Raw genomic sequence first — 56095 nt, forward strand, 5'->3', positions numbered from 1 at the left:
TAGCCGCCATCGACCGCCTCGCCGGACCAGCCGCGCTCGGTTTCCTCGGCGACGTCGTCCAGCCGCTCGGCGATCCGCTGGGCCATCTGCGGGCCCTTGGCCGCGTCGTCGGCCATCTCCGGCGACAGCGCGCCGACGACGGCGGCCTGCTCGATGACGCTGCGATCGTAGCGCGAATGCAGGCTGCTCATCACCTGGCGCACCTGCAGCGCGTCCTCGACGACGCCGCGCAGGTCACGGCCGGTGCGCACTTCGCCATGGGCAAGCGTCAGCCCGGCATCGTCGAGACCGCCGTCGATCAGATAGTTCTCGAGCGCCTTCTCGTCCTTCAGATACTGGCTCTGCTTGCCGCGCGTCACCTTATAGAGCGGCGGCTGGGCGATGTAGATGTAGCCGCGCTCGATCAGCTCCGGCATCTGCCGGAAGAAGAAGGTCAGCAGGAGGGTGCGGATATGGGCGCCGTCGACGTCGGCGTCCGTCATGATGATGATCTTGTGGTAGCGCAGCTTCTCGATGTTGAACTCGTCCTTGCCGATGGACGTGCCCAGCGCCGTGATCAGCGTGCCGATCTGGTCGGAGCCCAGCATGCGGTCGAAGCGGGCGCGCTCGACATTCAGGATCTTGCCGCGCAGGGGCAGGATCGCCTGGTTCTTGCGCGAGCGCGCGCCCTTGGCCGAGCCGCCGGCCGAGTCGCCCTCGACGATGAAGATCTCGGATTTCGCCGGGTCGCGTTCCTGGCAGTCGGCCAGCTTGCCGGGCAGCGAGGTGATGTCGAGGGCGCCCTTGCGCCGGGTCAGGTCGCGGGCCTTGCGGGCGGCCTCGCGGGCCGAGGCGGCTTCCACCACCTTGGCGATGACCACCTTGCCCTCCTGCGGATGCTCCTCGAACCAGGTCGCCAGGGTCTCGTTGACCAGGCTTTCCACGACGGGGCGCACTTCCGAGGAGACCAGCTTGTCCTTGGTCTGCGACGAGAATTTCGGGTCCGGCACCTTCACCGACAACACGCAGGACAGGCCCTCGCGGCAATCGTCGCCGGTCAGCGTCACCTTCTCGCGCTTCAGCGCGCCGGAGGTCTCCGCATAGCCGGTCACCTGCCGGGTCAGCCCGCCGCGGAAGCCCGCCATATGCGTGCCGCCGTCGCGCTGCGGGATGTTGTTGGTGAAGCAGAGGACGGATTCATTGTAGCTGTCGTTCCACCACAGCGCCGCCTCGACGACGATGCCGTCCTTCTCGCCATGCAGCACGATCGGCTCGGGGATCAGCGGCTTGCGGGCGCGGTCGAGATAGCGGACGAAGGCTTCCAGGCCGCCCTCGTAGAACAGCTCGGTGACCTTCTCGTCGGCATGGCGCTTGTCGGTGAGGATGATCCGCACGCCCGAATTCAGGAAGGCCAGCTCGCGCAGCCGGTGCTCCAGCGTGCCGTAGTCGAACTCGGTGACGCCCTGGAACGTGTCGGTCGAGGGCAGGAAGGTGATCGCCGTGCCGGTCTCGTCGCCGGCGTCCCCGGTCACCTCCAGCGAGCCGTCCGGCACGCCGTGGGTGAACGACATCTCGTGGATCTTGCCCTTGCGCCGGATCTTCATCGACAGCTTGACCGACAGCGCGTTGACCACCGAGACGCCGACGCCGTGCAGGCCGCCCGAGACCTTGTAGGAATTCTGGTCGAACTTACCGCCGGCGTGGAGCTGGGTCATGATGACCTCGGCCGCCGAGACGCCCTCGCCGGTGTGGATGTCGGTCGGGATGCCGCGGCCATTGTCGGTGACGGTGCACGAACCATCCGGGTTCAGCGTCACCGTGACATGGGTCGCGTGGCCGGCCAGCGCCTCGTCGATGGCGTTGTCCACCACCTCGTAGACCATGTGGTGCAGGCCCGAGCCGTCATCGGTGTCGCCGATATACATGCCGGGACGCTTGCGCACGGCGTCCAGCCCCTTCAGGACCTTGATCGAGTCGGCACCATATTCGGGATTGGCAAGCGGATCGGTCTCGGGGATAGCTGACATGATGGTCCTTGGTCTCGAGCCGAGCACCCGGGGAGGGCGAATCGGCCAAAATTCACTCTTTTATATAGGGTCTCTCCTTCATTGACGAAAGCGCCTGCCGGCCCTACCCCCAGCGGCGGGCCGGAATGCGGCGCGAACGCAACGCCTGCGCCGGCCGCGCGACCCGTGCCGAGCCTCCGCATCCGCTGCAATTTTCGCCGTGAGAGACCGATCCATGCCTTCCAACGACCCGACGCGGGACGACTTCCCGTTCTGGACCCGCGACAAGCTGCGCTACGGCGACACCGACCGCCAGGGCCATGTGAACAACGCCGTCTATGCGACCTTCTTCGAGACCGGCCGGGTGGAAGTGCTGCATGCCGGCGAGGCGCCGCCGCCGGCCGGAACCGCCTTCGTCCTGGCGCAGATCACCATCGACTTCCGGCGCGAGATGAACTGGCCGGGCGAGGTGGAGATCGGCACGGCAGTCGAAGGCCTGGGCAACAGCTCGATCCGCCTGCGCCAGGGCGTCTTCCAGAATGGCGTCCTGTGCGCCAGCGCCGCCGCGGTGATCGTCCTGATGGACGAGACCACCCGCCGCTCGACGCCGCTGCCGGACGACATGCGCGGCCGGCTCGCCGCCCATGTGCGGTCGAGCCCCGCCGAGGCCTGACCGGACGCCCTGCCCGACCGGCAGCCGCCGGCGGCAGGGCAACGCCCCCCGGCGCCGACCCGCGACGATTGCGCCGCTCGACGCGGCAATCCCTGCCACCCATATGGAATCGCGGTTCCTCTCCTGCGGCGAGTCGCATTCCATGTCCGATACACTGACCGCTCCAGCCCAGGCCGCATCCGCCGCGCCCGTGCGGCCGTTCCGCGCCCCGGCGCCGGTGCCCAACGCGACGCCGCTCGGCTTCTTCGGCTTCCTGACGACGGCCTCGCGCAATCCCATCGAGATCTGGGGCACGCGGGCGTTCAAGGAGCCCTACATCGTCGGCAAGTGGCTGGGCGTGCCGAACATCGTCATCAACGATCCGGCCGGCGTGCGTCACTGCCTGGTGGAGAACGCCAGAAACTACGTCATGCAGCCGCTGCGCCAGCGCATCCTGCGGCCGCTCCTGCGCGATGGACTGCTGACCGCCGAGGGCGCCCTGTGGCGCCGCACCCGCAAGGCCATCGCCCCGGTGTTCACGCCGCGCCACACGGCCGGCTTCTCGGAAACCATGCAGGACCGGTCCGAACGCTTCGCCGACGGGCTCGCCGCGCGGGCCGGCGGCATGGTGGACGGCAGCCACGAGATGACGCTGCTCACCTTCGACATCCTGCAGGCGACCCTGTTCACCGACGACATCGCCGATGACGGCGAGACATTCGCCCGCTCGACCCGCGACTTTCTCGGCTCGATGGGCCGGGTCGATCCGCTCGACCTCCTCGGCGCGCCGGCCTTCCTGCCGCGCCTGCGCCGGATGCGCGGCCGCAAGTCGATGGTTTATTTCCGCGGCCTCATCGCCCGCACCATCACCCGCCGCCGCGAGCAGATCGCCCGCGATCCCGACGGCGCGCCGAACGATCTCCTGACGCTGCTGGTCAAGACCGACGGCCTGTCGGCCAGCGAGATCGAGGACAACATCATCACCTTCATCGGCGCCGGCCACGAGACCACCGCGCGGTCGCTGGCCTGGACGCTGTATCTCCTCAGCCAGGCCCCCGCCGAGCGGGCCGCCGTCGAGGCCGAGCTCGACACGATCCTGCCGACCCTGTCGCATCCGAGCGAATGGCTGGAGCGCCTGCCCTATACGCTGGCCGTCTTCGAGGAATCGCTGCGGCTCTATCCGCCGGCGCCGTCGCTGAACCGCACCGCGCTGGCGCCGGACCGGGTCGGCGACGTGGCGATTCCCGCCGGCGCGACGGTGCTGGTCATGCCCTGGCTGATCCATCGCCATGAAATGCTCTGGGACCGGCCCGATCATTTCATTCCGAGCCGGTTCCTGCCGGGCAATCGCGAGGCGCTCGACCGCTACCAGTATCTGCCCTTCGGGGTCGGCCCGCGGGTTTGCATCGGGGCCAGCTTCGCCCTGATGGAGGGCGTCATCGCCCTCGCCTGTCTCCTGCGCGGTCTGCGTTTCGACTATGAGGAGGCCGCGCCGCCGGAGGTGGTGCAGCGCATCACCGTCCAGCCCGATGGCGGCCTGCCGCTGAGGGTCAGCCGCCGCACGCCCGCGCCCCCGGCGAGCTGACGGGAGCGATTGCGGCCGGGAGGAATCCGGCCACAAAGGCCGGTCGGACAGTGCTTTGCGGGTCGTCAGCCGGGCCGCCACGCCGCGCCTTTCCGACAGTGCGCTTGCGTTCGGGCGCGTGAAAGCCCATACTATCAGTTCGGGTATTTGCAGACCCGGAGTCTGGCAGACGTTCCGCCACCGTAAAACGGCGGTTCGCTTGGTAGCGCATTGGCGCGACCAGCGCGACGAGAACCAAACCTTTCGCCGTAACCCTTGTGAAGTTCCGAATCTCCGGCCGCGGCTGCATGCCGTGTCCACACCACTCAAGAAGTCAATCGCGTCGCGAGAACACTTCAGACGATCGCCCACAGGGCAGCGACGAAAGGTAATACCATGAGCCAGACCGGCACCGTAAAGTTCTTCAACGAAGCCAAGGGTTTCGGATTTGTCACCCCGGAAGGCGGCGCGAAGGATGTCTTCCTTCACGTCTCCGCTCTCGAGCGCGCGGGCATCTCCTCCCTGAACGAAGGCGACAAGATCAGCTTCGACACCGAGCCGGACACCCGCGGCAAGGGCCCGAAGGCTGTCAACGTTCAGCGCGCCTGATTGCATGATGTGACCGGCGGGCTTCTGGCCTGCCGGTCTCTACTGTTTCGCATGGGTTCGCGGCGTTTGGTGGCGAACAACGGCGGAAGAAGGTGACGATGGAAAATTCCAGGAAGGCGCGTGAACGCGCCGAAGCGGCACTGTCCGGACCGCCGGAACGACCGGCCAAGGGCTCCGCGATTGGAATCATCGCCGCCGAAAGCCTGGCCGTCCAGGAAAAGACGGCACGATTGAAGAAGCTCCGCATGGAGCGGGATGCGGCCGAAGCGCCTGAGCCGACCAAGGCAGAGGCGAAGGCGTCGAAGGCGAAGGCCAAGACGACAAAGCCGACGGCGCGCGCTAAATAGCCGGTTGGCAGACCGACTCGGTCGCCGATCAATTCCGAGGCCCGGCCACCACCTGCCCCGCAAGGCAGGGAAATGGCCCGTGGCCCATCAACTGATGGAAGGAGTCGTTTTGAAAGTCGACGTCAGAGACAACAATGTCGATCAGGCCCTGCGGGCGCTGAAGAAGAAATTGCAGCGCGAAGGCGTCTTCCGTGAGATGAAGGCGCGTCGCGCCTACGAGAAGCCGTCCGAGCGACGCGCTCGGCAGAAGCAGGAGGCGATCCGCCGCTCCCGCAAGCTTGCTCGCAAGCAGGCGCAGCGCGAAGGCCTCGTGCCCGGTCCGAAGCGCAAGATCCGTCCCGGCGCACCTCGCCCGGGCGCACCGAGCACTGGCGCCAGTGCCAACGGCGCAGCCGGTGCACCGCGTCCGGCTTCCGCGACCTCGCAGTACTGACACGACCCATTCGCTCCTCGAGAGCAGAAAAAGCCCGGCGGATCCGATCCGCCGGGCTTTTTCGTGTCTGGGCCGCCCTAGCGGCGTGAAGCGTCCTGCGATTGCCGGCGCCCGTCCCGCTTCGGCTCCAGCCACCCGCGGTATTCATCAGAGGCCTCGCACATGTCGGCATAGAGCCAGACCATGCGGTCGACGAACCAGATCTTGCCGCCCTCCGCGATGATCAGTCCCGCAACCGTGGCGGTCGCCTCGCCCCGGATCAGGCCATAGGCGAGGACCGCCACCCCGACGGCAGTGATGGAGGTGAGGATCGTCGCGGCCCGGCGATGGTGGTCCGGGACCGGCACCGCCTTCCGGTTCAGATAGACCCGCTCGCCGAAGGTCGCCCGCGACGCCCAGTTGTCGGGATTGCGGGGCGGCGGGAACAGCCGCGGATTGACCATGGCGAAGACCGCCAGGGCCGCGACCGGCGCGAGTACCCACCAGCCGATCCAGAAGCGGCTCCAGATCGCCAGGACCAGGAGCGGCAGGATCGCCGCCCGGGTCCAGACGCTCCAGGGATTGGCATGGCGGGCCCAGCTCTCCTCATCCATGCGCATCGCCCGCTCGGCCAGCGCGAAGACATCCATGGCGTCCTCCCGTCGGCCGAACGGCCGGAGAGGCCCGGCGCTATTTCGCGCCGTCCTCCTCGCCCAGGCCGTCGAACAGTGCCGTCGACAGATAGCGCTCGGCGAAGGACGGGATGATCACGACGATGTTCTTGCCCGCCATCTCCGGGCGCTGGCCGACCGCGATCGCCGCCGAGAGCGCCGCACCGGAGGAGATGCCCACCGGCACGCCTTCGAGGCGCGCGACGAGACGGGCGATCTCGAAGGCGTCGTCATTGGTGACCTGCACCACCTCGTCATAGACCTCGCGGTCGAGGATCGCCGGGGCGAAGCCCGCGCCGATGCCCTGGATCTTGTGCGGGCCGGGATCGCCGCCCGACAGGACATGCGAGGCTTCCGGCTCGACCGCGACGATGCGGACGCCGGGCTTGCGCTGCTTCAGCACCTGGCCGGCACCGGTGATCGTGCCGCCGGTGCCGATGCCGGACACCAGCACGTCGATTTCGCCCTTGGTGTCGTTCCAGATTTCCTCGGCGGTGGTGACGCGGTGGATTTCCGGGTTGGCCGGGTTCTCGAACTGCTGCGGCATCACCGCATCGGGGATCTCGGCCACCAGTTCGCCGGCCTTGGCGATGGCGCCCTTCATGCCCTTGGCGCCCTCGGTGAGCACCAGATCGGCGCCGAGCAGGCGCAGCATCTTGCGGCGCTCGATCGACATGGTCTCCGGCATGGTCAGGATCAGGCGGTAGCCCTTGGCAGCGGCCGCAAAGGCGAGCCCGATGCCGGTGTTGCCCGAGGTCGGCTCGATCAGCGTCGTCTTGCCCGGCGTGATCCGGCCGTCGGCCTCGAGCTTCTCGATCATGGCGACGCCGATGCGGTCCTTGACGCTGGCGATCGGGTTGAAGAATTCGAGCTTGGCGAGAAGGTTGGCCTTCACGCCCTTTTCCTTGGCCAGCTTGTCCAGCCGGACGATCGGCGTGTCACCGATGGTGTCGGCGATGGAATCGTAGATGCGTCCACGCCCGTGGGTCCGTGCGGCGCCCTCTTTCACTACCTTGTCCATGATGGTCTCCTTCCCTGTCGCGGCCCGGCGTTCATTCACTTCGCGCCCGGTCATCGTTCCTAACCTATGCCGGATCGGTCGCGGTTTTGAGGTCTGACAATCCAAAGCCGGCGGTCTGCCCGGAATAGCTTGCTAGGCCGGCGCCGGCCGATCCATGCAATTTGCAACCAATTCTTTACCCTCTCTTAGGCTGCCCCCACCAGTATGGCGGATCACGGCGGGTCCCTCGCGCCCTTTGCACGAAACGAGATTGCGCATGGCACGCTCCTTCCAGCACATTCGCACCATTTTCGGCGAGTTCGTCCTGTTGCTCCTGGCCATGACGCTGCTGTCGGTGGTCGCCGCCTTCCACATCTTCGACGGTGTCGGCCAGGCTGCGCTGAACCGTGCGCTGGGCTTTGCCGTCGTGGTGCCGATGCTGAGCGCCGTGCCCTATGCGATCTATTTCGTCGTCCGCCTCACCGGGCTGATGCAGCACAATGACGGCCTGCAGCGCGCCGCGACGACCGACCGCCTCACCGGCGTCCTGAACCGTCCGGGCTTCGACACCGTCATCCGCCGGCACATGGCCGCCCTCGGCGACCACCAATATGCCGGGCTGATGCTGCTGATCGTCGACGCCGACCATTTCAAGCGGATCAACGACCGTCTCGGCCATCCGACCGGCGACAAGGCGCTGAAGGCCATCGCCGGGGCCCTGAAGCGGTCGATGCGCGGCTCCGATGCGGTCGGGCGCCTGGGCGGCGAAGAATTCGCCATCTCCTTCCCCTGCACCAGCCTCGAACAGGGCAAGGCCGTCGCCGAGCGCCTGCGGCTGAGCATCGGCAAGCTGAGTGTCAGCGACGGCAAGCAGAGCGCCCGCCTGTCGGTGAGCATCGGCGGCGCCTTCTATACGACCCCGCAGCTCTTCGACCGGGTCTATGGCGCAGCCGACGTCAATCTCTATCATTCGAAGCGCACCGGCCGGAACCGCACGACCATTACCTCGGTCGCCGCCCATGGCCGCCGCTACCTGCAGGCCGACGGGCAGCAGCAGAACCAGCAGCCAGCCCGGCTGACCGCCCTGCCCGCGCGCTGACCCCGTCCGCCTAGCTGCGGCCGGTGGAGCCGAAACCGCCGGCGCCGCGGGCGCTGTCCGACAGGCTCGCCTGTTCGGTGAAGGTCGCCTGCACCACCGGCGCGACGACCATCTGGGCAATCCGGTCGCCCCGCGCGATGGCGAAGGCTTCGCTGCCCAGATTGACCAGCACCACCTGCACCTCGCCGCGATAGTCGCTGTCGATCGTGCCCGGCGTGTTCAAGACGGTGACCCCGTGCTTCACCGCAAGGCCGGAGCGCGGCCGGATCTGCACTTCGAACCCCTCGGGAATTTCGAAGGCGAGGCCGGTCGGCACCAGCCGGCGTTCGCCCGGCGCCAGCACCAGTTCCCCCGTCACCGCCGCGCGCAGGTCGGCACCCGCCGCCCCGGCGCTCTCATAGGCCGGCAGCCGCAGATCGGGATTGTGGGGCAGGCGCAGGATTGCGATGGCCGGCACGCTCATGAGGCCGCTCCCGCCAGGCGGTCGGCCACCCAGGCGGCCAGGCGCCTGGCCACTTCCATCTTGTCCATCTTCGGCCATGCCTCGACGCCGGCCGCCGTCACGATGTGGACCGTATTGGCGCTGCCGCCCATGACGCCGGTCCCGGCCGACACGTCGTTGGCGACGATCGCATCGGCGCCCTTGCGGGCGAGCTTGCCGCGGGCATGGGCGAGGAGATCGTCGGTCTCGGCGGCAAAGCCGACGACGAGCGTCGGCCGATCCAGCGCATGGCCGATGGTCGCCAGGATGTCGGGATTCTCGGTGAGGGCGAGCGCCGGCGGGCCGCCACCGGTCTTCTTGATCTTGCGCGCCGTCTCAGCCTCGGCCCGCCAGTCGGCGACGGCGGCCACGAAGATCGCCGCATCGGCCGGCAGCGCGGCCTCGACCGCGCCCAGCATCTCGCGGGCGGTCTCGACATGGGCGACGGTGACACCGGCCGGATCGGGGAGCGTCACCGGCCCGCTGACCAGCATCACCTCGGCGCCCAGTTCGGCCAGCGCCGCGGCAATGGCGTGGCCCTGGCGTCCCGACGATCGGTTGGCGATGTAGCGGACGGGGTCGATCGGCTCGTGGGTCGGCCCGGAGGTGACGACGATCCGCCGGCCGGCCAGCGGCTTCGGCCTTGCGTCCAGCATGGCTTCCAGCGCATCGGCGATCTCGGTCGGCTCGGCCATGCGGCCGGTGCCGGCCTCGCCCGCCTCCGCCATCTCGCCGGCATTCGGCCCGACGAAGCGCACGCCGTCGGCGATCAGCGTCGTATGATTGCGGCGGGTCGCGGCGTGGTTCCACATGGCCGGATTCATGGCCGGCGCCATCAGGATCGGCGCGCGGGCGGCCAGCAGGATCGCCGTCGCCAGATCGTCAACAAGCCCGTTCGCAGCGCGGGCCATCAGATTGGCCGTGGCCGGCGCGACGAGGATCGCATCGGCCTCCCGGGCGAGCCGGATATGTCCGACATCGTGCTCGTCCTCGCGGTCGAAGAGATCGGAGAAGACCTTAGCAGCCGACAGGGCCCCGACGGCGAGCGGGGTGACGAATTCGCCGGCAGACGCGGTCATCACCGGCGTCACCACAGCGCCGCGCTCGCGCAGCCGGCGGATCAGGTCGAGCGACTTGTAGGCCGCGATGCCGCCGCCGATGATCAGCAGCACCCGTTTGCCCGAAAGGCCGCTCATGCCGGCTCCGCCTGAATGATCCCGATCGTCGCGGTCGCCATGCCTGCCTCGCGAAAGACGCTGTTCCACGGTCCCGTGTCTAGCGGCCACCGCTCACCGGAGCAACAAAGGCGCCGCCGGTCGAAATGCCGGCGGGCCGGTCTCAGCCGAAGGTGTAGCCCAGCGCGATGGTCATCAGCGACAGGGCGATGATCCACTGGGCGATCAGGCGCAGGATCACGCTGGAGCGCTTGTCCGTCGCCAGATTGTTCAGCGTCTCGTCGTCGAGGCGGATGCCCTTCTCGATGAGGTCCGGCATCTGCCGGGCGAGGATTTCCAGCCCGCCGGCAAATTCCGGCGTGCGCCGCAGGAGATGGAACAGCGAATCGACGCCGCGGCGCGCCTCGCGCAGCTTGGCCGCGGGCCCGAGCTCGGTGAGGATGTATTCCGAGACGACCGGCTCGGCCGCCACCCACATGTTGAACTTCGGGTCGAAGGAGCGCGCGACGCCCTCGACCACCACCATGGTCTTCTGCAGAAGCACGAGCTCGGGACGCGCCCGCATGTCGAAGAGCTCGGTCACCTCGAACAGCAGCGACAGGAGATGGCCCATGGAGATGGTCTCGGCCGGCTGGCCGTAGATCGGCTCGCCGATCGCCCGCAGCGCCTGGGCGAAGCTCGCCACGTCCTGGCCGCGCGGCACGTATCCGGCCTCGAAATGCAGCTCGGCGACACGGCGATAGTCGCGCCGGATGAAGCCGTAGAGGATTTCGGCGAGGAAGCGTTTGGACTCGTCCGACAGGCGCCCGACGATGCCCATGTCGACGGCGACGACGGCGCCGTCCGGTGCCACGAACAGGTTTCCCTGGTGCATGTCGGCATGGAAGAAGCCGTCGCGCATGGCATGGCGCAGGAAGGACTGCACGATCAGCACGCCGAGCTGCTTGGTGTCGTGGCCGGCTTCGACGATGCCGGCGACATCGCTCATCTTGATGCCGTCGATCCACTCCATCGTCAGGACGTCGCGGCCGGTGCGCTCCCAGTCGATGCGCGGCACCCGGAAGCCGGGATCGTCGGCGGTGTTCTCGGCCATTTCGGACGAGGCCGCCGCCTCCAGCCGCAGATCCATCTCGATGCGGGTGGACTGGGCCAGCGTCTCGACCACGGCAACCGGCCGCAGCCGGCGCGACGAGCGCACGTAGCGCTCGAGGAACTGGGCGATAAAGGCGAAGGTCTCGAGCTGGCGCAGGAAGCGGATGCGCACGCCCGGCCGGACCACCTTGACCGCGGCGAAGCGCTCGCTGCCGTCCTCGTTGCGGATGCGGGCCTTGTAGACCTGCGCGATCGAGGCGGCGCCCACCACCTCGCCGAGATCGATGAACAGGTCGTCGATCCGCCGGCCGAGCGTCGTCTCGATCTCCGCGACGGCCTGGTCGCGCGGAAACGGCGGCACCTTGTCCTGCAACTGGCCGAGTTCCTGCGCCGTCGCCGCCCCGACGAGGTCGGGCCGCGTCGCCAGGAACTGGCCCAGCTTGACGTAGGAGGGGCCGAGCCGGTTCAGCGCCCGTGACAGATTGTCGGAGCGCGGACGGTTCTCGGCCGAGCCGCGCTCGATCAGCCGAGCGAAGCGGTGCAGCAGCGCCGGGCCGGGCGGCAGGCCCTCGCCCGGGAACGAGCCGACGACGCCTTCGCGGGCCAGAACATAGACGGCCCGGATAAGCGCAAGGGTGCCGGTGACGGGATTGGCCAAGAGAGGCTCCGTTCGTTCAGATCAGAGCTTCCAGCCGGAATGGATGGCCGCGATGCCGCCCGACAGGTTGCGATAGGAGACACGCTCGAAGCCGGCCGCGCGGATCGCGGAGGCGAAATTGGCCTGGTTCGGGAAGCGGCGGATCGACTCGACCAGATATTCGTAGGATTCGCGGTCGCGCGCGACGGTCTCGCCGATGCGCGGAATGACCTTGAACGACCATTGCTCGTAGATCTTGTCGAGGATCGGCATGTCGACTTCCGAGAATTCCAGGCACATGAAGCGCCCGCCCGGCTTGAGCACCCGGTAGGCCTCCGACAGCGCCGCGTCGATGCGCGGCACGTTGCGGATGCCGAAGGCGATCGTATAGGCGTCGAAGCTGGCGTCGGGCAGCTTCAGCTCCTCGGCATTGCCCTCCACGAAGACGAGATTCTCGTCGAGGCCGCGCTTGACCGCGCGCTCGGCGCCGACGCCCAGCATCGAGGCGTTGATGTCGAGAACCGTGCCGGTGGCCCGGCGGCGCGAGGCCTCGGTGATGCGGAAGGCGACGTCGCCGGTGCCGCCGGCCACGTCGATGAAGTTCCAGCCGGCCCGGTGCGGCGGCGACAGCCAGGACACCATGGCGCTCTTCCAGACGCGGTGGAGGCCGCCCGACATCAGGTCGTTCATCAAATCGTAGCGCTCGGCGACCCGATGGAAGACGTCATTGACCCGGGCCTGCTTCTCTTCCCGGCCGGTGACCGTGGAAAAGCCGTAGGCCGTCTCCATCGCTTCGGCTCCGGTCACACGCGTTCGCGACATGGGGCGGCACCTTCATTGCATCGCATCGCTTCGATGCGGATATAGGGACGGACGATCCCGGCATGCGACGCGTCCTCGGCGAAGCAGGCTGGGTTCGCCGGGCGCATCGCTCGGATGGCCCAACGGTTCGGGACTTAATCGAATATGCCGGAATTGCCAGAGGTAGAGACGGTCCGCCGCGGCCTGCAGCCCGTCCTGGAGGGCGCGCGCATCACCCATCTGCATCTGGCGCGGCCGGATTTGCGGTTTGCGCTGCCCGAACGCTTCGCCGAACGGGTCACCGGCCGGCGCATCACGGCGCTTGGCCGGCGGGCGAAATATCTCGTCGCCGAGCTGGAGGGCGACCTCGTCCTCGCCATGCATCTGGGCATGTCCGGCTCGTTCCGCATCGAGGGTCCTGAGGGCGACAGCCTGCCGGGCGTCTTCCAGCATCCGCGCTCCACCGCCCGTCTCCACGATCACGTGCGTTTCGACGTCACGACCGGGGACGGCCAGCCGGCCGCGGTGATCTACAACGACCCGCGGCGCTTCGGCTACATGACGCTGATCGCGCGGGCCGAAATGGAGACCCATCCGCATTTTTCCGGCCTCGGCATTGAGCCGACAGGCAATAGCCTGTCCGGCGCGGCGCTGGCGCCGGCCTTCGCCGGACGGTCTGCGCCGCTCAAGGCGGTGCTCCTCGACCAGCGTATCATCGCCGGGCTCGGCAATATCTATGTGTGCGAGGCGCTGTGGCGCTCGCGCCTGTCGCCGCGGCGCGCGGCGGGAACGCTGGTGAAGAAGGACGGCCGCCCGAGCCAGCGCCTCGACCTCCTGGCGCTGAACATCCGCGAGACCATCGCCGACGCCATCGCCGCCGGCGGCTCGTCGCTGCGCGACTACCGGCAGACCGACGGCTCGCTCGGCTATTTCCAGCACAGCTTCGCCGCCTATGACCGTGAGCACGAGCCGTGCCGGCACACGGGCTGCCGCGGAGTCATCCGGCGGATCGTCCAGTCGGGACGCTCGACCTTCTTCTGCCCGGCCTGCCAACGCTAGGGCCGGGTCCGTAACGGTGCGGCGGCGCGAAGAGGAATGCCCGCCGGGGCCCGACTTTGTCTTGACGCGCCGAACGCTCTTGCCTATAGAGGCTCTGAATTCGGCGGCACCCATGGTGCGGCCCGTTTCTTCGTGCTGCAGCGTGCACCTTTCACCGCCCGGCACGATCAAACCGCAGTTTACCGACACAAGCGCATCGTCGCGACAGACAGAGAGAGACGAACATGGCCAACACCCCTTCGGCCAAGAAAGCGGCGCGGAAGATCGCGCGACGCACTGCCGTCAACACCGCTCGCCGCAGCCGGGTCCGCACCTATCTGCGCCGCGTCGAGGAAGCCATCGCATCGGGCGACAAGACCGCCGCGATGACCGCCTTCCTCGCCGCCGAGCCGGTGATGATGAGCGCGACCTCGAAGGGGATCTTCCACAAGAATACGGCATCGCGGAAGATCTCCCGCCTGTCGCATCGCGTGAAGGCCCTCGGCGAAGCCTGAGGCGCGTCCGATCCACTGACGGGAGCGCATCGCGCCCCGTTCAGACCCTTTCGAAGGCCTGGCTTAACCGCCGGGCCTTTTTGATTCCCGGCCCGCCATGGCGTCCCGCGGTGATTCCCGACGCCTTTGCAGGGCCTTCGGCGAGCCCGTCATCGATTCGACACACGCAAACCTCCCGATCGCCCGCCGCGATTCCATCGTGCGGTTTTGCCAAATGATTCCAGTGACTTGCAGAAGGTCAGTGAGCATCAAAAAACAGCCGGCTAAGGGCGGTTTCGGCGGCCCTTGAGTCAAGCGGACCGCCTTACTTTTTTCATTTTTATCTTTTGCCCGATGCGCTCAAAAGCTGCTTGGGAGCCAAGTCACCAGAACCACTGGTGTTTACCCTGACGGGCAATGATTCACGCGGGACGAGTCTGCCACACTGGGGGTGGTCGCATTGCGATTCACGGTTTGCGAGCCTTGCCCGAAGCTGTCGCGTTTCGTATTTTCCTCCTCGAAACAAGTGCGGGGAAAGACGAAGTGCGGGGACAACCGAACTTATCCAGAACATTCGGTCACGGTTCGAGTTGCCAGCGGCGCGGCCCCATCTCGCCTAGAGTCTAAATCCGTCCTTCCACAATTTATTCGTAGTCGATCCCGGCGCTCCCACGCCGCGGGTGCGGCTGACTTCTGCCCAACGATGGGCCGGAGCGCAGGAGAGCTTTTGCATGAACGGTGAATACAAGGGCGATGTCACGCCGAAGGAATGCTGGGCGACGCTCGCCGACACGCCGGACGCGGTCCTGGTCGATGTGCGCACGGTGGCCGAATGGAGCTATGTCGGCGTCCCGCAGCTCGCTCCCCTCGGCAAGGCGGCGATCCTGCAGGAATGGCAGAGCTTCCCCTCCATGGCCGTCGATCCGGATTTCGCCGCCAAGCTCGCCCGGCGCATCGAGAGCGAAGGTGGAACCCGCGACACGCCGGTCTTCTTCCTCTGCCGTTCGGGCGTCCGCTCCATCGCCAGCGCCGTGGCGCTGACCGGGGCGGGCTTCAGCAACTGCTTCAACGTCCTGGACGGCTTCGAGGGCCCGCCGGACGAGGAAGCCCATCGCGGACGCAAGGCCGGCTGGAAAGCGGAGGGTCTCCCGTGGGTGCAGAAGTGATGCAGCAGGGCGCAGGACGATCGGCGGACACGCTGCCGATCTGGTCCGGACGGCATGACGCCGCCCGGGTGACGAAAGACAACACGAACGATTGCGGGGGCGGCATGGCGAGCGGCGGCACAGGAACTGCGGACATCATGGAGCGGGTGAATGCCCGTCTGAAGGCGCAGCTTGGGCAGGACATCTTCGCCAGCTGGTTCCAGCGCATGAAGCTCGAGGCGCCGGGCAAGGGCGTCTGCCGCATCACCGTGCCGACCGCCTTCCTGCGCAGCTGGATCCAGTCGCACTATCATGAGCTCCTGACCGAAATCTTCCGCGAGGAAGTGCCGGGCACCCTGCGCGTCGACATCGCCGTGCGCAGCGCCGTGCGCGGCGGCGGCGTGACCATCCGCCAGCCCCGTGTCGCCGAGCCGGAGAGCGTGCCGGCCAGCGTGGTCTCCGCCCGTCCCGCCGCGCAGATCGGCGAAAGCCGCGCCGCGCGCAGCGCCGCCCCGGCCGAAGCCCGGCAGATGTTCGATGCGGCGCCCGCCCCGACGCCCACCTTCGGCTCGCCCCTCGACCCGCGCTATGTCTTCGACACCCTCGTCGAGGGCAGCTCCAACCGCGTCGCCCTCGCCGCCGGCCGCGCCATCGCCGAGAACGGCCCCCAGTCGGTGCGCTTCAACCCGCTGTTCATCCACGCCGCCGTGGGCCTGGGCAAGACGCATCTCCTGCAGGCGATCGCCAACGCCGCGATCCGCCGCGAGGACAAGCCGCGCGTCGTCTATCTGACGGCGGAATATTTCATGTGGCGCTTCGCCACCGCGATCCGCGACAACCGCGCGCTCGACCTCAAGGAGACCCTGCGCGGCATCGACATCCTGATCATCGACGACACTCAGTTCTTGCAGGGCAAGTCGATCCAGCAGGAGTTCTGCCATCTCCTCAACGCGCTGATCGATTCCGCCAAGCAGGTGATCTGCGCCGCCGACCGCCCGGCCATGGAGCTGGAATCACTGGATCCGCGGGTCCGCTCGCGCCTGTCCAACGGCATCACGCTGGAACTGGCGGCGCCGGACTACGAGATGCGCCGCTCGATCATCCGCACCCGCGCCGCGGCCATGCGGGCCGAGGATTCCTCCTTCGACATGCCCGACGGCGTCATCGACACGATCGCCCAGCGCGTCGCCGGCTCCGGCCGCGATCTGGAAGGCGCCTTCAACCAGATCGCCTTCCGCCATTCGCTCGGCCAGCCGCTGTCGGCCGAGCATCTGGACGATCTCCTCAGCCAGCTCACCCGCGCCAACAGCGAGCGTCGGGTGCGTATCGAGGACATCCTCAAATTCGTCTCGCGCCACTACAACGTGACGCGCACGGACATCCTGTCGGCCCGGCGTACGCGGACCATCGTGCGGCCCCGCCAGATCGCGATGTATCTCGCCAAGACCATGACGCCCCGCTCGCTGCCGGAAATCGGCCGGCGCTTCGGCGGCCGCGACCACACGACGGTGCTCCACGCCGTTCGCAAGATTGAGGGCGAGCGGGCCAAGGACGACAAGCTGTCCGAGGAGCTCGACATCATCCGGCGTATGATCGAGGAGTAGGCCGCCCCGGCGCGGCGCCGTCAAGCGGCGCCGGTCGGCGGGCCTCCCCCGGCTCCGGCCCGCCCAACCTCGCGCGGTCCGGCCTTTCCAAGCGGCCTCCAAATCTCTAAGACCATCGGACCCCGGAACGGGTGCCGTCTCCTGCGGCGCCTGCCCGAACCAAACGGCTTCGTCATGCGCATCATCATCGAACGTTCGAACCTCCTCAAGTCCCTGGCGCACGTTCATCGTGTCGTGGAACGCCGCAACACCATCCCGATCCTCTCCAACGTCCTGTTGAAGACGGAAGGCGAAGGCCTGCGGCTGAAGGCGACCGATCTCGACCTGGAGATTACCGAGAGCGCACCGGCGACGGGCGAGCAGGAGGGCGCGACGACGGTGCCGGCGCATCTGCTCTACGACATCGTCCGCAAGCTGCCGGACGGAGCCGAGGTGAGCCTGGCCACCAATGCCGAGGGCACCCAGATGACGGTCTCGTCGGGCCGCTCGAACTTCCGGCTGCAGTGCCTGCCGGAATCGGACTTCCCCGACATCACCGCAGGCACCCTCAGCCATGCCTTCAAGCTCAAGGCCGCCGAACTCGGCAGGCTGATCGAGCGCACCCAGTTCGCCATCTCCACCGAGGAGACGCGCTATTATCTGAACGGCATCTACCTCCACACGATCGAGGCCGACGGCGACCTGCAGCTGCGCGCCGTCGCCACCGACGGCCACCGGCTGGCGCGGGCCGACCAGAAGGCCCCGGCCGGCTCGGAAGGCATGCCGGGCATCATCATTCCGCGCAAGACCGTCGGCGAATTGCAGAAGCTCCTCGGCGACAGCGACGACGAGGCCGAGATCTCGGTCGAGCTGTCGGACGCCAAGATCCGCTTCACCATCGGCGCGGTGGTGATGACCTCCAAGCTGATCGACGGCACCTTCCCGGACTATCAGCGGGTCATTCCGCAGAACAACGACAAGGCGCTGACGCTGGACCGGCAGACCTTCTCGGCCGCCGTCGACCGCGTCTCCACCATCTCGTCGGAACGCGGCCGGGCGGTGAAGCTCGCCGTCGCCGATTCGCAGCTGGTGCTGACCGTCAACTCGCCGGATTCCGGCACGGCGACCGAGGAACTGGCCGTCGGCTACGATTCGGACGAGATCGAGATCGGCTTCAACGCCAAATATCTCCTCGACATCACCAACCAGCTGTCGGGCGACGAGACCGTCTTCATGCTCGCCGATCCGGGCTCCCCGACCCTCATCAAGGACGGCGGCGACGATGCGACGCTCTACGTCCTGATGCCGATGCGGGTCTGACCGCCGCAACGCGCTTGGACCAGAGCCCGGACGCCGCCGTTTCCCCCTCCACCGACAGCCGGACGCCGCCCGCGGTGCGGCTCGACGAACTGCGTCTGGCCGATTTCCGCAATTACGAGACGCTGTCGCTGCGCTTCACGCGCGGATTCGTCGTCTTCGTCGGCGACAATGGTGCCGGCAAGACCAATCTCCTGGAAGCCATCTCGCTGCTGACGCCCGGCCGCGGCCTGCGCCGCGCCCCCTATCAGGACGTTGCGCGCAAGGGTGGCAGCGGCGGCTTCTCCGTGCGCGCCAATGCCGTCTCCCACGGCGTCGAGACCATCGTCTCCACCAAGATGATGCCGGACCCGACGGGCGCGGCGGCCCGCAGCGTGCGGATCGACGAGACGGCGGCGAAATCGGCCGACGAACTGCTCGATCTCCTGCGCATTCTGTGGCTGACGCCGGCCATGGACGGGCTCTTCACCGGCCCGGCCGGCGACCGGCGCCGCTTTCTCGACCGCATGGTGCTGGCCGTCGATCCGACCCATGGCCGCCGGGCCGCCGATTACGAGCGCGCCATGCGCTCGCGCAACCGGCTCCTCGCCGACAACCGGCTGGATGATTCCTGGCTGTCGGGCATCGAGGCGCAGATGGCCGAGCTCGGTATCGCCATGGCGCTCGCCCGCTCCGAGCTCGTCGGCATGCTGGCCGGCATGATCGCCCGAACCGGCGCCGGCTCGCCCTTCCCCAGCGCCGGGCTCGAGCTGACGTCGGGCTATGACGGTCTCGACCTTGCCCGCCCCTCGGCCGATGTCGAGGACGAGGCGCGCGTGCGGCTGCGGTCGGCCCGCTACGGCGACCGGGCCGCCGGCCGCACGCTGGAGGGCGCCCACCGGGCCGAGCTCTCCGTCACTCATCTCGCCAAGGCGATGCCGGCGGCCCTGTCCTCCACCGGCGAGCAGAAGGCGCTGCTGATCGGCCTCGTCCTCGCCCATGCGCGGCTGGTCGCCGCCATGTCGTCCCTGCCGCCGCTGCTGCTTCTCGACGAGATCGCCGCGCATCTCGATCCCGGCCGCCGCGCCGCCCTGTTCGACCTGATCGCCGAACTCGGCGTGCAGGCCTTCATGACCGGGACCGACGCCAGCCTGTTTGCGGCCCTGGGCGATCGGGCCCAGATCATGGAAGTGTCGGGCGGCACGGTCCGCCCGGCCGACCTCGCACGCATCGAAGGCGCATCACCGGAGACGTCGCCATGAGCCAGGCTCCCCTCGCCCCCGACGAACTGGAACGCTACGCCCGCCACATCGTGCTGCCGGAAGTCGGCGGCGCCGGCCAGCAGGCGCTGAAGCGCGCCAGGGTGCTGGTAATCGGCGCCGGCGGCCTCGGCTCGCCGATCATCCTCTATCTGGCTGCCGCGGGTGTGGGCACCATCGGCATTGCCGACGACGACACGGTCTCGCTGTCCAATCTGCAGCGGCAGGTGCTGCACGGTACCGCCGATGTCGGCCGCTCCAAGCTCGACAGCGCGGCGGACGCCGTCGCGGCGATCAATCCGCATGTCACGGTCGTGCCCCATGCGCTGCGCCTCGACATGGCGAACGGCCCGGCGATCGTCGCCGGCTACGATCTCGTCATCGACGGGTCCGACAATTTCGCCACCCGCTATGCGATGGCCGATCTCTGCGAGGCGGCGGCAACCCCGCTCGTGACGGCGGCGGTGAACCGCTTCTCCGGCTCGTTGACCGTGCTGAAGCCCTATGAGACCGGCGCCGATGGCCGGCGCAATCCGGGCTACCGCGATCTTTTTCCCGAGGCCCCGCCGGCCGGCATGGTGCCCTCCTGCGCCGAGGCCGGCATTCTGGGCGTCACCACCGGCGTCCTCGGCACCCTCGCCGCCTCCGAAGCGATCAAGCTGATCTGCGGCATGGGCGAGCCGCTGGTCGGCCGCTTCCTGATGGTCGATCTCCTGACCATGCGGATCGAGGAAATCCGCTACCGCCGGCCGAAGACCGGCTGATCCTGCCGGTCCGCGCCGGGCCTCAGGCCGGCTGCACCGGGCTTTCTGCGGTGGAGGGCTCCGCCACCGCGTCGTCCCCTTCCGGGATCACCAGCGACAGGATGATCGCCGACAGGCCGCTCAGCGTGATCGGCGTCGCGAAGACCTGGCGGATGAAATCCGGCAGGTGCTGCGTCGCGTCCGGCAACAGGGTCACGCCGAGGCCGAGCCCGAAGGACACGGCCATGATGTAGGCCTTGCGCCGGTCGATCGGCTCGGAGGCGAGGATGCGGATGCCGGCCACCGCGATGGTGCCGAACAGCACCAGCGTCGCCCCGCCCAAAACGGGTTTCGGCACCAGCAGGAAAGCGTTGCCGATTACCGGGAAGAACCCCAGGACGATCAGGATCACGGCGATGATCATGCCGACATGGCGGCTGGCGACGCCGGTCATCTGGATGACGCCATTGTTCTGGGAGAAGGTCGTGTTGGGGAAGGTGTTGAAGATCGCCGCAAGGCCGGAATTGACGCCGTCGGCCAGGATGCCGCCCTTGATCCGCGCCATGTAGAGATCGCCGCGCACCGGCTCGCCGGCGATGATCGAATTGGCGGTCAGGTCGCCCGTCGTCTCGATGGCGGTGATCAGATAGATGAAGGCGATCGGCAGGAACAGCGCCAGGTCGAAGTCGATGCCGTAGCGAAACGGGATCGGCAGCGCGATCAGCGGCCCGCTGCCGGCGCTGGAGAAATCCACCTTGCCCAGCAGCGCGGCGACGACGAAGCCGATGACGAGCCCGGCCAAGATCGCCGAGATCCGCACGGTCGGATTGCGCTGGAAGGTCAAAGCGAGGATCGCCGCCACGACGATGAAGCCGAGCAGCAGGTTGACCGGCTCGCCCAGCGCTTCGCCCGCCGTCGCACCGCCGGCAAAGTCGGTGAAGCCGACCTTGACCAAACTGAGGCCGATGATGGTGATGACGATGCCGGTCACCGTCGGGGTGATGATGCGCCGCAGCCGGCCGACGAACTGGCTGAGGCCGATCTCGACCAGGCAGCCGACGAGGCACAGGCCGAAGATCATCGCCAGGATGTCTTCCGGCGTGCCGCCCCGCCCCTTCACCGCGAAGCCGGCCGCCAGGATCGCGCCGACAAAGGCGAAGCTGGTGCCCTGCACCGACAGCAGCCCCGAGCCGACCGGGCCGAAGCGGCGGCACTGGATGAAGGTGGCGACGCCCGACACGAACAGCGACATGGCGACGAGATAGGGAATGTGCTCGCCCAGGCCGAGGACGCCGCCGATGATCAGCGCCGGCGTGACGATGCCGACGATCGAGGCGAGGATATGCTGGATGGCGGCGAGGATGGCCGGGCCGTTCGGCGGCCGGTCCTCCAGCCGGTAGATCATGCCTGAAAGAGGGGCTGCCGTTTTCTGCGTCATCGCGCTGCTCCGGTCATCATTCCCCTGTCTCCCGCAACCGTCTTAAGGGGCATGGGGAGAGCAATGCAGGAAGCATGCCACGGGCGCGGCGCAACGCCCATGGCCGTCACGCAGAAAGGGCGGCGCCCGTCACGGACACCGCCCTTCAAGATGGATGGATGCCGGCGCCTTGTGGCGCGGCAGGTCTAGATCGAACGCCGACGGAAGCCGCCAAAGATCAGCGATAGGACGAAGAGCACGATCGCGATGAAGAAGATGATCTTCGCAATGCCCATCGCGGTGCCGGCGATGCCGCCAAAGCCCAGAACGGCGGCGATCAGCGCGATGATGAGAAACGTAACAGCCCAACCCAGCATGGCTGGCACTCCTTTGATGTTTGCCTGGCTTACTAACGCGCATCCGCCGAAAAGGTTCGGCGCGTCGCAGCCGCCATCGCCGGAGGGTTAAGCCTTCCTTCTCCCCGTCACTCCCGCTCGCCGTCCCGGATGCGCTCAGCGGCCGAGATGGTAAACCTCCTGCAGCCCGTAGACCGGCGTTGGGATGCCCTCCTGCCGGGCCTTGATCTGCAGCGCCAGATACAGCGAATAATGCCGCGACTGGTGCAGATTGCCGCCATGGAACCACAGGTTCTCCACCTGGGTCGGCTTCCACATGTTGCGCTGCTCGCCCTCCCAGGGACCCGGGTCCTTGGGCGTGTCGGAACCCAGGCCCCAGACCTTGCCGACCTTGTCGGCCACCTCTTGGCTGATCAGGTCGGCGGCCCAGCCGTTCATCGAGCCGTAGCCGGTGGCATAGACGATGAGGTCGGCCGGCAATTCGCTGCCGTCGTCGAGCTTCACGCCGGTCTCGGTGATCTCCTCCACCTGCCCGGCCTTCAGCTTGATCTTGCCGTCGATGATCAGCTGCGAGGCGCCGACATCGATGTAATAGCCCGAGCCGCGGCGCAGATATTTCATGAATAGGCCGGATTCGTCGGCGCCGAAATCGAGCTGGAAGCCGGCCTTCTCCAGATCCCGGTAGAAGTCGGCATCGACCTCGCGGATCTTGTCGTAGATGGGGATCTGGAACTCGTGCAGGATCCGGTAGGGCAGCGAGGCGAAGATCATGTCCGCCTTGTGGGTGGTGATGCCGTTGGCCACCGCCTGTTCGGAATAGAGCGCCCCGAGGCCATGCTCCATCAGCGGGTCGGAGCGCACGATATGGGTGGTCGAGCGCTGCACCATGGTGACGTCGGCGCCGGCCTCCCACAGGGCCGCGCAGATGTCGTGAGCCGAATTGTTGGAGCCGATGACGACAACCTTGCGGTCCTTGTAGGCGTCGGGGCCCGGATGCTGCGAGGAATGGTGCTGCTCGCCGCGAAATCGCTCCATGCCCTTGAACTTCGGCACATTCGCCTTGCCCGACATGCCGGTCGCCATGATCAGCTGCCTGGGCCGCAGCGTCACCTCCTCGCCGTCGCGGTCGACGACCAGCTCCCACTCGCCCTTCGCCGCGTCGTAGCGGGCGCTCTTGGCCGTGGTCTTCGCCCAGTAATTGAGCTCCATGACCTTGGTGTACATTTCCAGCCAGTCGCCGATCTTGTCCTTGGGCGCGAAGACCGGCCAGTTCTTCGGAAAGTCGATATAGGGCAGGTGGTCGTACCAGACCGGATCGTGCAGGCAGAGCGACTTGTAGCGCTTGCGCCAGCTGTCGCCGGGCCGGTCGTTCTTCTCGATAATGATGGTCGGCACGCCGAGCTGGCGCAGCCGCGCGCCGAGCGCAATGCCGCCCTGGCCGCCGCCGACGATCACCGCATAGGGCTGGGTCTCGTAGCCCAGCGTGCGCGCTTCCTCCTCGCGCTTTTCCAGCCAGCTCTTGCGGTTCTTCGCCGCCCCGTGCTCGGCGCCGGCCGGCCGGCGCTCGTGCGACGGCTCCTCGAAGCCCTTGAGCTCGGTCATCGCGGTGAGCAGCGTCCAGGCCTTGCCGTCCTTCAGCCGCAAGACGCCCTCGCCGCGGGCGACCTCGGTCTCGAAGACGAACCAGGCGGTGGTCACGCCGCCGTCCTCGGTCGGCTCCTCCGACAGGGTGAAGCCGCGCGGGCCGGTCGCACCGAGTTGCGCGGCCAGCATGTCGCGCACGCCCGCCGGCCCCTCCACCGTCTTGATGTTCCAGGTGAAGGTGACGAGGTCGCGCCAGAAGCTGGTTTCAGCAAACAGCTCGGCGGCGGCATCGATGTCGCCGGCCGCCAGGGCATTCTCGAAGGCCGACAGCCAACCTTCGGCGGCGGTCCGGGCAGCGCTCGGTTCGGCCGTCACCGGCCGTTCAATGGTCTCGCTCATGGTTCCTCCCCTTGCGCGGTGCTCGGGGAGAGGATTGCCGCGCGACCCCGGCTTGTCCATCATGCGGCTGCGAAACGCAGGCGCAGCAAAAGCGGCAGCTCCCGCCGGCTTTCGCACACCCAATGCCGCGCACATGGAGGCGATCGCGGCTCTGTCTTTCCGAGAGCCGACCGCGCATGGCGCGGCCGGTTGCCGTCAGATCTGGCCGGGCAGGATGCGGTCCGGCGGGCGGTGGCCGTCCATCAGCGTGCGGATGTTGATGATCACCTTCTCGCCCATCTCGATGCGCGCCTCGATCGTGGCCGATCCCATATGGGGCAGCAGCACGACCTTGTTGTCGCGGGCGAGCTTCATCAGCTTGCGGTCGACCGCCGGCTCCTCCTCGAAGACGTCGAGCCCGGCGCCGGCGATGCGCTCCTGCTCGATCAGCTTCACCAGCGCCTTCTCGTCGATGATCTCGCCGCGGGCGGTGTTGACGATGAAGGCATGCGGCTGGATCAGCGCCAGCCGCCGCGCCGACAGGAGATGATAGGTCGCCGGCGTGTAGGGGCAGTTGACCGAGATGATGTCCATGCGGGCCAGCATCTGGTCGAGGCTCTCCCAGTAGGTGGCGCCGAACTCGGCTTCAGTCTTGGGGCTGACCCGGCCGCGATTGTGATAGTGGATCTCCAGCCCGAAGGCCTTGGCCCGCCGGGCGACGGCGGTGCCGATCCGGCCCATGCCGAGAATGCCGAGCTTCTTGCCGGAGATGCGGCTTCCCAGCATCCATGTCGGCGACCAGCCCGGCCATTTCTCGTCGCCTAGGAGCCGCATGCCGCCTTCCACCAGCCGCCGCGGCACCGCCAGGATGAGCGCCATGGTCATGTCGGCGGTGTCCTCGTTGAGGACGTTGGGCGTGTTGGTGACGAGGAGGTTGCGGTTCAGCGCCGCCTGGATGTCGATATTGTCGACGCCGTTGCCGTAATTGGCGATCATCTTCAGCCGCGGGCCGGCCTGCTCGATCACCGCCCGGTCGATGCGGTCGGTGACGGTCGGCACCAGGACGTCGGCCTCGCGCACGGCGGCGACGAGGGCCGGCTGCTCCATCGGCCGGTCGGTCTCGTTGAACCGCACGTCGAACAGCTCGGCCATGCGCCGTTCGATCGGCGCCGGCAATTTGCGGGTAATGATCACAAGCGGCTTTTCGCGTGACGCCATCGGCCGCGCTCCTCCCCAAATCAAGACGATATTAACCGAAACGAACGATCATTCGACCCCGGAGCCGAGGGCCCTCCCTAGCAAGGCGGCAGGCGAAAACAAAGCGCTGCGCCTGCCGGGGTCCCGGCCGCTGGAAGACCCCGGCGCCGCCTGACCGCGCGCGCCCCGTGCATCTTGTCGTCTGGAGTTTGCGATGCCGTTCTTCGCCCGTTTTCGCCGTCCGCTGCTGGCGCTTGCCGGCGCCGCCGTGCTCTTCACCGGCGCCGCCCCCCTGCCCGTTGCCCATGCCGTCGAGCTGGGGCCGGTCTCCAAGCTGCCGCTGCCGCGTTATGTCAGCCTCAAGGCCAGCCGCGTGAACCTGCGGATCGGTCCGGGACGCGACTATCCGGTGACCTGGCTGTATCTCAAGGAAGGCCTGCCGGTGGAGGTCATCCAGGAATACGAGCTATGGCGCCGTATCCGCGATTCCGAGGGCACCGAGGGCTGGGTCTATCACTCGCTCCTGTCCGGCGACCGCACCTCGATCGCCGCCCCCTGGCTGCGCGGCAAGGCGACGATGATCGACATTCACAACAGCCCCGCCACCGACGCGCCGCTGGTGGCGCGGATCGAACCGGGCGTCGTCGCGGGCGTGAAGACCTGCACGGCCGGCTGGTGCGAACTCAAGGTCGCCGACCGCGACGGCTATGTCCGCCAGCAGGAGATCTGGGGCGTCTATCCGGACGAGCGCTTCGAGTAGCCGCAATCCTCTTGCGTCAGCGCCGGCCACGGCCGGCGCCAGACATGAAAAAAGCCCGGATCGCGACCGCGATCCGGGCTTTTGTCGTTCCTCGGGATGGACCTGTCGTCGGCGCCTATTCGGCGGCCTGGTCCAGCGCCTTCTTGCGGCGCAGGCGTACCACCACGTCGACATTGACGATTTCCATGCCCTCCGGCGCCTCCGGCAACCGGTCGAGCCGCAGCCCGCCATCGGGAATGTCGATCATCGAATTGTCGTCCTCGACGAAGAAGTGATGATGATCGGAGGTGTTGGTGTCGAAATAGGTGCGCTGGCCCTCTGCCGAGAGCGGCCGCACGAGGCCCGCATCGGTGAACTGGTGCAGCGTGTTGTACACGGTCGCCAGCGAGACCGGATCCCCGGCCTTGTGGGCTTCCTCGTGCAGTTCCTCGGCCGAGAGATGGCGGTCGCCGGCGCCGAACATCAGGTTGCACAGGGCCACCCGCTGCCGCGTCGGGCGCAGACCCACCGAGCGAAGGCGCTCGAATACACAGAAGCTCTGGGCGCGCGTCCGGTTTTCCATTGCTGAATGCCACCAGTCTCTTGTTCGTGCGATAAGTGTCCGCAGGCTTACCGAAGGGCCTGCACGACCGCAATATACGTCATCGACATCGCGGTCACAAATGCCGCCCCGCAGAGCCCGCCATAACGGTTGATGGCAGGGCCTAGCCGCAGCCCTTGGTGAAGGCCGCCAGCGCGTCGCCCGACCCTGTCAGCGGCAGGCTGTAGCGCCCGACCGGCCCCGCCACCTCGACGCTGCGGCCCTTGCGCAGCGCCTCGATGAAGCCGGCGCGGGCCGCCAGCGTGCCTTCCGCCACCAGAATCGAGCCGCTGCCCGCATCGCGGGCGATCGTGTCCAGCACGAAGGCCGTGTCGTCGACCGTCGCCACCACCGTATGGGCCTGGCCCGCCTGCAGCCTTCCCGGAAAGCCGGAAAAACGCACCGTCACGCGGCCGGCGCTCGCGCAGCGGAATGTCAGCCCGGTAAAGCCTGCCCCCGCCGTGAAGCCCGCGACCGCGCCGTCGCTGCGCCAGGACTGGCCAAGGGCCGGCGCGACCGCGGCGAGCAGCAGCGCGGCGCCGGCCGACAGGGTGAGAGCGCTGCGGCGCGAAGGGGTGAAAAGGGCGGTCAAAGCGGTGCTGCATCCTGTCGAGGGCGGCGGTCACGGCGCGCGCTGAGGCGGCTTCCTTCGCCCGGTGCTATCGAAATTGCGCGCCATGTACCACAGATAGGCTGGCGAGGACGGCGTTTGCCGGCCGCCATCCTGGCGCGCCGGATACGCCGGGCCCAGCCAAACGGTTTCACCTGTGCGGGTGGCGTGGTATGGGCGCAGCCGACAAGGGCCCATGGCAGGGTCGGGAGAACAGGGCGGACACAAGCGATCATGGCGACGAAGAAGACCTCCTACGATTACGACGACCTCATCGCCTGCGGTCATGGCCAGTTGTTCGGCGCCGGCAATGCGCAATTGCCGCTGCCGCCGATGCTGATGTTCAACCGCATCACCGAGATCGACGAGACGGGCGGCGAGAACGGCAAGGGCATCATCCGGGCCGAGTTCGACGTGAACCCGGACCTGTGGTTCTTCGATTGCCATTTCGAAGGCGATCCGGTGATGCCGGGCTGCCTCGGGCTCGATGCGCTGTGGCAGCTCACCGGCTTCTATCTCGGCTGGCTGGGCGAACCCGGCCGCGGCCGGGCGCTCGGCGTCGGCGAGGTCAAGTTCAGCGGCCAGGTGACGCCGAAGGTCAAGCTGGTCGAATACGGCGTGGAGTTCCGCCGCGTGATGCGCTCGCGCCTGAAGCTCGGCATCGCCAATGGCTGGATGAAGGCCGATGGCGAGGTCATCTACAAGGCCAGCGATCTGCGCGTCGGCCTGTTCACCGACGAGGAAGCGGCTCAGGCCGCCGTCTGATGACGGCGCGGATCCTGGAATCTGGAAGGAGCGGACGATGAAGCGGGTCGTCGTGACGGGTATGGGGATCGTGTCCTCGATCGGCAACAATGTCGACGAGGTGACCGCCTCTCTCAGGGATGCGCGCTCGGGCATCAGCTTTGCCGAGGAATACAAGGAACTGGGGTTCCGCAGCCACGTCCACGGCAAGCCGACGCTGGACCCCACCACCATTCTCGACCGGCGCGCCATGCGCTTCCATGGCGGCGGCACGGCCTGGAACCACATCGCCATGGACCAGGCGATCGCCGATGCGGGCCTCGAGGCCGCCGACATCTCCAACGAGCGCACCGGCATCATCATGGGCTCGGGCGGCGCCTCGACCCAGACCATCGTCCAGGCGGCAGAGACCGCCCGCGAAAAGGGCCCGAAGCGCATCGGACCGACGGCCGTCCCGAAGGCGATGTCCTCCACCGCCTCGGCGACGCTGGCCACCTGGTTCAAGATCAAGGGCGTCAACTACTCGATCTCGTCGGCCTGCTCGACCTCGAGCCATTGCATCGGCAATGCCTACGAGACCATCCAGATGGGCAAGCAGGATGTGATGTTCGCCGGCGGCTGCGAGGATCTGCACTGGACCCTGTCGGTGCTGTTCGACGCGATGGGCGCCCTGTCCTCGGACTTCAACGACCGTCCGGAGATCGCCTCGCGCGCCTATGACAATGCCCGCGACGGCTTCGTCATCGCCGGCGGCGCCGGTGTCCTGGTGCTGGAGGAATACGAGCGGGCCAAGGCGCGCGGCGCCAATATCGTCGCCGAGCTGGTCGGCTACGGCGCCACCTCCGACGGCGCCGACATGGTCGCCCCGTCGGGCGAGGGCGCGGTGCGCTGCATGCGCCAGGCGATCGGCCATCTCGACGGCCCGATCGACTACATCAACCCCCATGCCACCTCGACCCCGGTCGGTGACCGCATGGAGGTCCAGGCGATCCGCGAGGTCTTCGGCGACAACATCCCGCCGATCTCCGGCACCAAGTCGCTGACCGGCCACAGCCAGGGCGCCACCGGCGTTCACGAGGCGATCTACTCGCTCCTGATGATGAAGCACGGCTTCCTCGCCAAGAGCGCCCATATCGACGAACTCGATCCCGAGTTCGAGGGCATGCCGATCCTGCGCGAGCGGGTCGACAATGCGAAGATCGACCGGGTCCTGTCGAACTCCTTCGGCTTCGGTGGCACCAATGCCTGCCTCGCCTTCCAACGCGTGACGGATTGAGGTTGAAGGGCACATGACCGATCTGATGAAAGGCAAACGCGGGCTCATCATGGGCGTCGCGAACCACAATTCCATCGCATGGGGCGCAGCCAAGGCGCTGGCGGCCCAGGGCGCGGAGATCGCGCTGACCTATCAGGGCGAGGCCTTCGGACGGCGCGTGCGCCCGCTTGCCGAGGAGATCGGCAGCAAGCTCGTCATCCCCTGCGACGTCGAGGACACCGAATCGCTCGACCAGGTCTTCGCGACGCTGAAGGAAGAATGGGGCACGATCGACTTCGTCCTCCACGCCATCGCGTTCTCCGACAAGAGCGAGCTGAAGGGCCTCTACGCCGACACGACGCGGGAGAACTTCACCCGCACCATGCTGATCTCCTGCTTCTCCTTCACGGAGGTCGCGAAGCGCGCCGCGGAGATCATGACCAATGGCGGCTCGATGGTGACCATGAGCTACGGCGGCGCCGTGCGGGTCATGCCGAACTACAACGTCATGGGCGTCGCCAAGGCCGCGCTCGAAGCCTCGGTGCGCTATCTCGCCGCCGATTTCGGGCCGCGCAACATCCGGGTGAACAGCGTGTCAGCCGGACCGGTGCGCACGCTGGCCGGCGCCGGCGTCTCCGACGCCCGGCTGATGTTCAACTTCCAGCGCCGCAACGCGCCGATGCGCCGCAACACCTCGATCGAGGAAGTCGGCGGCGCGGTTCTCTACCTGATGTCGGAGCTGTCCAACGGCGTCACCGGCGAGATCCACTACGTGGATTCGGGCTACAACATCATGTCGATGCCCTCGCTCGAAGAGCTGAAGGCCCAGGAACACCGCAAGGCGGTGGTCGAGGGCGAGGACGAGAGCGGCGGCAAGTAGCCGCCCTCCCCCACTCACTGCCTCAAAGCCTATCGCCGGTAGGGCGCGGTCGCCGCGAGCCATTCGCGCGCCCGCGCTTCCGGGTCCTCGGCCCGGGTGACGTCGGTGACCACCGCGGCGCTGTCGGCCCCCTGCGCGAAGACCTGCGGCAGCCGCTCCACGGTGATGCCGCCGATCGCCACCAGCGGCAGATCGCCGATGCGCTGGCGCCAGACGCCGAGGCGCTCGGGCGTCTGCGGCGCCCATTTCATCACCTTCAGCTTGGTCTGCCAGACCGGCCCCAGCGCGACGTAATCGGGCTCTGCGGCCAGCGCCACGGCGAGTTCGGCGCTGTCATGGGTGCTGACGCCGAGCTTCAGGCCGGCGGCCCGGATCGCCGCGCGGTCCGCATCGGCGAGGTCCTCCTGCCCCAGATGGACGACATCGCAGCCCTCCTCGATCGCCAGCCGCCAGAAATCGTTGATCACCAGCAGGCAGCCATGGGCGGCGCAGACATCGCGCGTGCGGCGGATCTCCCGGCGCAGCCGTGCGGTGTCCATGTCCTTGGCGCGCAATTGCAGGAGCTTCACCCCGACCGGCACCAGCCGCGCGGCCATCTCGGCATCGTCGACGATCAGGTAGAACGGATCGAGCCGCAGCCTCGTCCCCGTCCGCTCTGCGACCCCACCTTCCTCGGCCCGGCTCATCGCGAATCTCCCGGTCCGCCGACATCGCCGAGCATTGCCTGCCCCAGCATCGGGGTCGAGGGCGCAGCCATGTCGCGCGGCGCCATCGGGTCCGCCTCGAAGGCCAGCCTTCCGGCTTCAACCGCCAGGGCAAAGCCCCGCGCCATCGCCACCGGATCGCCGGCCTTGGCGACCGCCGTGTTGAGGAGCACGCCGTCATAGCCGAGCTCCATGGCGGCGGCGGCCTGCGACGGCAGGCCGAGCCCGGCATCGACCACCAGCGTCACGTCGGGAAAATGCGCCCTGAGCTGGCGCAGGCCGTAGCGGTTGTTCAGGCCGAGCCCCGAGCCGATCGGCGCGCCCCAGGGCATCAGCACCCGGCAGCCGGCCTCGACCAGCCGGTCGGCCACCGACAGATCCTCCACCGTATAGGGCAGCACCTTGAAGCCCTCGCCGGCCAGAATACGCGCCGCCTCCACCAGCCCGAACACGTCGGGCTGCAGGGTCTCGGCGTCGCGCACCACCTCCAGCTTGATCCAGTCGGTGCCGAAGATCTCGCGGGCCATCTGCGCCGTCGTCACCGCCTCGCGGGCCGAATGACAGCCGGCCGTGTTGGGCAGGATGTCGAGGCCGAGGCCGCGGATCAGCTCCCAGAAGGCCTGGCCGGCCCGCGCCTCGCCGGATTCGCGGCGCAGCGAGACGGTGACGATACCGGCCCCGGACGCCTTGATCGCATCGGTCATCATCTGCGGCGAAGGATAGAGCGAGGTGCCGAGCATCAGCCGCGAGGCGATGCGGCGGCCATAGATGTCCATGCCGGTCACGGCGCGCGCCGTATCGGTGTCGATCGTGTCCATGCTCAGCCTCCCTTCATCGGGGCGATGATCTCGATGGCGTCGCCCTCGGCGAGGCGCACCGTCCCGCGTTCGGTCTTCGGCACGAAGTCGCGGTTCAGCGCCGTGGCGACCACGGCGCCCTCGTAACCCAGTTCGACGAGCGCCCGGTCGAGGGTGGCGGCCTCGACGCTGCGCTCCTCGCCATTGACGGAAATTCTCATGATGCGTCCTTCAGCGTCTCTGCGAAGATTTCGGCGGCGGCCTCCGCCGCCATGGCGGGCGACAGCAGGAAGCCGTGGCGGTACAGCCCGTTCAGGCTGACCACCCGGCCGCTCCGCGTCACCTTTGGCAGATTGTCGGCATAGGAGGGCCGCAGGCCGGCGCCGGTCTCCACCAGCTCGGCCTCGGCGAAGGCCGGATGCAGCGCATAGGCGGCGTTCAGCAGCTCGACGGTGCCGCGCAGGGTGATGCCGCGATCGTCGTCGCTTTCCAGCATGGTCGCGCCCACCATGAACAACCCGTGGGCGCGCGGCACGACATAGATGGGCGAGCGCGGATGCAGCAGCCGCACCGGCCGCGACAGCGAGACCTCGTTGGTGCGCAGCAGCACCATCTCGCCGCGCACAGCCCGCAGTCGCGGCAGCTCCGGTCGCGCCGCAATGCCGCGCGCATCGACGATGCGATCATGGTCGAGATCGGCGGCCGTAACGCGCCGGCCGAAATGCAGCGCCACGCCACGCTCGCGCAGCCGTTCCGCCAGCGCCTCCAGCGTGCAGCGCGGATCGAGATGGGCTTCCTCGGCAAAGAACAGGCCCTCGCCGAAGCGGCCGGCGAGATCGGGCTCCAGCGCGGCGATCCGCTCGGCGTCGAGCCGCTCATGGCCGCGCGTGCGGCGGGCGAAGCGGGCAAGGTCCGCGCGGTCGCGCCAGGGTGCCAGCACCAGCGTGCCGTGGCGCGCGACGTCCGGCACATGGCGCGACCACCAGTCGATCCCCGCCAGACCCGGCGCCACGATGGCCGGATCGGCGCTCTCGGCCTCACAGCGCGGCGCCAGCATGCCGCCGGCCAGCCACGACGCCGCGGCCACGCCCAGTTCGGGCGCCGCCTCGTACAGCGCGACGTCGGCGCCCCGCTCGGCGAGTTCCAGCGCAGCGACAAGCCCGGCAACGCCGGCCCCGATGACGGCAACCCGCATGGTCAGGCCCCGCCGATGCGGCAGGCGTCGTGCGAACAGGCGACCCGGTCGGCCATTGTCTCGGTCCTCCTCGACGCGTCTCGGAGATCCGGCTGATGGGCAGGGGAAAGATCGGCGGCGCGGCGCTCGCCTGCGGCAAACCGCAGGCCAGGGGCCACCGCATTCCATCCCTCCGCCGGTCTCAACCGGATCAGGTTCGAAGGGTCGCCACGCGTTCACGCCTTTCCGCGGCCGGTGGCCTCTCAGTTCCCTGCCGGAACTCCCCTTGGATGGACGGAATCTGTGCTTCCCGGGCGGCCCTGTCAACGCCGCCGCGCCAAGATCGCGGTCGCCGGCTCAGCTCGACGCCAGCCGACGCTCGCGGCGACGCCGGCGCATGCGCGCGGCGCCATGGCCACCGGCCCCGATCGCCCAGCCGAGGGCGAAACCCACGACCGCCAGGAGCAGCCCCTCGACGGTGATCGGCAGGGCCGGGCGATAGTCGGCTGCGGCCCGCTCGGCGATCTCCCAGTCCGGGTCGCCCGCCGCGACGAAGGGCCGGAACAGGGGCGCCGATTCGGCGACGCTGCGATAGCGCCGCTCCACCGCGTCATACCGGGCGATGGTCTGCTCGGCGTCCGCGCCCTGGCGCGCGACGAAGGCGTCGCGATTCTCGCGCAACCGCGCCACCGCCTCGCTGCGCGACAGGTCGGAGGCCGCCGCACTGGCGTCGAAACGCTCCACGACCTTGCGCAATTCGTCGACGGCGCCGCCGAGGCGCTGCAGATATTGCTGGGTGAATTCCAGCGACTGGCTGGAGACGAGCCCGAGAAACAGCGCCGCCACGACGCGGATGATCAGCCCCGGCATTCCCTCATCCTTCCTCAAGGCTCCCCGGCGCACCGGTCGGACAGACCGACCGCCGGCACCGCCTCAGACGTCGCGCCCCGGCCAGGATACGCCTGCTGCCTGATCATACCAGTCCCCGCGCCCGTCAGGCGAACAGCCGGGTGCCGCGTTCGGCGATGGCGCAGAAGCTGGCGGTCACATGGGCGGCCAGCGCATCGGCGACCGGGCCAGCGCCGTCGCGGCGCGCCAGCGTCATGCGGTAATTGCCCAGCGGCGGCAGGCCGCGCTCGGCGCCCAGTTGCACGATGTCGTCCGACACGACGCTGATTGGCAGCGGCGCGATGGCGAGGTCGGCGGCGACGGCCGCAAGCTGGCCGGTGCAGAACTCGCTGGTATAGGCGACGCGGTAGTCGATATCGCGGGCGTCCAGCGCCGCCAGAGCCATGCCGCGCCAGGCACAGCCGGCATCGGCAAGGGCGAGCGGCAGCGGCGTCTCGGCGACGGCGAGGCCGCCGCGCGCGCCCACCCAGACCAGCGGCTCAGAATGGATGTAGTCCGGCCCATCGAGGCGTTCATCGTGACTGTAGACGGCGAGATCGAGCTCCCCGGACCAGCAGCGCCGCCGCAATTCCTCGGTGCGGTCCAGCCGCACCTCCACCTCGACCTTGGGATGGGTCCTGGCGAAGCGCCGGAGGATTTCCGGCATGGCGACGACGCCGTTGTCATTGGGCACGCCCAGCCGCACGCTGCCCTCGCAGCAGGGCGACAGGAAGCGCGAGAAGGCCTCGTCGTTCAGCTTCAGGAGGCGGCGGGCATAGCCGAGGAAGATCTCGCCATCAGCGGTCAGCGCCACGCTGCGGGCATCGCGGCGGAACAGGTCGCGGCCGACCATGTCCTCCAGCTTCTTCACCTGCAGGCTGATCGCCGAGGCGCTGCGATGCACCCGCTCCGCGGCGCGCGAGAAATTGCCGGTGTCGGCGATCGCCACCATCGTGCGGGCGAGGTCCATGTCGAGATTGGGCAGATTCGGCGTCAGCACAGGCGGAGCCTCCTGTTAGCGAAACTTGCCGCTAAGCTTACCCCTTCTCGTTTGTCTCATCAATGAGAAACCCTCACATTTTGCCCATCGGCAATTGGAGGTTCTCATGCTGCACCATTCGGCCCTGCCCCAGCCCATCCGGCTCGACGAAGCACACCACAGTCAGCCCGGCCTCGTGGGATGGCTGCATAACTGGACGGTGGAGAAGCGCCGGCAGCGGCTTTGCCGCGACGCCTTCAACACCCTTCTGCGCGTCGACGACCACATCCTGGAAGACGTCACCGGCCTGACCCGCCCGCAGGTCGAGGAGGTCGCGCGGCTGCCGCTCGCCGTCGACGCGCTCGAGGCGATCGCCCGGCTGCAGGAGCGTTCGTCGCGGCAGCGGAACCGGCGGTCCGCCTGACGCGTAGGCACCGATCGGGTCCGAAGGTCGCGACCCTTACCCCAACGAAAAAGGCGCGCCCCGAGGGACGCGCCTTTCATTCTGTCAGCGAAGAGACGGCCTGATCAGGCGGCGTCTTCCTCGCCCTTCTTGATCTCCTGGCCGGTCTCCTGGTCGACGACCTTCATCGACAGGCGAACCTTGCCGCGCTCGTCGAAGCCCATCAGCTTGACCCAGACCTTGTCGCCTTCCTTGACGATGTCGGTCGTCTTGGCGACGCGATCGGCGGCGAGCTGCGAGATGTGGACGAGACCGTCACGCGAACCGAAGAAGTTCACGAAGGCGCCGAACTCGACGGTCTTGACGACCGTACCCTCGTAGACTTCGCCGACTTCCGGCTCGGCCACGATCGAGTGGATCCACTTCTTGGCCGCCTCGATCTCCTTGCCGGAGGACGATGCGATCTTCACCGTGCCGTCATCCTCGATGTTGATCTTGGCGCCGGTCTTCTCGACGATCTCTCGGATGATCTTGCCGCCGGCGCCGATGACGTCGCGGATCTTGTCGGTCGGGATCTGCATGACCTCGATGCGCGGGGCGAACTCGCCCAGCTCGGCGCGGCTTTCCGACAGCGCCTGGCCCATCTCCTGCAGGATGTGCAGGCGGCCGCCCTTGGCCTGGTCGAGGGCGATCTGCATGATCTCCTCGGTGATGCCCTGGATCTTGATGTCCATCTGCAGCGAGGTGATGCCCTCGGAGGTGCCGGCGACCTTGAAGTCCATGTCGCCGAGATGGTCCTCGTCACCGAGGATATCGGACAGCACCGCGAAGCGCTCGTCTTCCTTGATCCGGCCCATGGCGATGCCCGCCACCGAACGCTTCAGCGGAACGCCCGCATCCATCAGCGCCAGCGAGGTGCCGCAGACGGTCGCCATCGAGGACGAGCCGTTCGACTCGGTGACCTCGGAGACGGCGCGGATCGTGTAGGGGAACTGCTCCGGTGCCGGCAGCATCGGACGCAGGGCGCGCCATGCCAGCTTGCCGTGGCCGATCTCGCGGCGGCCGGGCGAACCCATGCGGCCGGTCTCGCCGACCGAGTAGGGCGGGAAGTTGTAATGGAGCAGGAAGCGCTCCTTGTAGGTGCCGGTCAGGGCGTCGACGAACTGCTCGTCCTCGCCGGTGCCGAGCGTGGCGACGACCAGCGCCTGGGTCTCGCCGCGGGTGAACAGCGCCGAACCGTGGGCGCGCGGCAGGATGCCGGCCTCCGAGACGATCTTGCGGACCGTCTTCAGGTCACGGCCGTCGATGCGGCCGCCCGTGTCGAGGATGTTCCAGCGGACGATCTTGGCCTGCAGCGACTTGAAGACGGTGCCGACCTGCTCCTTGGAATACTTGGTGTCCTCGACGCCTTCCGGCAGGAAGTGCGCGGTGACCTTGGCCTTCACCGCGTCGACGGCGTTGTAGCGCTCGGTCTTGTCGGTGATCTTGTAGGCATCGCGCAGCTCGCCCTCGACCAGTTGCAGCATCTCGGCCTCGAGCGCCGAATAGTCGGCGACGACGTGCTCGCGCGGCTCCTTGGCGGCATGCTCGGCCAGCTTGATGATCGCGTCGATCACCGGCTGGAAGCCGCGATGGCCGAACATGACGGCACCCAGCATGATGTCTTCGGCCAGCTCGTGAGCTTCCGATTCCACCATCAGGACGGCGCCTTCGGTGCCGGCGACGACCAGGTCGAGCTGCGACTCGGCCATCTCGTCGACATGCGGGTTCAGCTTGTACTCGCCGTTGATGTAGCCGACGCGCGCGCCGCCGATCGGGCCCATGAAGGGCACGCCCGACAGGGTCAGCGCTGCGGAGGCGGCGACCATCGCCAAGACGTCCGGATCGTTCTCCAGGTCATGCTGCAGGACGGTGACGACGACCTGGGTCTCGTTCTTGTAGCCCTGGGCGAAGAGCGGGCGGATCGGACGGTCGATCAGGCGGGAGACCAGCGTCTCCTTCTCGCTCGGACGGCCTTCGCGCTTGAAGAAGCCACCCGGGATCTTGCCGGCGGCGAAGGTCTTTTCCTGGTAGTTCACGGTCAGCGGGAAGAAGTCGAGGCCCGGCTTGGGCTGCTTGGCCGACACGACGGTCGCCAGGACGACGGTCTCGCCGTAGGTCGCCAGCACGGCGCCGTCGGCCTGACGGGCGATCTTGCCGGTCTCGAGGGTGAGCGGACGTCCCGCCCAGTCGATTTCCACCTTATGGGTATCGAACATGTTCTTGCCTTTTCATCCTGCGCGCCGAAACCGCCTTTTCGGGGTCATGGGCGGCGCGCGTTGCGGTGCCGAAACGCATCACGGGCAAGACGACGGGAGGCTTCGCTTGTGGCACGGGCGGGGGCGACCCGCATTCGCACCGGAAGCATCCGGCAATCCTGCCCCGTGACCGTTCGAAGGGTCGGACCTGCGAGCCTTGCGGGCGCGCCGGGTACCGGGGCATGACCGCCTCCGACGTGCGGAAGCGGCATAAGCGGCGGGCCGGAAGCGTATCGCCCCCGGCCCGCCGGAAAACTGACTAGCGGCGCAGTCCGAGACGGCCGATCAGGGTCGTGTAGCGCTGCTCTTCCTTGGACTTCAGATAGTCGAGGAGGCGGCGGCGCTGGGAGACCATCTTCAGAAGGCCACGACGCGAGTGGTTGTCCTTCTTGTGGTCCTTGAAATGCTCGGTAAGGTTGGTGATCCGCTCGGTCGGGATCGCAACCTGGACTTCCGGCGAACCGGTGTCGCCGTCCTTGGTGGCGTATTCCTTCATGAGCTCGGCCTTGCGCTCAAGCGTAATCGACATCGGATTCCCTTTCTTGGAAAATGTGAGGGTTGGTCGCCCTGGCCGGGATGTCGTCCAGCGAGGGCCATGAACAGCGCGGGGCAGGCAAACCGCCCGGCGCTGCGGCGCATATACGCGATCTCGGCCCACAATGCTAGCCGCGACCGGCCGCGGCCCGTTTCGCCCCGTCGCCGGCGCCAATCCGCCCGCATATACATTGCCGGCTAAGCAAGCATTGCGCCATCACGATCGCGTCAACCGAATATCAACAGGGTGACCGGTAACAATGCGGCACGAAACGGGCGACCCTGATCCCATGCCAGCAGCATCAGACGATCACCACCTGCGTATCGCCTGCGAGAAGAGCTTCGACTTTTCTGGCCCGGACTATGCCCGTCTCTTCGAAGCCGCGGCCACTGGCGCCTTCGCCCATCCGCTGTGGCTCGACACATTCTACGCGATGCTGGCGCCGGCACGGGGCGCGGCGCCCGTCATCGTCACCGGCCGCCAGCCAAACGGCCGCCTCGCCTTCGTCCTGCCGCTGATCCTGCGCCGCGTCCAGGGCGTCCGGCTCCTCGAAGCGACAGATCTCGGCGTCAGCGACTACGCGGCGCCGGTGATCGACCCGGCCAGCCGCCCGGCCCTCGCCGCCGACGCCGCCCTCGCCGCCCGCATCCGCGCCGTCCTGCCGGGCCACGACATGCTGCGCCTGCGCCCGGTCCGGCCCGAAGCCGTCGCCGACTGGCGGATGTTCCTGGCTGCCGAACCGGAACCCGCCGATTTCAGCGCCCATGCCGCCACCCTGTCGGCGCCCTATGCCGACTGGCGGCGGACGGCCTTCTCGCGCAGCTTCCAGAAATATCTCGACCGCCGCAAGAAACGCCTCCTGAAGAACCCGGCGGTGCGGCTCGACCGCTTGGAGGGCGCCGCCGCCGCGGACGCCGTCCACCGGCTGCGCGATTTGCGCAGCGGCCGCTTCGACGGCGACCCGATCCAGACGCCGGACGTCGCCCGATTCTACGCCGCCATCGCCGAGCGCGGCAGCGGCGCCGGCTTCTGCGCCCTCTACCGCCTGTCGGAGGGCGACACGCCCATCGCCTATGTCTTCGCCCTCACGACGGGCGAGCGGCTGCTCTACCTCCTGATCGGCGCCGACTACGACAATTTCGGCCGCCATTCCCCCGGCCTCGTCCTCTACGACCTGATGATGGAGGACTGGCTGGCGCGCGGCGGCCGCATCTTCGACTTCACCATCGGCGACGAAGACTTCAAGGCCGATTTCGGCACCGCGCCGACACCCATGTTCATCCTCACCGGCACACCCACTGTACTGGGACGGGCCGCCCGGCTAGTCTTTGCGATACGCGAAAAACTTCGCCGTCTGCGCGGGGTCATGCTGCGCCGCACAGTATCGACGAAGACCAGCGAGACATAAATGCCTGCCAGGCCCGACTTCCTGACCAATTCCATGATCATCGGCGCGCATCCCGACGACGAGATGCTGTGGTTCAACGCCATCGTCGGCAAGGTGGACAAGGTCGTCATCGTGTTTCGCGACTTCTGGGCCGCGCCCCGGCTCGGCCCGGCGCGGGCGGCGGCCATGGCGGCGCTGCCTCTGCGCGACGTGACCTGCCTCAACATCGCCGAGCCCGGCAGCTATGGCTGCGCCGACTGGCAGAACCCGGTGCTGACCGATTACGGCATGCGGCTCGGGCCCGAGGAGACCCGCCGCGAGGTCACGCGTCTGGCCAAGCGCGCCCTCGGCAAGGTCTCGCCGCTGTCGCCGGTCACCTCGCCCGAGCGGGTCGCCCAGACCTACCGGGACAATTTCACCCGCATCTGCGACGCGCTGGCGCCGATGCTCACCCCCGACATGAACGTCTTCACCCACAATCCCTGGGGCGAATACGGCCATGAGGACCATGTCCAGGTGTTCCGCGCCCTCGACCATCTGCGCCGCAGGATCGGCTTCACCCTGTGGATGTCGAACTACTGCACCGAGCGCTCGCTGCCGCTGGCCATGCGCTATCTGCGCTCCGACCCCGCGCCCTATGTGCGGCTGCCGACCGACAAGGCGCTGGCCGAGGCGATCGCCGACGTCTATCGCGCGCATGATTGCTGGACCTGGACCGACGACTGGGCCTGGTTCGACGACGAATGCTACATCGAGGCGCCCCGCGGCGAGGTCGGCGGCAACCAGAACCGCCTGATGCCCCTGAACTTCTTCAGCGGCGAAACCGCGCCCCGCAAGCCCCTGCCCCTCAAGACCTCCTCCGCCCTCATCCTCTCCGCCCTCGCCGGCGCCGCTTTGGCGGAGCTTTGGTAAGGAGCGGCAATTCTTCTTTCTGGTCGCCGTCAGGAGAGGTGCGCATAGGCAAGAGAAAGCTCACCGGCCTTGTCGCCCGAGGGTGACCGAGTCTTGCCTCAGCATCGAGGGGATCGACGCGCCTCATATGCGATGTTTCTAGCAAGAGCCGTGAGCAGCGCAAACGCCCAGCAATTCGGTGGATATCCACGATGGCGCGGAAACGAGATGCGGAGCGGATGGGTTAGACGAAAAAGACGGCGCCGTACTCACATCGACAAAAGCGCACGCGCCATACAACGGTTGCAGCAGCCGCCTAGTGCTTCTATCCACTGCATCATTCTTCCCACAGATGAAGGCGCCGCATTACGAAAACGGCACCCCACCGCATATCCGCCCGCGCAACACGCAAACGATACGGACTCATATCTCTCCCATTCCACCCCTTGACATGTTCCTTTTTTGTTCCCACCGTATGAACAGCCTATCCCCTTCCTGCATGGGACTTCCTGCCAATGGGTAAGTTAGGAATTTCCATCTTTGGTTCAGCTATTGGTGGGGCAGCAGCAGCAGCAGGTATAGTGCTATGGTTCGGGTGGGGGATGAGCGGCCAAGGACAGGCTGCGTACGCTGATCCTACTCGTGCAGACTATATCGACCTCCTGCTCACCGTAGTAACGATTTTACTGGCGGCCGTCGGGCTTACGGTGACAGTCGGAGCATTAGTCATAGGCTTGGTAGCTCTAAAAACCCTGCGTGAAATCAAAGACGAAGCGGCCAAGGAAGCGAAATATGCGGCCGCCGGCAAAATTAACGAGACGATGGCCGCCGAGCTAGAGCCAAACGTTTATGCGAAGGTTCAGGATGCCTTACCGATCGCACTTCAATCGGCTCTTCTCACTGACGAGCTCGGCCATAAAATATTGAGCCAGATGGCAGAGCGAGGGGAACTCGATGAAGTGCTGGAACGGGTGGCAATGCGCATGCAAGCGGGCGGGCCGGAGCATGACCTCGACAACGAAGAGGCGTATGCGGACGAAGAGGCCGCACACCCAGACAATTCGTAAAAGGAGAAGCAATGAATGGATATAGCTACACAATGACCCCGCCGATCAACTGGGAGATTAAATCCCCGTCTAAAGAATATATCAATCTACCCGGCTCGGTTCGCGCAGATATTGATGGATATTTGTCGGAACGCCCAGTTCGACTAGGCGCGATCGCAAAGAAACTGGGTGTAAAGGTTTTATTATCCACACTACCTCGTGGAACCTCCGGCCAGATCGGGCAAGAGAATGGCGAATTCGTTGTTCGCATAAATCGTCACGAATCTAAGCACCGCCAGAGATTTACTCTAGCACATGAACTCGCCCACTTCCTTTTGCATCGGGACCGCATTGTTGCCGAAGGGGGGTGGTCTGAAAATGTGTTGTTACGTTCCGGACAACCTGCGAATATAGAATACGAAGCTAACCGTCTTGCGTCTGATTTGGTAATTCCGTCCCCCCTGCTCGCAGAAGCCACGGCAGAATACTCCGGCCCAATGACGAGTGAGATTATAGAGGACCTTGCCAGACGCTTTGGGGTATCGACAGCAGCGATGGAAATAAAACTTCAGATGACATAAAGGATCGGGACGCATGGACGTGCAGGAATACTTGGTAACCCTGGGAGTTCGCCCGGCCGAATTAAGCGGGCTAAAAGAGCTCCCCGGGAGCACAAAAGACCACCTGACACCATTACTGCTCCTTGCTCCTTGGCTAGCGACCACGCCTCTGAGTCGAGCACTCGATAAATTCGAAGAGGCTTTCCCTTCCAGACCCTATTTTATAGATATTGATACATACTACCGAATCAATGACAAACCAAACGACGCGAAGAATTTATGGGCACGGCTTGCTAGTAAGCCCGCTGACCTTGAGTCTTGGTGGGGACTTCTCGCGGACTATCCCTATGCCAACCCCTGTCTTCTTATGGCAGAGCAACCGATTGAACGTGCGTGGGATCAAATTCGATGGGCACGTGAGCACAACCGGGCGTTCTGCATCAGAATGAATCTTGCAGAGGGTATCGGCTCGGGAATTCCCCCGTGGATGCCCGCGTTGGTCGACGCACTGGCAGATGAAGGGGCCAATGACTACACGGTGGTATTTGAGTTTGGCTGGATACACAATCCTCTTCTCGCTGCAGCTATAGCTATCGCGTATGCAAGAGACTTCCTCTCCGCCGTCCCCCCGGAGGTTCCAGTAGCAGTCTCGTGCACATCGTTCCCTAAAGACTTCACATCGTATGATGGGATCGCACAAGTCAACTTCACAAATCGCGCGTTGATAGCCGAAGTTCAGCGGGCAACCAATCACCCGAGAATTATATACGGAGACTGGGGCACGACTAGACCTAGAATGTACGGGCATGCGAGCCAGCCTAAGAATCGGATAGATTACCCCCATGACGCATCATGGGTTTTCTCACGCGATCAAGACGACAGCGTCGATTTCAAAACCGCCGCGGCACGAATTACGGGTAGTCCATACTGGTCAGGCAACCTGGGGATCTGGGGAGAACAACTAATCGAGGGTACGGCGGCAGGGCAAGCGTTCGCAATCGATAGCATGCGCAAGATGGCCGCTGCTCGGATCAATATCCACCTGCACCGCCAAGCTTTTTACGGCCATCTACCTCCGCCTCAGGCTCTTGATGAAGAATGGAGCGACGATCCAATTTAGTATTGGCGGCTTAGAATTGCGCGGCTGCATCCGTAAAGGTCTACCCGACTGTTGATGGCACAACACCATCCATAGCATCCGAAATCTTATCCCCACCCCGCGCCACCGCCGGCACACTGCCCTCACCGCGTCCCCGACGGGACGGACGATCGCCGGGATCGTTCGGGGAGGCGGGCGGCGTCCGCGACGCCTGGCCCTTCCGGAGGGTCAGGCGGCCCGGACGGATGCGTGGCCCCGCCGGACCCTGCCCACTAGGAGGCGGCGCGGAACGGTCCGCATGCGGGGCAACCCGCACCGAGCCGGCAGCCACCCACCCCGAGGCCAGCACCGCGCCCATGCGGCGCCGGCGGACGGGAGGGTGAAACGCATCTGCCAAGACGCCGTGCGGAGCGCCGGAGGCGAGCCGATATACAAAACAGTCGGAAGGTTCGCCTCCGGCGCTCCGCTGCCCGTCGGCAGCCGGACGAGATCCCCCGGGGGAAGCCCGGCGCTGAACGGGCCACAGCCGGGGCGCATCGCGCCGCCGGGCGCGGCCGCGCGCCTAGCCGAGGAAATCCGCGATGCGGGCGCGCAGATCGGCGGCGCGGGCGATCCAGCCATCCATCTGCAGGACTGCGTGGATCATGCCCGGCTCGCGATGGGCGGTGACCTGAACGCCGGCTTCGCCGAGGCGCGCGGCAAAACCCTCGCCCTCGTCGCGCAGCGGGTCGTGCTCGCAGGTGATCACCAGCGCCCGTGGCAGGCCGGTGAGGTCCGGCGCCAGAAAGGGCGAGGCGCGCGGCGTGTGGCGCTCGGTGACATCCGGCACGAAGAGGTCGTTCTCATAGGCGAGCGAGCCTCGCGTCATCACATGGCCGCTCTCGGTGGCGAGCGACGGCCAGGGGCGGTCCGGCCGCAGATCGGTGTTGGGATAGACCAGCACCATCGCCTCGAGGCCCCGCTCGCCCGCCTCGCGCAGGGCCAGGGCCACGTCGGCGGCAAACAGCCCGCCGATGGAATCGCCGCCGATGGCAAGGCGCGCTGGATCGCAGCCGAGCGCCTTGGCCGCATCCCGCAGGGCGCGCGTGGCGGCGAGGCAATCGTCCTGGGGGGCGGGATGGGGATGTTCGGGCGCCAGCCGGTAATCGACCGAGGCGATCGCCCAGCCGGTCGCTTCGGTCAGCTGGCGCAGCGGGACGTCGTGGCCCTCCAGCGAGCCCGCCATGGCGCCGCCGCCGTGATACCAGACCAGGAGCGGCGGCGATGCTGCGCCCTCCGGCCGGGTCAGGCGCACGCGGATCGGCCTGGCCGGGCCCGGCACCGCGATGTCGCGGGCGGTCACACCGGCGGGCGCCTCGCCGGAATAATCGGCCATGGCGCCGGTCATGGCGCGGGCCTGGGCAAGTTTCTGGGCGGCATCGCGCGGCGTCACCTGCACGGCGGCCTTGCGCGCCAGATCGTCGAGAACGGCCTTGGCTTCAGGGTCGAGCATGATCAGATCCAGCGCCGTTTGCGGAAATAGACGAGCAGGCCCAGCGCCAGCGCCAGCATGAAGGCCAGCGCGATCGGATAGCCGAGCGGATGCTGGGTCAGCGGCATGTTCCAGTCGGAAATCTCGGGGTTGAAATTCATGCCCCAGAGACCGGCGAGAAAGCCGAGCGGAATGAAGATGGTCGAGATGATGGTCAGCAAATTGATCACCTCGCTCGTCTTGGCCGCCGACAGGGTCATGTGCAAATCGATCAGCCCCGAGGCGGTGTCGCGATAGGTCTCGTTGGTGTCGATCAGCTGGTCGGCATGGTCCTGCACGTCGGTGAAGTAGACCCGCGTCTCGGCCCTCAGCCACGGCCGGTCGAGCCGCAGAATGACGCCCAGCGCGTCGCGGGTCGGCCGCAGCCAGCGTTTCAGGCCGAGGAGCTCGCGGCGCAGGCCGTGCAGATCGTGCACCTGGTCGCCGTCGACACCGGCCAGAATGTCGTCCTCGAGCTGCTCGATCCGCGCGATCTGCGCGTCCACCACCGGGAAATAGGCGTCGATCACCGCGTCGATCAGGGCATAGGCGAGATAGTCGGCATGGCCGGCCAGAAGCCGCGGCGCGCCCTTGGCGATGCGCTGGCGCACCGGCTCGAAACTGTCGCCGCCACGCTCCTGGAAGGTCAGCACGAAGCCTTCGCCGAAGAACAGCGACAGCTGCTCGCTGCCGCCCTCGCGGTCGAGCATCCGCATGACGACGAAGGCGTGGTCCGCCTGCACTTCGCATTTCGGCCGCTGGGCGGTGTCGAGGACGTCTTCCAGCGCCAGCGGATGCAGGCCGAAGGCAGCGCCGATGGCGCGGATCGCCTCGATGTCGGCAAGGCCCGAACAGTCGATCCAGACGAGCGGCCACGCTTCGCGCAGCGCCAGCGCCGCTTCGACCGTCACGCCGGTCTGGCGCAGGCTCTCGCCGCCGCCGATGGCGACGACGCTGATGACGGTGGGGGCGGCCTGCGGGTCGGCCTCAAGGGTTCCGGGCGGGGCCCCGACGGCCAAACGCCGCGCCTTGTCCTTGCGCCGTGCCCGCCGCTTCTTTCCGGGTATGCTCGCCAGTCTCATCGCGCCCCTGCTGCCATGCTGCCGTCCGGAGGTTTATCCGGGCGGCTCATTCGCAGCGAGATAAGGCGCGCAGACAGGATCGACAGGCGCGAACGGGATCAGCGGTGGTTCAGCCCTTGCCGCCGAAGACCCGCTTGGGGCGGAACGAGCCCTCTTCGACCGAGCCGAGCGCGATCAGCCGGCCATGGCCGGTGGCATAGGCCTCGTCGCAGAAGGCCGGCGCATCGCGGCCGCGCAGCAGCACCGGATTGCCGGACAGGACACGGCTCGCCTGCTCGTCGCTGAGCATCACCTCGTAGAGATCGGACAGGGCCGATTCCGGGCTGACGAGATATTCGTCCAGCGGCTCGAAATCGACGACGCGCGGTTTGGCTCCGGATTCGATCGCCTCGGCGTCGAGCTCTTCCATGCCCTCTTCCGCCGCCGCTTCCAGCTCGCTCAGCGGCACCAGGTCGTCTTCCCCGAAGGCGCCGACGGAGACCCGGCGCAGCTCGACCACATGGCCGTAGCAGCCCAGATCGCGGCCGAGGTCGCGGGCGATGGCGCGCACATAGGTGCCCTTGCCGCATTCCGCCTCGAAGACCGTCGTCTCGGCATCGGGCATCTCGACGATGTCGAGACGATGAACGGAGACCGTGCGCGCCGCGATCTCCACGGTCTCCCCCTCGCGCGCCAGGTCATAGGCCCGCTCGCCGGCGATCTTGATGGCCGAGAAGCTCGGCGGCACCTGGGTGATCTCGCCGGTATAGTCGGCCAGCAGGTCCTCGATGTCGGCCCGCGACGGGCGCGCCTCGGAGGAATTGACCACCGGACCCTCGGTGTCGTCGGTCGTCGTCTCGGCGCCCCACCGGACGCTGAAGCGGTAGACCTTGCGGCCGTCCATGACGAAGGGAACGGTCTTGGTCGCGTCACCCAGCGCGATCGGCAGCATACCGGAGGCGAGCGGGTCCAGCGTGCCGGCATGGCCGGCCTTCTGGGCGAAGAACATCCATTTCATCTTCGACACGGCCTCGGTCGAGCCCATACCCTTGGGCTTGTCGAAGATGATCCAGCCATTGATCGGCCGGCCCTTGGGCTTCTTGCCACGGCGTGCCATCAGCCGTTGTCCTTGTCGTCGTCCTCATCGAGGTCGCGGGCGACCTCCGGCGATTTGAGGAGCGCGTCGATGCGCGCGAAATTGTCGAAGGAGGTATCGGTGCGAAACCGCACCTCCGGCATGTATTTCATCTGCCGCAGCGCCGGCGTGAGCCGGCCACGGATGAAGCGGGCATTGCGGTTCAGCGCATCGACGAAGGGCTTGGTCTCGGTCTGTCCGAGGATCGTGACATAGGCCGTCGCGAGTTTGAGATCCGACGACATGCGCACCTCGGTCACCGAGACGAGCGCCTTCTCCAGCATCGGATCGTTGATCTCGCCGCGCTGCATCACCTCGGTAAGGGCGTGCCTGACCTTCTCGCCGACGCTCAACTGGCGCTGCGAGGGTCCGGAGGATGAGGTTCGGGCCATATCCGAATCGTCCCGTCATATCGGTGGATGGGCAAAGGGTGCTCGCCGTTTCCGGCCAGCGTGACGCGCAAGGCTCGGCGGGCGAGGATCGCTCCCCGCCCGCCGATTGAGCCCTGTTGTTTCCGCGTCGCTCTAGAGCGTGCGGGCCACGTGCTCGACGCGGAAGCACTCGATGACGTCGCCCTGGCGAATGTCCTCGTAGCGCTCGAAGGCCATACCGCATTCCTGGCCGCTGATGACCTTCGGCACTTCGTCCTTGAAGCGCTTAAGCGTCTTGAGCGTGCCTTCGTGGATGACGACGTTGTCGCGGATAAGGCGCACGCCGGCACCGCGCTCGACTTCGCCCTCGGTGACGAGACAACCCGCGACCTTGCCGATCTTGGTGATGTTGAACACTTCCCGGATCTCGGCATTGCCGAGGAAGGTCTCGCGACGCTCCGGCGACAGCAGGCCGGACATCGCATCCTTCACGTCATCCACGAGGTCGTAGATGATGTTGTAGTAGCGGATCTCGATCCCGTCGCGGGCCGAGGCGTCGCGGGCCTGCTTGTTGGCGCGGACATTGAAGCCGATGATCGCGGCATTGGATGCGGCGGCGAGCGCCACGTCCGACTCGGTGATCGCACCGGCGCCCGAATGGACGATCCGGGCACGAACCTCGTCGGTGCCCAGTGCGTCGAGCGCGCCGACAATGGCTTCGATCGAGCCCTGCACGTCGCCCTTGATCAGCAGCGGGAACTCCTTGAGCCCCGTATCCTGAAGCTGCGACATCATCTGCTCGAGCGAACCGCGCTGGCCGGCATTCTTGGCGACCTGCTTCTCGCGGGCCACGCGCTGGCGGTAGTCGGCGATCTCGCGGGCCTTGCCCTCGTTCTCGACGACGGCCATGCGGTCGCCGGCAAGCGGCGTTCCCTGCATGCCCAGCACCTCGACGGGCGTCGACGGCGCGGCTTCCTTGATCTGCTCGCCCTTGTCGTTGATCAGGGCGCGCACGCGGCCCCATTCGTCGCCGGCGACGACAATGTCGCCGATCTTGAGCGTGCCGGTCTGGACGAGAACGGTCGCGACCGGACCGCGGCCCTTGTCGAGTTGCGCCTCGATGACGGAACCCTCGGCGGTGCGCTCCGGGTCGGCCTTCAGGTCGAGCAGTTCGGCCTGCAGCAGGATCGCCTCGAGCAGCTTGTCGAGGTTGAGCCCCTTCGTGGCCGAGACCTCGACGTCGAGGACCTCACCGCCCATGGATTCCACGAAGACCTCGTGCTGCAGGAGGCCCGTGCGGACCTTCGACGCATCGGCGCCCGGCTTGTCGATCTTGTTGATCGCCACGATGATCGGGACACCCGCCGACTTGGCGTGATTGATGGATTCGATCGTCTGCGGCATGACGCTGTCGTCGGCCGCCACCACCAGAACGGCAATATCGGTCGCTTCGGCGCCACGGGCCCGCATCGCCGTGAAGGCGGCGTGGCCCGGCGTGTCGATGAAGGTGATCTTCTGACCATCCTGCTCGACCTGGTAGGCGCCGATATGCTGGGTGATGCCGCCGGACTCGCCGGACACCACGGACGTCTTGCGGATCGCGTCGAGCAGCGAGGTCTTGCCGTGATCGACATGGCCCATGATGGTCACGACCGGAGGGCGCGACTGCAGCTTCTCGACATTATCCTCGACGTTGAAGATGCCTTCCTCGACGTCGGATTCCGCCACGCGGCGAACCGTGTGTCCGAATTCCGACGCGATGAGCTCGGCCAGATCCGCTTCGATGATGTCGCCCGGCTTCATCATCTGTCCCTGCTGCATGAGGAACTTGATGACGTCGACGGAACGCTCCGACATGCGGTTGGCGAGTTCCTGAATGCTGATCGTCTCTGGAATGGTCACTTCGCGTGCAATTTTCTCCCGCGGCGTATTCTGCTGCGAGCGTTTGAACTTCTCCTGGCGGCGCCGGATCGACGACAGGGACCGGCCCCGTGCGCCATCATCGGCGGTCAGCGCCTTGTCGAGCGTCAACTTGCCGCGACGGCGGCCGGCATCGCGATCCGGACGAGCCGGCTTCGGTGCTTCGGCACCCTTGACCGGACGACGGACACCCGGACGGGCGCGCGCATCGTCCTCCTCGCCGGGCCGGCGACGGGCGTCGCCGCGACCGCGTGCAGCGGCAGCTTCCGCAGCCTCTGCGTCGGCCGGGCTCGGCGCCGGCGCGTTGGCGTCGGCCTTGCCCTGCGGAGCGCGGCGTTCGGCATCTGCCTCGGCCTTGCGGCGGGCCTCGGCCTCGAGCTCGAGCCGTGCGTTCTCCTCGGCCTGACGGCGCTCGGATTCCTCACGCTCGCGCTGACGGCGCTCGTCTTCGGCAATGCGGCGGGCTTCCTGCTCCTGGAACAGGCGACGGTCTTCGGCCTCGCGCTGCTTGGCGAGTTCGAGCGCACGGCGGCGGGCATCCATCTCACGCGACGACAGGTCGCTGAGAACGGCGCCACGCGGCTGGCGACCCGTGGCCGGTGCCGCGGGACGACGCTCGTCGCGACCGCCCGGGCGTCCACCACCCTGCGCCGGACGACCACCGGCACCAGCCTGGCCGGGACGGCCCTGCGGTGCGGCACCCGTACGGCCGGCAGCCGGACGTGCCGTCGCGGTCGGCGCGGCAGGCGTGCTGGCGACCGGCGCGGCCGGCTTGGCGGCAGCCGGCTTCTCGGCGGCAGGCTTCTCGGCAGCGGGGGCCGCAGCTTCAACCTTCGGCGCATCCGGCTTGGCCGCGGGGGCCTCCGGTGCCGGTGCTTCCGCGGTCGGCGTCTCGGGTGCAGCCGGAGCAGCCACTTCGGCCTTCGCCGCGACCGGAGCTTCCGGCTCGCTCGGCGCCGGTGCCTTGGCAGCCGGCTCCTCGCCGGGCTTGGGACCGAGCTGGATCTGCTGCGGGCGACCGCCGGCCTGGGGCGGGGTCGGCGGCGGCGTTGTCGGTGCGACGCGCGGCGACGTCGCCTCTGCCGGCGTTTCGGCCGGCTTGGCGGGTGCGGCCGGCTGCGGCGCACGCGGCTTCAGGCCGGCGGCGACCGCAGGCGATGCCTCGCGCTCCTCCGGCTTGGCGATGCGCCGCTTCTTGGTCTCGACAACGACGTTGTTGGTGCGCCCATGCGAGAAACTCTGGCGCACCGTCGACTGCTCGACGCCGCTCCGCTTCAGGGTCAGGGTCTTCTTCGTGCTGACGCTCAGCGTCTTATCGTCGCCGGACTTGGTATCGCTCATCTACGCTTCCGCTTCCTGCGCGGGATCGAGCCCGCGCCCTTCATCTTGCCCGGAGCGTCGCTGTAAAGGCGCTCCCATGTCGTTCCCAGTATCGGTCACGTGGCCGGCGGACCCTTCGGGCGCGCCTGAAACCGATCCGGAGCCTTCGCCCCGATATGTCGCGAGTGCTCGAAGGCACGTCGCCGCAGCCGAGCCCGCGCCACCGGCAAGGATCGCTGCATGTATCACATTCCCCTGGCCAAAGGCCAAACCCAATTCGTCCGCATCGAGCAGACGCAGGGATGAAATCTCAGCTCCACCGGTCGCCGCGACCGCGCGTCGGGCGGCGTCCAGCTTGCGTATTCCGTCCGGCGCCGCATCGCTGGCATGGATCACCATGAGCGCGCGTCCCGACCGGATGGCCGTATCCACCTTGGTCGCGCCGGTTACCAGTTGTCCGGCCTTGCGGGCCAGCCCGAGGGCGCCCAGCGCGGCCTTGGCCAGGAGCCCGTCCACCTGATCGCCGAGATCGGCCGGTCCGGTGACCTGCGCCCGGAACGCCCGGGCGAAGAGCTTGCGGCGAACCGCCTCGTCGACCAGCGTCCGGTCGAGAGAGACATGGGCTCCCCGACCGGGAAGTCGACGCCGCAGATCCGGCACGACAGCCCCGTCGGGGCCGCGCACGAAGCGGATGAGATCGGCAGGATCGCACGTCCGACGTGAAACGATGCACGTACGATCGTTCAATTCAACCTCCGCTTCGTGGCCCGCGTCCTCCGTCATGCCGATTCCCGGCCCGTCCTTCGACTCAGACCGCCTGGCCTTCCTCGGCCTCGTCGGTCATCTCTTCCTCTTCCGGTCCGGCAAGATCCGCTTCGGTGATCCAGCCGGCAATCAGACGCGCCTGCAGCACCATCTGGTCGGCGTCGGCACGCGACACCTCGAAGGCAGACAGTGCCCCCGGGAAACGCGTCGTCTCGCCGTTCTTGCGCTCGGTCCAGCCGATCAGATCGTCGGCGGCGCAGCCGGCGAAGTCTTCCATCGTCTTCACGCCGTCCTCGCCCAGCGCCACCAGCATCGGCGTGGTCACGCCGTTGATCTGGCGCAGATCGTCGCTGACGCCCAACTCGACGCGCTTGGCGTCGAACTCCGCCTCGCGGCGCTCCAGGAATTCGCGTGCGCGCTCCTGGATCTCGGAAGCCGTCTCGTCGTCGAAGCCTTCGATCGCGGCGACCTCGTCCTGGTCGACATAGGCGATTTCCTCGACGGTGGCGAAGCCTTCCGACGCCAACACCTGACCGACCATCTCGTCGACATTCAGGGCGTTCATGAAGGTCTCCGAACGCTCGGCGAATTCCTTCTGGCGCCGCTCGGATTCTTCCTGCTCGGTCAGGATGTCGATGTCCCAGCCGGTGAGCTGCGAGGCAAGCCGGACATTCTGTCCGCGACGACCGATCGCCAATGACAATTGGTCATCGGGGACCACGACTTCAATACGCTCGGCGTCCTCGTCGAGCACCACCTTGGCGACTTCCGCCGGCTGCAGCGCGTTGACGAGGAAGGATGCGGCGTCCGGCGACCAGGGGATGATGTCGATCTTTTCGCCCTGCAGTTCGCCCACCACGGCCTGCACGCGCGAACCGCGCATGCCGACGCAGGCGCCGACCGGATCCACGGAGGAATCGCTCGAGGTCACCGCGATCTTGGCGCGCGAACCCGGGTCACGGGCGACGGCCTTGATGGTGATGATGCCGTCGTAGATCTCCGGCACTTCCATGGTGAACAGCTTCGCCATGAACTGCGGATGGGTGCGCGACAGGAAGATCTGCGGACCGCGCTGCTCGCGGCGCACGTCGTAGACGAAGGCGCGCACGCGATCACCGTAGCGGAACAGCTCCCGCGGGATCTGCTCGTCGCGGCGGATGATGCCTTCGCCGCGGCCGAGATCGACGATGACGTTGCCATATTCGACCCGCTTGACCGTGCCGTTGACGATCTCGCCGACGCGGTCCTTGTATTCGTCATACTGGCGGTCGCGTTCTGCGTCGCGCACCTTCTGGACGATGACCTGCTTGGCGGACTGGGCCGCGATGCGACCGAAATCCATCGGCGGCAACTGCTCGGCGATGAAGTCGCCCGGCTCGGCGTCGGGGTTCTTGTCCCGGGCAAGGTCGAGATAGATCTGGGTGTTGGGATCCTCGACCTCGTCGACGACCTCGAGCAGCCGCTGCAGCTTCATCTCACCAGTCTTCTGGTTGATGTCGACGCGGATGTTGGTTTCCTGGCCGTAGCGCGAACGTGCCGCCTTCTGGATGGCGTCGGCCATCGCCCCGATGACGATCTCACGATCGATCGACTTTTCCCGCGCGACAGCGTCCGCAATCTGCAGAAGCTCCAGCCGGTTCGCACTGACTGCCATTGTCTCTTCTCCTGACTTCGAACCGTCCGCCGCTCAGCCGCAGTCGGTCCCATCATCGCTTCCGGCCGTCCACCCTTGAGGTGACTTGTGGCACCTGGCGTCCGGTCGGCTTCCCGACCGGGTCACACCGCAGTGCCCGGCTTGTCGTTCGTCATAAGGCAGCAGGCGCTGGCGCCCGCTGCGCCATTCTAGTGCTCGGAGGCTCCTGCCTCGTCGTCGTCGCCAACATCCGGGTCGACGTCGCCCCGCGCCTTGCGGGCAGCCTTGTCGGCCTTCAGGGCCGCGGCGATCAGATCGTCGGTCAGGATCAGCCGCGCTTCGCCGATGGCATCGAAGGGAATCTCGACCGCGCCCGGCTCGCCTTCGGCAGGCTGGTCGCGTTCGACGATGATCGCCTCGTCGCCGACGGCCACGATCTTGCCGCGATAGCGCTTGCGCTCGTTGATCAGCCGGTTGGTCTCGAGCTTCATCAGGAAACCGGCCCAGGTCTCGAAGTCGCCCTTGCGCACGAGGGGACGGTCGATGCCCGGCGAGGACACTTCCAGATGATACGCCTTGTCGATCGGATCGTCGACATCGAGAACCGGAGAGACCGCGCGCGATACCGCTTCGCAATCCTCGACGGTCATCGTGCCGTCCGGCCGCTCCGCCATGATCTGCAGCGTCATGCCGTTGAGGCCCGAGGTGCGCACGCGCACCAACCGGTAGCCGATCTGCTCGATCGCCGGCTCGACGATCTCAGCGACGCGGCCTTCCAGGCCCTGTTCCTTCACGATGCGGTCTGTAGCGGTCGTCACGGTACTCCGAGAGAAGTGTTGCGGGCCGGCGTCCGACCCGGCCCAGTTGATCGATCCGCGACATGGATCGGCGTCTTGACGCGTGATCACTGGAGATACCGTACCCCCGGTAACAAAAAAGAGCGGGACCGGCAGGACCCACTCTCTCGACCACATCGCAGAGAATTTGGGAGGGGTATACGCCGTTTTCCCCGATCCTTCAAGCATCTTCACGACGGCCCCGGCCACGCCGCGCCAAAACCGCCTCAGCGGCGACGGAAAGTCAGGTAGGCCGGCGGGCGTCCCTCGCGGATCGCCTTCGCCTCGTAGCGGGTGCCGGGCCAAGCCTCGTAGGGTGTGTGCCAGTCGGCCGCGCGCTCGGCCGTCCACTCGAATTCGGCATGGTCGCGGCAGTGGCGCAGCGTCCAGTCGACATAGGTGTCGATGTCGGACGCGAAGCGAAAGCTCGATCCGGGCGCCAGCACCCGGGCAATCCGATCCAGATTGCGTGCATTGACGAACCGCCGCTTGAAATGGCGGCGCTTGGGCCAGGGATCGGGATAGAACAGATCGACACCAGCAAGACTTGCAGCAGGCAGCCAGTCGAGGAGGCGCGTGGCGTCGTCGTCGTAGAGCCGGAGGTTGGGCCGCGGCGCATCCTGGATGGCGCTGAGCAGCTTCGCCATGCCGTTGACGAAGGGCTCGACGCCGATGAAGCCGACGTTCGGAAAGCGTCCGCTTTCGTGCAGGAGATGCTCGCCGCCGCCAAAGCCGATCTCCAGCCGCACCGCCTTGACGGGCATCGGAAACAGATCGGCCAGAGATTCGGGGGCAGGCTGGGTGAGGTCCGGCCGCAACTGCGGCAGAACCTCTTCGATCAATGCGGTCTGGCCGGGCCGGAGCTTCGGCCCCTTGAGCCGGCCGAAGAACGCCTCGCGCGAGCGCTCGGGATGTCCTTCGGCCGTCATCGATCAGCTAGCCAGCGCGGCCTTCAGCTTCGGTGCGAGATCGGTCTTCTCCCAGGAGAAGGAACCGTCACGGCCGGGCTTGCGGCCGAAATGGCCGTAGGCTGCGGTCTTGGCGTAGATCGGCTTGTTGAGGTCGAGATGACGGCGGATGCCCGTCGGCGACAGATCCATCACCGCGCGGATCGCCTTCTCGATGGCCACTTCGTCGACATTTTTGCCGGTCTCGTGGAGGTCGACATAGACCGCCAGCGGCTGGGCGATGCCGATCGCGTAGGCGAGCTGGATCGTGCAGCGGTCGGCGAGCTTGGCGGCGACGACATTCTTGGCGAGGTAGCGCGCGGCATAGGCGGCGGAACGGTCGACCTTGGTCGTGTCCTTGCCGGAGAACGCGCCACCGCCATGGGGCGCCGCACCGCCATAGGTATCGACGATGATCTTGCGGCCAGTGAGACCGGCGTCGCCGTCCGGGCCGCCGATGACGAACTTGCCGGTCGGGTTGATGTACCAGGCGCAATCGTCGGCGATCGCGATGTCGCTCAGGGCTTCGCGGATATAGGGCTCGACGACCGTCCGCACCTTGGCCGAATCCCAGCTGTCATCGGTGTGCTGGGTGGACAGGACGATCGAGCTGACCTCGAAAGGCATGCCGTCCTTGTAACGCACGGTCACCTGGCTCTTGGCGTCCGGGCCAAGATGCGCCGCATCGCCTTCGCCCTTCTTGCGCGCGGCCGCCAGGATTTCGAGGATCTTGTGCGCGTAGAAGATCGGCGCCGGCATCAGGTCCGGCGTCTCGCGGCAGGCATAGCCGAACATGATGCCCTGATCGCCCGCGCCTTCGGCCTGATTGGCGCCGTCCTCGGCGTCAGACGCTTTGTCGACGCCCTGGGCGATGTCGGCCGACTGCGAATGCAGCAGGATGTCGACCTTGGCGTTCTTCCAGTGAAAGCCGTCCTGCTCGTAGCCGATATCGCGGATCGCACGACGCGCGGCAGACCGGAAACGACCGGCATTGATGACTTCGTTGCCGTTCTTGTCGGTCTTCATCAGGCTGGCCGGCAGGCGAACCTCGCCGGCGATGACGACGCGATTCGTGGTCGCCAGGGTCTCGCAGGCGATGCGAACCGACCAAGGGTCAACGCCAGTCTTCTTGGCCTCTCGATAGATCAGATCGACGATCTCATCGGAGATCCGGTCGCAGACCTTGTCGGGATGGCCCTCCGACACGCTTTCGCTGGTGAAGACATAGTCAGAACGCGCCATCGATTCCTCTTTCCGTTTCTGGAGAATCCCGCTTGGGGCAGTCAGACGCGAGAGCTTGTCGTGCCGTTGAGCACCACAACAGGAACTTACGCCCGGCTTGAATCTTGCGGAATGCGGTTTGGGGCAATGGCAGCGCGGCGTCAAGTGCGCCCGGGGCTCACGTGTGACGCGAGTCGCTCAGGACCTAGCTGTCGGTCTCGCCAGAGTCGGCCAAGGTGCGGACCAGATCGATGACGCGGCGGCGGACCTTCGGATCGGAGATGCGCACAAAGGCCCGGTTCAGTTGCAGGCCTTCGGAAGAAGAGAGGAAGTCGACGACATAGTCCGGGCTCGATGGTTCCTGCAGACTTTCGCTGCCGGTCATGCCCGTGGGCGCGTCCTCGAAGAAGAAGGACACCGGGACGGTCATGACTTCTGAAATCCGCTGCAACCGGCTGGCACCGATCCGGTTGGTGCCCTTCTCGTATTTCTGGATCTGCTGAAAGGTGATCCCGAGGCTTTCGCCCAATTTTTCCTGGCTCATGCCGAGCATGGTCCGACGAAGACGAACCCGCGACCCGACGTGGATATCCACCGGATTGGGCTTCTTCTTGTTGTCGACCATGGCGGGTGCCTCTTCTCTCAGCATCATCGACATCGCAACTTCCATCCGATGCGGCGGGCCGTCATCCCCATCGGCGGTGCGCCTCCGGGCCCCAGAAAATTGTCGCAATCAATTTCGGCCTTCGGGTTAGGCAGCGCGTGTCGCGCA

54 protein-coding genes, 1 pseudogene and 1 riboswitch are annotated in these 56095 nt (G+C 67.0%); of the genes and pseudogenes, 23 read left to right on the forward strand and 32 right to left on the reverse strand.

All coding sequences use genetic code 11. The features are described 5' to 3' along the window. On the reverse strand, nucleotides 1-2006 hold a 2006-nt coding region (locus tag ACEQX1_RS13370), incomplete at its 3' end, for a DNA gyrase subunit B (RefSeq protein ID WP_370196918.1). Between the two features lie 214 nt (nucleotides 2007-2220). Here ACEQX1_RS13370 and ACEQX1_RS13375 point away from each other — a divergent pair. From ACEQX1_RS13375 to rpsU, 5 genes are all read left to right on the forward strand, one after another. Beyond that, nucleotides 2221-2658 (forward strand): acyl-CoA thioesterase, encoded by a 438-nt coding sequence (locus ACEQX1_RS13375; protein WP_370194981.1) that lies wholly within the window; start codon nucleotides 2221-2223, stop codon nucleotides 2656-2658. Between the two features lie 142 nt (nucleotides 2659-2800). Beyond that, nucleotides 2801-4222, forward strand: coding sequence for a cytochrome P450 (locus tag ACEQX1_RS13380; RefSeq protein ID WP_370196919.1), 1422 nt, complete (start codon nucleotides 2801-2803; stop codon nucleotides 4220-4222). 375 nt (nucleotides 4223-4597) lie between these two features. After that, entirely contained in the window at nucleotides 4598-4810 is a 213-nt protein-coding gene (locus ACEQX1_RS13385) for a cold-shock protein (RefSeq protein ID WP_024349555.1), read from the forward strand. A gap of 98 nt (nucleotides 4811-4908) precedes the next feature. After that, complete coding sequence (locus ACEQX1_RS13390) at nucleotides 4909-5157, forward strand: hypothetical protein (protein WP_024349554.1); 249 nt, start codon at nucleotides 4909-4911, stop codon at nucleotides 5155-5157. A 109-nt stretch (nucleotides 5158-5266) separates the two neighbouring features. After that, a complete protein-coding gene (gene rpsU, locus ACEQX1_RS13395) occupies nucleotides 5267-5590 on the forward strand; it encodes a 30S ribosomal protein S21 (protein WP_024349553.1) in 324 nt (107 codons plus the stop codon). Between the two features lie 77 nt (nucleotides 5591-5667). On the opposite strand, the gene ACEQX1_RS13400 is transcribed toward rpsU, so the two are convergent. Both ACEQX1_RS13400 and cysK read right to left on the reverse strand, forming a co-directional pair. Continuing rightward, nucleotides 5668-6219 (reverse strand): DUF6653 family protein, encoded by a 552-nt coding sequence (locus ACEQX1_RS13400; RefSeq protein ID WP_370196151.1) that lies wholly within the window; start codon nucleotides 6217-6219, stop codon nucleotides 5668-5670. Nucleotides 6220-6259: 40 nt separating this feature from the next. Continuing rightward, entirely contained in the window at nucleotides 6260-7261 is a 1002-nt protein-coding gene (cysK, locus tag ACEQX1_RS13405; RefSeq protein WP_277026899.1) for a cysteine synthase A, read from the reverse strand. Between the two features lie 256 nt (nucleotides 7262-7517). Between cysK and ACEQX1_RS13410 the strand changes: the two genes are divergently transcribed. Beyond that, the gene (locus ACEQX1_RS13410) at nucleotides 7518-8339 is read left to right on the forward strand and encodes a GGDEF domain-containing protein (protein ID WP_370196920.1); all 822 of its coding nucleotides are present in this window, start codon (nucleotides 7518-7520) and stop codon (nucleotides 8337-8339) included. Nucleotides 8340-8349: 10 nt separating this feature from the next. Here ACEQX1_RS13410 and dut read toward each other — a convergent pair whose 3' ends face one another. The 4 genes from dut to ubiE all read right to left on the reverse strand — a co-directional run bounded on the left by dut (nucleotide 8350) and on the right by ubiE (nucleotide 12546). After that, nucleotides 8350-8802, reverse strand: coding sequence for a dUTP diphosphatase (dut, locus tag ACEQX1_RS13415; RefSeq protein ID WP_370196149.1), 453 nt, complete (start codon nucleotides 8800-8802; stop codon nucleotides 8350-8352). Further along, a complete protein-coding gene (coaBC, locus tag ACEQX1_RS13420; RefSeq protein ID WP_370196921.1) occupies nucleotides 8799-10016 on the reverse strand; it encodes a bifunctional phosphopantothenoylcysteine decarboxylase/phosphopantothenate--cysteine ligase CoaBC in 1218 nt (405 codons plus the stop codon). Before coaBC ends, dut begins: the two co-directional genes overlap by 4 nt. A gap of 142 nt (nucleotides 10017-10158) precedes the next feature. Further along, entirely contained in the window at nucleotides 10159-11745 is a 1587-nt protein-coding gene (gene ubiB, locus ACEQX1_RS13425) for a 2-polyprenylphenol 6-hydroxylase (RefSeq protein ID WP_024349547.1), read from the reverse strand. A gap of 21 nt (nucleotides 11746-11766) precedes the next feature. Then, complete coding sequence (gene ubiE, locus ACEQX1_RS13430) at nucleotides 11767-12546, reverse strand: bifunctional demethylmenaquinone methyltransferase/2-methoxy-6-polyprenyl-1,4-benzoquinol methylase UbiE (RefSeq protein ID WP_024349546.1); 780 nt, start codon at nucleotides 12544-12546, stop codon at nucleotides 11767-11769. A gap of 144 nt (nucleotides 12547-12690) precedes the next feature. Between ubiE and mutM the strand changes: the two genes are divergently transcribed. From mutM to moeB, 7 genes are all read left to right on the forward strand, one after another. Then, nucleotides 12691-13584 (forward strand): bifunctional DNA-formamidopyrimidine glycosylase/DNA-(apurinic or apyrimidinic site) lyase, encoded by an 894-nt coding sequence (mutM, locus tag ACEQX1_RS13435; RefSeq protein ID WP_370196922.1) that lies wholly within the window; start codon nucleotides 12691-12693, stop codon nucleotides 13582-13584. Between the two features lie 224 nt (nucleotides 13585-13808). Further along, entirely contained in the window at nucleotides 13809-14078 is a 270-nt protein-coding gene (gene rpsT / locus ACEQX1_RS13440) for a 30S ribosomal protein S20 (RefSeq protein WP_024349544.1), read from the forward strand. A 710-nt stretch (nucleotides 14079-14788) separates the two neighbouring features. Further along, a complete protein-coding gene (locus ACEQX1_RS13445; protein ID WP_370193523.1) occupies nucleotides 14789-15223 on the forward strand; it encodes a rhodanese-like domain-containing protein in 435 nt (144 codons plus the stop codon). Next, nucleotides 15223-16806, forward strand: a complete 1584-nt coding sequence (dnaA, locus tag ACEQX1_RS13450) for a chromosomal replication initiator protein DnaA (RefSeq protein WP_370193527.1) — start codon at nucleotides 15223-15225, stop codon at nucleotides 16804-16806. The genes ACEQX1_RS13445 and dnaA overlap by 1 nt, the downstream gene beginning before the upstream one ends. Nucleotides 16807-16980: 174 nt before the next feature. Beyond that, a complete protein-coding gene (gene dnaN / locus ACEQX1_RS13455; RefSeq protein ID WP_024349541.1) occupies nucleotides 16981-18105 on the forward strand; it encodes a DNA polymerase III subunit beta in 1125 nt (374 codons plus the stop codon). A gap of 14 nt (nucleotides 18106-18119) precedes the next feature. Further along, on the forward strand, nucleotides 18120-19343 hold the full coding sequence (gene recF, locus ACEQX1_RS13460; RefSeq protein WP_370196923.1) for a DNA replication/repair protein RecF: 1224 nt from the start codon (nucleotides 18120-18122) through the stop codon (nucleotides 19341-19343). After that, a complete protein-coding gene (gene moeB / locus ACEQX1_RS13465; RefSeq protein WP_370196924.1) occupies nucleotides 19340-20104 on the forward strand; it encodes a molybdopterin-synthase adenylyltransferase MoeB in 765 nt (254 codons plus the stop codon). Before recF ends, moeB begins: the two co-directional genes overlap by 4 nt. 22 nt (nucleotides 20105-20126) lie before the next feature. Here the strand turns inward: moeB and ACEQX1_RS13470 are convergent, their stop codons facing one another. From ACEQX1_RS13470 to ACEQX1_RS13485, 4 genes are all read right to left on the reverse strand, one after another. Beyond that, the gene (locus ACEQX1_RS13470) at nucleotides 20127-21521 is read right to left on the reverse strand and encodes a uracil-xanthine permease family protein (protein WP_370195269.1); all 1395 of its coding nucleotides are present in this window, start codon (nucleotides 21519-21521) and stop codon (nucleotides 20127-20129) included. Between the two features lie 185 nt (nucleotides 21522-21706). Next, nucleotides 21707-21877, reverse strand: coding sequence for a DUF1328 domain-containing protein (locus ACEQX1_RS13475; protein WP_024349537.1), 171 nt, complete (start codon nucleotides 21875-21877; stop codon nucleotides 21707-21709). Between the two features lie 135 nt (nucleotides 21878-22012). Further along, complete coding sequence (locus tag ACEQX1_RS13480; RefSeq protein WP_370196925.1) at nucleotides 22013-23839, reverse strand: NAD(P)/FAD-dependent oxidoreductase; 1827 nt, start codon at nucleotides 23837-23839, stop codon at nucleotides 22013-22015. 195 nt (nucleotides 23840-24034) lie between these two features. After that, complete coding sequence (locus ACEQX1_RS13485) at nucleotides 24035-25036, reverse strand: D-glycerate dehydrogenase (RefSeq protein WP_024349535.1); 1002 nt, start codon at nucleotides 25034-25036, stop codon at nucleotides 24035-24037. Nucleotides 25037-25229: 193 nt separating this feature from the next. Here ACEQX1_RS13485 and ACEQX1_RS13490 point away from each other — a divergent pair, with 193 nt between their 5' ends. Further along, on the forward strand, nucleotides 25230-25775 hold the full coding sequence (locus ACEQX1_RS13490; protein ID WP_024349534.1) for an SH3 domain-containing protein: 546 nt from the start codon (nucleotides 25230-25232) through the stop codon (nucleotides 25773-25775). A gap of 115 nt (nucleotides 25776-25890) precedes the next feature. Here ACEQX1_RS13490 and irrA read toward each other — a convergent pair whose 3' ends face one another. Both irrA and ACEQX1_RS13500 read right to left on the reverse strand, forming a co-directional pair. Next, nucleotides 25891-26337 carry an iron response transcriptional regulator IrrA gene (irrA, locus tag ACEQX1_RS13495; RefSeq protein WP_009211012.1) on the reverse strand — a complete coding sequence of 149 codons (447 nt, stop codon included), beginning with the start codon at nucleotides 26335-26337 and terminating at the stop codon, nucleotides 25891-25893. 142 nt (nucleotides 26338-26479) lie between these two features. Further along, a complete protein-coding gene (locus ACEQX1_RS13500; protein WP_370195272.1) occupies nucleotides 26480-26947 on the reverse strand; it encodes a hypothetical protein in 468 nt (155 codons plus the stop codon). A gap of 252 nt (nucleotides 26948-27199) precedes the next feature. Between ACEQX1_RS13500 and fabA the strand changes: the two genes are divergently transcribed. The 3 genes from fabA to fabI are packed head-to-tail and all read left to right on the forward strand — an operon-like array spanning nucleotide 27200 to nucleotide 29844. Then, nucleotides 27200-27730 carry a 3-hydroxyacyl-[acyl-carrier-protein] dehydratase FabA gene (fabA, locus tag ACEQX1_RS13505; RefSeq protein ID WP_370195273.1) on the forward strand — a complete coding sequence of 177 codons (531 nt, stop codon included), beginning with the start codon at nucleotides 27200-27202 and terminating at the stop codon, nucleotides 27728-27730. Nucleotides 27731-27767: 37 nt separating this feature from the next. After that, on the forward strand, nucleotides 27768-28985 hold the full coding sequence (fabB, locus tag ACEQX1_RS13510) for a beta-ketoacyl-ACP synthase I (protein WP_188077849.1): 1218 nt from the start codon (nucleotides 27768-27770) through the stop codon (nucleotides 28983-28985). Between the two features lie 13 nt (nucleotides 28986-28998). Then, nucleotides 28999-29844 (forward strand): enoyl-ACP reductase FabI, encoded by an 846-nt coding sequence (fabI, locus tag ACEQX1_RS13515; protein WP_024349530.1) that lies wholly within the window; start codon nucleotides 28999-29001, stop codon nucleotides 29842-29844. A gap of 29 nt (nucleotides 29845-29873) precedes the next feature. Here the strand turns inward: fabI and ACEQX1_RS13520 are convergent, their stop codons facing one another. From ACEQX1_RS13520 to ACEQX1_RS13545, 6 genes are all read right to left on the reverse strand, one after another. Continuing rightward, nucleotides 29874-30482 carry a thiamine phosphate synthase gene (locus tag ACEQX1_RS13520; RefSeq protein ID WP_370195288.1) on the reverse strand — a complete coding sequence of 203 codons (609 nt, stop codon included), beginning with the start codon at nucleotides 30480-30482 and terminating at the stop codon, nucleotides 29874-29876. Between the two features lie 44 nt (nucleotides 30483-30526). Then, on the reverse strand, nucleotides 30527-31324 hold the full coding sequence (locus ACEQX1_RS13525; protein WP_370196932.1) for a thiazole synthase: 798 nt from the start codon (nucleotides 31322-31324) through the stop codon (nucleotides 30527-30529). 44 nt (nucleotides 31325-31368) lie between these two features. Then, the gene (gene thiS, locus ACEQX1_RS13530; protein WP_228241519.1) at nucleotides 31369-31566 is read right to left on the reverse strand and encodes a sulfur carrier protein ThiS; all 198 of its coding nucleotides are present in this window, start codon (nucleotides 31564-31566) and stop codon (nucleotides 31369-31371) included. Continuing rightward, the gene (gene thiO, locus ACEQX1_RS13535; RefSeq protein ID WP_370196926.1) at nucleotides 31563-32540 is read right to left on the reverse strand and encodes a glycine oxidase ThiO; all 978 of its coding nucleotides are present in this window, start codon (nucleotides 32538-32540) and stop codon (nucleotides 31563-31565) included. The genes thiS and thiO overlap by 4 nt, the downstream gene beginning before the upstream one ends. Before the next feature lie 150 nt (nucleotides 32541-32690). Then, a riboswitch (TPP riboswitch) is annotated at nucleotides 32691-32816 on the reverse strand. Between the two features lie 60 nt (nucleotides 32817-32876). Continuing rightward, the gene (locus ACEQX1_RS13540; RefSeq protein WP_370195275.1) at nucleotides 32877-33389 is read right to left on the reverse strand and encodes a DUF2937 family protein; all 513 of its coding nucleotides are present in this window, start codon (nucleotides 33387-33389) and stop codon (nucleotides 32877-32879) included. Nucleotides 33390-33513: 124 nt separating this feature from the next. Next, nucleotides 33514-34407, reverse strand: coding sequence for a LysR substrate-binding domain-containing protein (locus ACEQX1_RS13545; RefSeq protein ID WP_370195276.1), 894 nt, complete (start codon nucleotides 34405-34407; stop codon nucleotides 33514-33516). Between the two features lie 106 nt (nucleotides 34408-34513). Here ACEQX1_RS13545 and ACEQX1_RS13550 point away from each other — a divergent pair, with 106 nt between their 5' ends. Next, complete coding sequence (locus ACEQX1_RS13550) at nucleotides 34514-34810, forward strand: hypothetical protein (RefSeq protein WP_370195277.1); 297 nt, start codon at nucleotides 34514-34516, stop codon at nucleotides 34808-34810. Between the two features lie 104 nt (nucleotides 34811-34914). On the opposite strand, the gene pnp is transcribed toward ACEQX1_RS13550, so the two are convergent. Together pnp and rpsO are read right to left on the reverse strand one after the other, a co-directional pair. After that, entirely contained in the window at nucleotides 34915-37047 is a 2133-nt protein-coding gene (gene pnp, locus ACEQX1_RS13555; protein WP_370196927.1) for a polyribonucleotide nucleotidyltransferase, read from the reverse strand. 298 nt (nucleotides 37048-37345) lie between these two features. Continuing rightward, a complete protein-coding gene (gene rpsO / locus ACEQX1_RS13560) occupies nucleotides 37346-37699 on the reverse strand; it encodes a 30S ribosomal protein S15 (protein ID WP_370196933.1) in 354 nt (117 codons plus the stop codon). A 211-nt stretch (nucleotides 37700-37910) separates the two neighbouring features. On the opposite strand from rpsO, the gene ACEQX1_RS13565 reads away from it, so the two are divergent. From ACEQX1_RS13565 to ACEQX1_RS13585, 5 genes are all read left to right on the forward strand, one after another. Continuing rightward, nucleotides 37911-39029, forward strand: a complete 1119-nt coding sequence (locus tag ACEQX1_RS13565; RefSeq protein ID WP_370195278.1) for a GNAT family N-acetyltransferase — start codon at nucleotides 37911-37913, stop codon at nucleotides 39027-39029. Further along, nucleotides 39030-39920 (forward strand): hypothetical protein, encoded by an 891-nt coding sequence (locus ACEQX1_RS13570; RefSeq protein ID WP_370195279.1) that lies wholly within the window; start codon nucleotides 39030-39032, stop codon nucleotides 39918-39920. 494 nt (nucleotides 39921-40414) lie between these two features. Next, nucleotides 40415-40966, forward strand: a complete 552-nt coding sequence (locus ACEQX1_RS13575) for a hypothetical protein (protein WP_370195280.1) — start codon at nucleotides 40415-40417, stop codon at nucleotides 40964-40966. Between the two features lie 11 nt (nucleotides 40967-40977). Beyond that, complete coding sequence (locus ACEQX1_RS13580; protein ID WP_370195281.1) at nucleotides 40978-41526, forward strand: ImmA/IrrE family metallo-endopeptidase; 549 nt, start codon at nucleotides 40978-40980, stop codon at nucleotides 41524-41526. A gap of 13 nt (nucleotides 41527-41539) precedes the next feature. Next, nucleotides 41540-42625, forward strand: coding sequence for a hypothetical protein (locus ACEQX1_RS13585; RefSeq protein ID WP_370195282.1), 1086 nt, complete (start codon nucleotides 41540-41542; stop codon nucleotides 42623-42625). 541 nt (nucleotides 42626-43166) lie between these two features. Here the strand turns inward: ACEQX1_RS13585 and ACEQX1_RS13590 are convergent. The 11 genes and pseudogenes from ACEQX1_RS13590 to ACEQX1_RS13640 all read right to left on the reverse strand — a co-directional run bounded on the left by ACEQX1_RS13590 (nucleotide 43167) and on the right by ACEQX1_RS13640 (nucleotide 55948). Then, nucleotides 43167-44096 (reverse strand): alpha/beta hydrolase, encoded by a 930-nt coding sequence (locus ACEQX1_RS13590; RefSeq protein ID WP_370196928.1) that lies wholly within the window; start codon nucleotides 44094-44096, stop codon nucleotides 43167-43169. Nucleotides 44097-44098: 2 nt separating this feature from the next. Beyond that, entirely contained in the window at nucleotides 44099-45133 is a 1035-nt protein-coding gene (corA, locus tag ACEQX1_RS13595) for a magnesium/cobalt transporter CorA (RefSeq protein WP_370195284.1), read from the reverse strand. 172 nt (nucleotides 45134-45305) lie between these two features. Beyond that, nucleotides 45306-46292: a tRNA pseudouridine(55) synthase TruB gene (gene truB, locus ACEQX1_RS13600; RefSeq protein WP_370195285.1), complete on the reverse strand. Its 987-nt coding sequence runs from the start codon at nucleotides 46290-46292 to the stop codon at nucleotides 45306-45308. Continuing rightward, nucleotides 46292-46702 carry a 30S ribosome-binding factor RbfA gene (gene rbfA, locus ACEQX1_RS13605; RefSeq protein ID WP_370195286.1) on the reverse strand — a complete coding sequence of 137 codons (411 nt, stop codon included), beginning with the start codon at nucleotides 46700-46702 and terminating at the stop codon, nucleotides 46292-46294. The genes truB and rbfA overlap by 1 nt, the downstream gene beginning before the upstream one ends. Nucleotides 46703-46834: 132 nt before the next feature. Continuing rightward, entirely contained in the window at nucleotides 46835-49942 is a 3108-nt protein-coding gene (gene infB, locus ACEQX1_RS13610; protein ID WP_370196929.1) for a translation initiation factor IF-2, read from the reverse strand. A gap of 129 nt (nucleotides 49943-50071) precedes the next feature. Continuing rightward, a pseudogene (locus ACEQX1_RS13615) lies at nucleotides 50072-50704 on the reverse strand (RNA-binding protein); the annotation flags it as partial. 25 nt (nucleotides 50705-50729) lie between these two features. After that, complete coding sequence (gene nusA, locus ACEQX1_RS13620) at nucleotides 50730-52340, reverse strand: transcription termination factor NusA (RefSeq protein WP_024349512.1); 1611 nt, start codon at nucleotides 52338-52340, stop codon at nucleotides 50730-50732. 188 nt (nucleotides 52341-52528) lie between these two features. Continuing rightward, on the reverse strand, nucleotides 52529-53137 hold the full coding sequence (rimP, locus tag ACEQX1_RS13625; protein WP_370194542.1) for a ribosome maturation factor RimP: 609 nt from the start codon (nucleotides 53135-53137) through the stop codon (nucleotides 52529-52531). A gap of 245 nt (nucleotides 53138-53382) precedes the next feature. Next, nucleotides 53383-54084, reverse strand: a complete 702-nt coding sequence (locus tag ACEQX1_RS13630; RefSeq protein ID WP_370196930.1) for a tRNA (guanosine(46)-N(7))-methyltransferase TrmB — start codon at nucleotides 54082-54084, stop codon at nucleotides 53383-53385. Nucleotides 54085-54087: 3 nt separating this feature from the next. Beyond that, a complete protein-coding gene (gene metK, locus ACEQX1_RS13635) occupies nucleotides 54088-55344 on the reverse strand; it encodes a methionine adenosyltransferase (protein WP_024349509.1) in 1257 nt (418 codons plus the stop codon). Nucleotides 55345-55528: 184 nt separating this feature from the next. Beyond that, nucleotides 55529-55948: a helix-turn-helix domain-containing protein gene (locus tag ACEQX1_RS13640; protein WP_009211039.1), complete on the reverse strand. Its 420-nt coding sequence runs from the start codon at nucleotides 55946-55948 to the stop codon at nucleotides 55529-55531. Between the last annotated feature and the right edge of the window lie 147 nt (nucleotides 55949-56095).

This window comes from Aurantimonas sp., assembly GCF_964217435.1.
Taxonomy (GTDB): Bacteria; Pseudomonadota; Alphaproteobacteria; order Rhizobiales; family Rhizobiaceae; genus Aurantimonas; species Aurantimonas coralicida.

Excerpts from the sequence above, each read along its gene's own strand:
- rbfA (WP_370195286.1), bottom strand. The coding sequence starts at position 46,702 with ATGGCCCGAACCTCATCCTCCGGACCCTCGCAGCGCCAGTTGAGCGTC.
- coaBC (WP_370196921.1), bottom strand. The coding sequence starts at position 10,016 with ATGAGCGGCCTTTCGGGCAAACGGGTGCTGCTGATCATCGGCGGCGGC.
- metK (WP_024349509.1), bottom strand. The coding sequence starts at position 55,344 with ATGGCGCGTTCTGACTATGTCTTCACCAGCGAAAGCGTGTCGGAGGGC.
- fabI (WP_024349530.1), top strand. The coding sequence starts at position 28,999 with ATGACCGATCTGATGAAAGGCAAACGCGGGCTCATCATGGGCGTCGCG.
- dnaA (WP_370193527.1), top strand. The coding sequence starts at position 15,223 with ATGCAGCAGGGCGCAGGACGATCGGCGGACACGCTGCCGATCTGGTCC.
- ACEQX1_RS13565 (WP_370195278.1), top strand. The coding sequence starts at position 37,911 with ATGCCAGCAGCATCAGACGATCACCACCTGCGTATCGCCTGCGAGAAG.
- infB (WP_370196929.1), bottom strand. The coding sequence starts at position 49,942 with ATGAGCGATACCAAGTCCGGCGACGATAAGACGCTGAGCGTCAGCACG.
- dnaN (WP_024349541.1), top strand. The coding sequence starts at position 16,981 with ATGCGCATCATCATCGAACGTTCGAACCTCCTCAAGTCCCTGGCGCAC.
- thiS (WP_228241519.1), bottom strand. The coding sequence starts at position 31,566 with ATGAGAATTTCCGTCAATGGCGAGGAGCGCAGCGTCGAGGCCGCCACC.
- irrA (WP_009211012.1), bottom strand. The coding sequence starts at position 26,337 with ATGGAAAACCGGACGCGCGCCCAGAGCTTCTGTGTATTCGAGCGCCTT.
- ACEQX1_RS13525 (WP_370196932.1), bottom strand. The coding sequence starts at position 31,324 with ATGGACATCTATGGCCGCCGCATCGCCTCGCGGCTGATGCTCGGCACC.
- thiO (WP_370196926.1), bottom strand. The coding sequence starts at position 32,540 with ATGCGGGTTGCCGTCATCGGGGCCGGCGTTGCCGGGCTTGTCGCTGCG.
- ubiE (WP_024349546.1), bottom strand. The coding sequence starts at position 12,546 with ATGTCGCGAACGCGTGTGACCGGAGCCGAAGCGATGGAGACGGCCTAC.
- moeB (WP_370196924.1), top strand. The coding sequence starts at position 19,340 with ATGAGCCAGGCTCCCCTCGCCCCCGACGAACTGGAACGCTACGCCCGC.
- rpsT (WP_024349544.1), top strand. The coding sequence starts at position 13,809 with ATGGCCAACACCCCTTCGGCCAAGAAAGCGGCGCGGAAGATCGCGCGA.
- dut (WP_370196149.1), bottom strand. The coding sequence starts at position 8,802 with ATGAGCGTGCCGGCCATCGCAATCCTGCGCCTGCCCCACAATCCCGAT.
- pnp (WP_370196927.1), bottom strand. The coding sequence starts at position 37,047 with ATGTTCGATACCCATAAGGTGGAAATCGACTGGGCGGGACGTCCGCTC.
- ACEQX1_RS13490 (WP_024349534.1), top strand. The coding sequence starts at position 25,230 with ATGCCGTTCTTCGCCCGTTTTCGCCGTCCGCTGCTGGCGCTTGCCGGC.
- mutM (WP_370196922.1), top strand. The coding sequence starts at position 12,691 with ATGCCGGAATTGCCAGAGGTAGAGACGGTCCGCCGCGGCCTGCAGCCC.
- ACEQX1_RS13580 (WP_370195281.1), top strand. The coding sequence starts at position 40,978 with ATGAATGGATATAGCTACACAATGACCCCGCCGATCAACTGGGAGATT.
- ACEQX1_RS13480 (WP_370196925.1), bottom strand. The coding sequence starts at position 23,839 with ATGAGCGAGACCATTGAACGGCCGGTGACGGCCGAACCGAGCGCTGCC.
- ACEQX1_RS13385 (WP_024349555.1), top strand. The coding sequence starts at position 4,598 with ATGAGCCAGACCGGCACCGTAAAGTTCTTCAACGAAGCCAAGGGTTTC.
- nusA (WP_024349512.1), bottom strand. The coding sequence starts at position 52,340 with ATGGCAGTCAGTGCGAACCGGCTGGAGCTTCTGCAGATTGCGGACGCT.
- cysK (WP_277026899.1), bottom strand. The coding sequence starts at position 7,261 with ATGGACAAGGTAGTGAAAGAGGGCGCCGCACGGACCCACGGGCGTGGA.
- ACEQX1_RS13570 (WP_370195279.1), top strand. The coding sequence starts at position 39,030 with ATGCCTGCCAGGCCCGACTTCCTGACCAATTCCATGATCATCGGCGCG.
- ACEQX1_RS13630 (WP_370196930.1), bottom strand. The coding sequence starts at position 54,084 with ATGACGGCCGAAGGACATCCCGAGCGCTCGCGCGAGGCGTTCTTCGGC.
- fabB (WP_188077849.1), top strand. The coding sequence starts at position 27,768 with ATGAAGCGGGTCGTCGTGACGGGTATGGGGATCGTGTCCTCGATCGGC.
- ACEQX1_RS13550 (WP_370195277.1), top strand. The coding sequence starts at position 34,514 with ATGCTGCACCATTCGGCCCTGCCCCAGCCCATCCGGCTCGACGAAGCA.
- ACEQX1_RS13380 (WP_370196919.1), top strand. The coding sequence starts at position 2,801 with ATGTCCGATACACTGACCGCTCCAGCCCAGGCCGCATCCGCCGCGCCC.
- truB (WP_370195285.1), bottom strand. The coding sequence starts at position 46,292 with ATGGCACGCCGTGGCAAGAAGCCCAAGGGCCGGCCGATCAATGGCTGG.
- ACEQX1_RS13590 (WP_370196928.1), bottom strand. The coding sequence starts at position 44,096 with ATGCTCGACCCTGAAGCCAAGGCCGTTCTCGACGATCTGGCGCGCAAG.
- ACEQX1_RS13575 (WP_370195280.1), top strand. The coding sequence starts at position 40,415 with ATGGGTAAGTTAGGAATTTCCATCTTTGGTTCAGCTATTGGTGGGGCA.
- ACEQX1_RS13485 (WP_024349535.1), bottom strand. The coding sequence starts at position 25,036 with ATGGCGTCACGCGAAAAGCCGCTTGTGATCATTACCCGCAAATTGCCG.
- ACEQX1_RS13400 (WP_370196151.1), bottom strand. The coding sequence starts at position 6,219 with ATGGATGTCTTCGCGCTGGCCGAGCGGGCGATGCGCATGGATGAGGAG.
- ACEQX1_RS13445 (WP_370193523.1), top strand. The coding sequence starts at position 14,789 with ATGAACGGTGAATACAAGGGCGATGTCACGCCGAAGGAATGCTGGGCG.
- ACEQX1_RS13470 (WP_370195269.1), bottom strand. The coding sequence starts at position 21,521 with ATGACGCAGAAAACGGCAGCCCCTCTTTCAGGCATGATCTACCGGCTG.
- ACEQX1_RS13540 (WP_370195275.1), bottom strand. The coding sequence starts at position 33,389 with ATGCCGGGGCTGATCATCCGCGTCGTGGCGGCGCTGTTTCTCGGGCTC.
- ACEQX1_RS13475 (WP_024349537.1), bottom strand. The coding sequence starts at position 21,877 with ATGCTGGGTTGGGCTGTTACGTTTCTCATCATCGCGCTGATCGCCGCC.
- ACEQX1_RS13375 (WP_370194981.1), top strand. The coding sequence starts at position 2,221 with ATGCCTTCCAACGACCCGACGCGGGACGACTTCCCGTTCTGGACCCGC.
- ACEQX1_RS13585 (WP_370195282.1), top strand. The coding sequence starts at position 41,540 with ATGGACGTGCAGGAATACTTGGTAACCCTGGGAGTTCGCCCGGCCGAA.
- ACEQX1_RS13410 (WP_370196920.1), top strand. The coding sequence starts at position 7,518 with ATGGCACGCTCCTTCCAGCACATTCGCACCATTTTCGGCGAGTTCGTC.
- fabA (WP_370195273.1), top strand. The coding sequence starts at position 27,200 with ATGGCGACGAAGAAGACCTCCTACGATTACGACGACCTCATCGCCTGC.
- ACEQX1_RS13390 (WP_024349554.1), top strand. The coding sequence starts at position 4,909 with ATGGAAAATTCCAGGAAGGCGCGTGAACGCGCCGAAGCGGCACTGTCC.
- ACEQX1_RS13640 (WP_009211039.1), bottom strand. The coding sequence starts at position 55,948 with ATGGTCGACAACAAGAAGAAGCCCAATCCGGTGGATATCCACGTCGGG.